A 55,593-nucleotide genomic window follows, 5' to 3' on the forward strand; every position below is an offset into this window, starting at 1 on the left:
TGGCGGTAATTCCCTTCCGGCCCGCCCGGGCCACAATCCACGTTCTCGAACAACTGCACGATGCGGTCGAGCGCTTGCCGCTCGTGCGCGGTTTCGATCATGACCAGGCGCCGCTTGCTGCGTCCGTAGCTGGCGCGGATGTCGATTACCAGGCAGTGACCCTGGTCGGCCGCGTGCACGTCGAGCAGCAGGGCTTCCGCGCGGCTGAGCCCGAACAGGGCCGCCAGTTCCAGCCGGGCCGCCAGCAGCGGATGGGCCGACAGGTCGATCGCGCAGCCCAGCAGGGCGCCGGTCTCGGTATGCAGGGCGTCGGCAAGCCGCGGCGCGATCTTCTGCAGCGCGGCGGCGGCATCGGGGCAGCCTCCTGCCGCCGCCTGCTGTAGCCAGTAGACCGCGCGCACGTCGTTGTTTTCGTTCTCGCGCCGGGCGCGCCAGGCATTGTTGCCGCACTCGAGCTGCGCCACGCGGTAGCCCATTTCCGCTGCTCGCTCGAGATAGCGCTGGGCATCGGCGACGTTGCGCTGCGAGAACTCGGGTTTGACATAGATGCGCGACAAGGCATACCAGGCCTCGGCCAGGCCTTGTTCGCCCGCCAGCAGCAGCCAGCGGATCGCCTTCTTGAAGTTCGCCGCACCGGCGCCACCCGTCACCCGGGTCCCGTCGACCTGCATGCGCGCATACCACAGCCCCATGGCAAGCTGGGCATGACGGTCGTTCTCGGCCGCGGCCAGTTCCCAGAAAACGTGGAGTTCGGCGGCATCGACGCTGGCGCCGGCAGTCCCGCCTTCGAGCAGGCGCGCAACACGCGACAGCAGGCTCACTTCGCCCGGCGTCAGGCGCTGGGTGGACTTGCCGGGGCCCTCCTCGGCCAGCGCACGCGCCAGCGGCAGCGCGCGCTCGAGGTAGTCCTGCCACTGGCCGCCTTTCCAGCTTTGCTCGAGCAGGGCGAACTGCGCTTCGGGCAAGCCGTTGTCGGCGGCACGGCGCAGCCAGGGCTGGCCCGACGCCGGTCCGGCCGCCGCAGCGCCGTTGGCGGCACGCGCCGGCAGCGGCGCCGCCATGCCTGCCGGCCTGGGCGCGGCAAGGGCTTCGGGCTGGCGCGCCAGCAGCCATTGGGCTTCGGCAAAGCCGGCACGGGCCGCGTCCTCGAGGGCGCGCAGGGCCTTTGCACGCAGTGCGGGCGCCGGCGCCGCGCCCGGCTCGTCGAGCAGCAGCTGGGCGAGCACCAGGCCGGCGCGCGTATTGCCGGCGTCGTAGGCACGCTCGTACCAGGCGGTCAGCGGCCCGCCATGCTGGCGCGCCAGTTCGAGCGGCACGTGGTTGCCGATCAGCTGGCAAGACTCCAGGCAACCCTGGTGCGCGGCGCGGTCGAGCCAGTGCAGCGCGGTCGGCAGGCTTTGCGGCAGGCCGGCGCTGCCGAACAGATAGCGTTTGCCCAGGGCCAGCTGGGCGTCGGCGCGGCCGGCACGGGCGCCACGGATGATCGTCAGTTCTTCACGATTAGCCATCGGTCGGGTCTTTTACGAGTGGGGTGGGCAGCGTGGGCGCGATCGAGATCGGCAGGATGATGGCAGCACGTTGCCGCGGCCAAAGTTGCCAATATACAAGAAGTACGAAAATCACGCCCACACCGCTGCGGTTCGAGGGAAGTCTAAGCCAGCCCCGGGCACGCCACGTCCCGAACAGCTCGATGATTGACGCCGAACAAGGGCACCGAAACGGAACGGAACTCAGCAAAATTGCACTACGGCAAGCACTTCGATGGTGCGAAAACCGGCAGGCGACGTTTCGAAAATACAACAGCACGATTGGTTAAATTGGCTTTCCACCAAGTCCAGCCCGCATAATTAACCAATCCGGCAATCTTGACGCATTAAACAATTACTGTTCACTCGTCCGAGTGTTCAGCAAACCAATAACGTCTCAATGCTCTCTGGATCCCCGATTCACCTTATAAGAGGATACGAATAAATGAAAAAGTCACTGATGGCAGTCGCTCTTGTTGGCGCTTTCGCCGGCGTTGCCCACGCACAAACCGCCGTTCAGATCTACGGCACCATCGACGCTGGCGTGCAGAAGCGCAGCGGCGACACCCTGAGCATCGGCAAGCGCGCCGCCAACACCCTGGGCTTCAAGGGCACCGAAGACCTGGGCAACGGCCTGAAAGCTCTGTTCCAACTGGAAATCCGCTACGAGTCGGACACCGGCACCGTCGAAAACGGTTCGCGCCCGCTGTTCCAGGGCCAGAGCCGCGTCGGCCTGCAGGGTGACTTCGGTATGGTCCGCATCGGTCGCGGCCTGACCCCGTACCAGGAAACCATCGGCGCCTTCGAGCCGTGGCACGCACTGCCGAACACCGGCGGCTTCTACACCGACCTGGCTGTCGCCGGCTACACCTCGGCACCGCTGGACGCGCCTGGCTCGTCGAACAACCGCTGGTCGAACGCCTTCTGGTACAACTCGCCGGTCACCGGCGGCTTCCAGCTGAACGCCGCGATCGCCACCAAGGAAAACAACGGCGGTTCCGTCGGCACCCAATACCCGGCTGGCTCGGAAGCTTCGGCCAACCCGTTCTCGATCTCGGCTACCTACAACAACGGCCCTGCGGCCCTGATGCTGGGTTACGAGCGTAACGCCGTCGAGTCCAAGGTCATGTCGATCGCCGGCTCGTTCATGGCAACCCCGGAACTGAAACTGATGGCCCTGTTCACCCGCCAGGACCAGGACAACATCGCTGGCACCCTGCCGGTGTACAACGGTGTCCGCGTTGGTCCTAAGACCAATGCTTGGGTGCTGGGCGCCAACTACACCATGGGCCCGGGCAAGATCCTGGTTGGCTACGGCCAGAAGGATCCGGACAACTACGAGAAGACCAAGCAGATGTCGCTGGGCTACGAGTACAGCCTGTCGAAGCGTACCTACCTGTACATCGACGCATCGCGCAAGACCGGCCCACAGGCTCAGTTCCGCGACGATCGTTCGGTCAACTACTACGACCTGGGCATCAACCACTCGTTCTAAGCTGACGCGGGCCCTGGCCCGTCACGCATGAACCGCAAGGGCGGGCACCGGCAACGGTGTCCGCCCTTGCTGCATCTGGCGCCGCCGACGCGGGCGCCTTTTTTCCGCCCGCCTTCCCCTGCTCGGGTAAAATTGCGCACACCACATTTTTGCAAGCTCCGCCCATGACCGTCACCCTGGATTCCGCCGCCGTCGCCCGCTACCTGGCCGACCATCCGCGCTTTTTCGAAGAACACGCCGGCCTGCTGGGCGAAGTCAAGCTGTCCAGCCCCCTCACCGGCAAGACGGTATCGCTCCAGGAACGCCAGATGGAAGTGATGCGCGCCAAGTACAACGCGCTCGAGCTGCGTATCGCCGACCTGCTGCGCACCGCCAGCGACAACAACACCATCCTCAACCGTTTCCACGCTTGGCACCTGGCGCTGCTGCGCTCGACCGGCGGCGCAGCGATGGCGCGCGACCTGGTCGACGGCCTGATCGAGCATTTCGCTGTGCCACAGGCAACGCTGCGCCTGTGGAACGTGGCGCCTGAGCATGCGGAGAGCTGGTTCGCGGCCGGCGTGGCCGAGGACGCGCGCCTGTTCGCCGCCAGCCTGCGCGCACCTTATTGCGGCCCGAACAAGGACTTCGAGGCGGTGCGCTGGCTCGACGACGCCGCCGCCGTGCGCTCGATCGTGCTGCTGCCGCTGGTCGCCGAGGGCAAGACCTTCGGCCTGCTGGTGCTGGGCTCGCCGGACGCCGAGCGTTTCAGCCCGGCGATGGCGACCGATTTCCTGGTCCAGCTGGGCCAATCCGCCAGCACCGCGCTGGCGCCGCTGCGCGCCTGACCGTGGACGCGGCGCAGGACTGGGCCAGCCGCTACCTGGGCGAACTGGTCACCCAACGTCAACTGTCGCCGCACACGGTCGCCGCCTACCGGCGCGACCTGGCCGAGCTGGCCGCACTGGCCGGTCACACCGACTGGCCGCGCCTGACCCACGCCGACATGCGCCGCTTCGCCGCGCGCCTGCACGCGGCCGGGCAGAATCCCCGCTCGATCGCGCGCAAGCTCTCCGGCTGGCGCGGCTTCTACCAATGGCTGTCGCTGCAGCTGGCGCTGCCTGCCAACCCGGTCGACGGCGTGCGCGCACCGCGCCGCGCCAAATCGCTACCGAAGGCGCTGGCCGTGGACGACGCCGTCCAGCTGCTGGAAGCGAACCGCCACGGCCACCCGGAACCGGCTGAACTGTGCAACCGCGCCATGTTTGAACTGCTGTATTCGAGCGGGCTGCGGGTCTCGGAGCTGGCCGGGCTCGACTTGGCTTATACCGACCACAAGCACGGCGGTTCTCTCGGCTGGTTCGATTCGTCCTCGAGCGAGGTCGTGGTCACCGGCAAGGGCGGCAAGATGCGCCGGGTGCCGGTCGGCGGCCCCGCGCGCGAGGCGCTGGCGGCCTGGCTGGCGGTGCGTCCGCCGGCCAGTGACGGCAGTCCTGCCCTGTTCCTGTCCAGCCGCGGCGCGCGCATCACCCCGCGCGTGGTCCAGCAGCGCCTCAAGCAGCATGCGATCAAGGCTGGCGCCCCGGTGCACGTGCACCCGCACGTGCTGCGCCACTCTTTCGCCTCGCACCTGCTGCAATCGTCGGGCGACCTGCGCGCCGTGCAGGAACTGCTCGGCCACGCCAGCATCACCTCGACCCAGGTGTATACCGCGCTCGACTTCCAGCACCTGGCCGCCGTCTATGACAAGGCGCATCCGCGGGCCAAGGCAAAATAAGCACCTGACGCTTTACGCTTGTCAGTAGGCTGGGCACAACTTTTAGTTGCCAGCTTGGGCTACCGGCAATAGTTCGCTTGCGCTGGCGCAAGGGCGCGTACGGTTGATGGTGGCAGATTGCAAATTGCGGCATAATCCCTTGATTCCCCGCGCCCGATTGGGCCGACTAGAAGTATTTGGAACCGCAAACACATGTCACTGATCCCCACGACCATCCTGACCGGCTTCCTCGGCGCCGGCAAGACCACCCTCCTCAACCGCATCCTGCGCGAGGAGCACGGCCTGCGTATCGCCGTCATCGAAAACGAATTCGGCCAGGAAAACATCGACAACGAAATCCTGGTGCAGGACAGCGGCGAGCAGATCGTCGAAATGAACAACGGCTGCATCTGCTGCACCGTGCGCGGCGACCTGATCGTCGCGCTGACCAACCTGGCGCAGAAGCGCGAAGCCGGCGAGATCGCGTTTGATCGCGTCGTCATCGAAACGACCGGCCTGGCCAACCCGGGCCCGGTGGCCCAGACTTTCTTCGTCGACGAGGAAGTGGGTGCCCACTACCTGCTCGACGCGGTGGTGACCGTGGTCGATGCGCGCCATGCAATGGACCAGCTGGACCGCCACGAGGAAGCCCAGCGCCAGGTCGGTTTCGCCGACAAGATCCTGCTGTCGAAGCTCGACCTGGTCGACGCCGCCGCCGTCGAAACGCTGAAGAACCGCCTTGCGCGCATCAACCCGCGCGCGCCGATCTCGACTTCCGACTTCGGGCGCGCGCCCCTGGCCGAGGTGCTCGACCTGCGCGGTTTCAATCTGAACGACAAGCTCGAGCTCGATCCCGACTTCCTGCGCGCCGACGAGCACGACCACGAGCACCACGAGCACGCGCACGATCACGCGCACTGCGGCCACGACCATGCCCACGGCGAAGCCTGCACCCACGATCACCACCATGCGCACCACAGCGACGACATCGCCGCCTTCGTGTTCAAGAGCGAGCGCGCCTTCGATCCCGAGCGCCTCGACCAGTTCCTCGGCAGCCTGGTGCAGGTGTTCGGCCCGAACATGCTGCGCTACAAGGGCGTGTTGTCGATGCAGGGCGCGGATCGCAAAGTCGTGTTCCAAGGCGTGCATCAAATCATGGGCAGCGACCTCGGAGCAAAGTGGGAAGACGGCGAGACACGGGGCAGCAAAATGGTGTTTATTGGTAAAAATTTACCAAAAGACGTATTTATCCGCGGATTGGAACAATGTTTGGTATAAACTATCCCGGTTTTGCGGTACCCGTCGCCCCCGTCCCCGCGGCGTGACAGGTACCGTCGAGCGAGCGCTGCCGGCCAGTCCGGCGGCAGCGAAGACGGCAGCGGCAATGGCCGTCATGGCAGCGAAGCACAGCACGCATCCTTGGGCAATCCGGTGTTACTGCTGAGCCAGCTGATAAAATGAAAACCTCTGTCGTATCGAAGGCAAGTGAAGTCATGACTAAAACAACGAAACCGAATACCGCCGCGCAGGCCGAAGACCGACTCTTGACGGAAGAAGAAATTCGGGCGATGGGCGACGAGGACTACATGAACCCGGCCCAGCTCGCGTTCTTCAAGGACCGCCTGCAACAGCTCGAGAAAGAGCTGCTGAAAAACGCCGGTGAGACCACAGAGCACCTGCGCGAAACCGTCCTGGTCCCGGACCCGGCCGACCGCGCCACCATCGAGGAAGAGCACGCACTGGAACTGCGCACCCGCGACCGCGAGCGCAAGCTGCTCAAGAAGGTCCAGCAATCGCTGGCCGCCATTGAAGCCGGCGAGTACGGCTGGTGCGAGGAAACCGGCGAACCGATCGGCATCCCGCGCCTGATCGCCCGTCCGACCGCCACCCTGTCGCTGGAAGCCCAGCAGCGCCGCGAACTGAAGCAAAAGCTGTACGGCGACTGATTCCTACGCAGCATCGACCGAAAAAAGCATGCCTTCGCCGCATGCTTTTTTCTTTTTTACGCGCCCAAGCTGTGCTGGCGTGCCGAAAATCTTTCCCATGGGATACACTAGAGCGCCCGCAGTGTGTTTGCGCTTGCGCACGTGTGCGCAGGGTGCGAATCGAGCGTCCGTGCTACCGTCATGGTCGAGCACCGCCCCCGGTGGCGCGGCGCCGAACGTGGACGATAACCAGGGCAAACGACAGACGGAAACGACGTGGGCTTATTTTCCTTCCTGAAGAAAAAGAACGACTCCCTGCCCGAGGCGCCGGCGACGCGCCTGCGTGCGGACGAAGCGTCGCGTCTGACCAGCGAAGCCGAACGCGAACGCCAGCGCGACATCGCGCGCGCCACCGCCGCCAAGATCGACGCCATCGAACTGGCCATGACCACCGACCTGTTCGACGACCTGGACACCGGCTGGGGCAGCAGCCACCGCCCCCCGGCCGCCGCCGCGCCGCTGGCGCCGGGTGCCGACACCGAACCGGGCCCGCTGACCGACCAGCCCGACGCGGCCGCCATGCCGGCCAGCGCGCCGGTGGTCGAGGAAAGCGCCATCCTCTACGCCAACGGCCAGGCCGACCTGGCCGAGCAGATGCTGCGCGATTCCCTGGTCGAACTCGGCCGTGGCGAACGCCTGCCTTGGTGGATGCTGTTCGACCTCTACCAGGTCCAAGGCCGCGAGCAGGCGTTCGAGAGCATCGCCATCGACTATGCCAGCCATTTCGAAACCTCTCCCCCCGCCTACGTCGAACGCCTGCCGCGCGTGGCGCCGCAGCAGGCGTTTGCCGGGGTGGCGCCGGTCATGCGCCTCGGCGCCGCGCTCGACGCCGGGGTCGCCGCCCAGCTCCAGTCCCTGCGCGCTCCAGTGAGCGCCGGCAAGCCGGTGCGGCTCGACTTCGGCGCCGTGCGCAGCGCCAGCCTGGAAGCCTGCGCCGCCCTGCTGGCCGGCCTGCAGGACTTGCGCGCCACGGGGCAGGACATCGAGCTGGCCGGCGCCGACGCGCTGCTCGCGGTGCTGCGCCCGAAGCTCGCGATCGGCGAGCGCGCCGGTGGCGAGGCGCCCTGGCTGCTCCTGCTCGAGCTATTGCAGTTGCTCGACCGCGAAAAGGATTTCGAGGAGACCGCGATGGATTACTGCGTCACCTTCGAGGTGTCGCCGCCCTCGTTCGAGGCGCCGCTGCGCGGCGTTCCCGCCGCTGCGCCCGGCGCCATCGACGCCGGTTCCGCGCCCGGGGCCGCCGGGCAGCGGTTCCTGCTGCCGCCGGTGGTGGACGGCGACATCGCCCCGCTGCTGGCCGCGATCGACGGCTACGCCGCCCAGGCGGCGACAACCGAGACGCCGGTGCCCATTGCCGGAACGGCCGACGCCACCGCGGCCAGCATCGTGCTCGACTGTTCGCGACTGGCGCGGATCGGCTTCGGCGCGGCGAACGCGTTGCATGGGCGCCTGCGCGCACTGGCCGCGGATGGGCGCCAGGTCGAGCTGCGCGAACTGAACCACATGGTCGCGGCCCTGCTGCGCCTGCTGAATTACGGCGACTGCGCGCGCCTGTACGCACATAAATACTGAACGGCGGAGCAGGACCGTCCTTATGTCCTGCTGAGCTTTCGCGTCACCCTGTCTTGCAATTCTGTGCAACAGCCCCACTTGCGGAGGGCTAGTTAACCATGAGGCAGATATGGAACAATTTCACGGCACCACCATTGTGAGTGTGCGTCGCGGCTCGCAAGTCGCATTGGGCGGCGACGGCCAGGTCACCCTGGGGAACGTCGTCATGAAGGGCTCGGCGCGCAAGGTGCGCAAGCTGTACCAGGGCAAGGTCCTGTGCGGCTTCGCCGGCGCCACCGCCGACGCCTTCACCCTGCTCGACCGCTTCGAAGCCAAGCTCGAGAAACACCAGGGCAATTTGCTGCGCTCCTCGGTCGAGCTGGCCAAGGATTGGCGCACCGACCGCATGCTGCGCAAGCTCGAGGCGATGCTGCTGGTGGCCGACAGGGAGTCGACGCTCATCATTACCGGCAATGGCGACGTGCTCGAACCGGAAGACGGCATCGGCGCGATCGGCTCGGGCGGCATCTACGCCCAGTCCGCCGCCAAGGCGCTGCAGGAAAATACCGAGCTGCCGCCCGCCGAGGTCGTCAAGAAAGCGCTGACGATCGCTGGCGAGCTGTGCATCTACACCAATTTGTCCCACATCATCGAAACGCTGGACTGACCGGCATGCATATCATGAACATGACTCCCCTCGAAATCGTGTCGGAACTGGACAAGCACGTCGTCGGCCAGGGCAAGGCCAAGCGCGCCGTCGCCATCGCCCTGCGCAACCGCTGGCGCCGCCAGCAGGTGGCCGAGCCGCTGCGCCACGAGATCACCCCGAAGAACATCCTCATGATCGGCCCGACCGGCGTCGGCAAGACCGAGATCGCGCGCCGCCTGGCGAAGCTGGCCGACGCACCCTTCATCAAGATCGAAGCAACCAAGTTCACCGAGGTCGGCTATGTCGGGCGCGACGTCGACACCATCATCCGCGATCTGATCGACATCGGCGTCAAGCAAACCCGCGCCAGCGAAATGAAGAAGGTGCGCCAGCGCGCCGAGGACGCGGCCGAGGACCGCATCATCGACATCCTGGTGCCGCCGGCGCGCGACTTCGGCTTCAACGTCAGCGCCGCGGCCGACGCCAAGGAAGGCGACAGCACGCGCCAGACCTTCCGCAAGCGCCTGCGCGAAGGTTCGCTCGACGACCGCGAGGTCGAGATCGAAGTGGCCGACAGTGCGCCGCAGATGGAAATCATGGCGCCGCCGGGCATGGAAGAAATGACGGAACAGATCAAGTCGATGTTCGCCGGCGTTGGCGGCGCGCGCAAGAAGCCGCGCAAGATGAAGATCAAGGAGGCGATGAAGGTGCTGGCCGAGGAAGAAGCGGCGCGCCTGATCAACGAAGACGAGATGAAGCAGAAGGCGATCCACAATGTCGAGAACAACGGCATCGTGTTCCTCGACGAGATCGACAAGATCGCGACCCGCTCCGAGCACGGCGGCGCCGACGTCTCACGCGCCGGCGTCCAGCGCGACCTGCTGCCGCTGGTCGAGGGCACGACGGTGAACACGAAGTACGGCATGATCCGCACCGACCACATCCTGTTCATCGCCTCGGGCGCGTTCCACCTGTCGAAGCCGTCGGACCTGATTCCCGAGCTGCAGGGCCGCTTCCCGATCCGGGTCGAACTGGAATCGCTGTCGATCGACGACTTCAAGCGCATTCTCACCAGCACCGACGCCTGTCTCACCACGCAGTACGAAGCGCTGCTGGCGACCGAGGGCATCAAGATCGACTTTACCGAAGACGGCATCCACCGCCTGGCCGAGATCGCCTTCTCGGTGAACGAGCGTACCGAGAACATCGGCGCGCGCCGCCTGTACACGGTGATGGAAAAACTGCTCGAGGAAGTGTCCTTCGATGCCAGCGACCGCCAGGACAAGCTGGTGACGATCAACGCGGCCTACGTCAACGAACGCCTCGACGTACTCTCGGCCAACGAAGACCTGTCGCGCTACGTGCTGTAAGGCGCCAGGAGGAAAACGATGGCGAACAAGGCACTCGCAACCCGGCAGAAGATGCGCCTGCGCACCGAACCGTCGCAGAACTTCGGCAAGCCGCGCAACCCGATCGCGGCGCTGGCCAAGGCACGCGCGGCCGGGCCGCACGCCAAGCCGCTGTCGAGCGAGCGCCAGGCCGCCAAGCGCCTGCTCAAGAAGGCCAAGCTGACGGCCGACGAGGACGAGTGAAGAAAGGGAGCTGCGGCTTAATGCCGGTCACTTAAGGCATTGACCAGTCGGCGGTTTGAGCTAAAACGGATTCACGATCAACGTGAATCCGTTTTTTATTATGGCTCTCCAACTTGACCTGGACTATGCGGCTGAGCTGGCACCGCATGAGTTTGAACGCTTCGCCAGCCTGATCGATCCAGCCTGGATCGACGAAGCCTTGCAGCAGACCAGGACAGTGTCATTGCGGCGGCGGCGCTTGCCGGCCGAACGCATGGTCTGGCTGGTCATCGGCCTGGCTCTGTTTCGCAATGAACCGATCTGGCATATCGTCCAGCAGCTCGATTTGGCCGAGGGCCCGACACCCAGTGCTCCCGTGCCCAGTGCTGCTGTAGCAGGGCGAGAGCGCCTTGGTGAGGCACCGATGGCATGGTTGTTCGAACGCTTGGCAAGCTGCTGGGGGAGCACTGCCATACCTGAACAAGGGCTGTTTCATGGGTTGCGCAGTTACGCCGTCGACGGCGTGGTGTGGTCGCTGCCCGACACACCAGCCAACGGTGAAAAGTTTGGCCGAGGCTCGAACGCGCATTGCAAAGGCGCTTGGCCACAATTGCGCGCAGTCTGCTTGATGGACACCTACACTCACCTGATCCGCGCTGCCGAGTTTGGCGACTACGGCACCTCAGAGCTGAGCTTTGCCAAATCACTGATGCATAAGGTGCCAGATGGATCGTTGACGATCTTCGATCGTGCCTATCTCTCGGCAACCCTTCTTCTGGACTGGCAGCAGGCAGGTGAGCAAAGACATTGGCTCATGCGGGCTAGAAGCGGATTGCGTTATGAAGTGGTCTGCCAGTTTGCCCCTGACGACTGCCTGGTGAGTTTCGAGGTATCCCAGCAGGCACGCAAGCAGCGACCGGATTTGCCATCGCATTGGCAAGCACGACTCATTACCTGCATGGTTGGTGGAGAGCGCCGGCAGTACCTTACCTCTCTGTGGGACGCGCACCGTTTTCCAGCGCGTGAGATCGTTGCGCACTACATGCAGCGCTGGGAGATCGAATTAGGTTTCAGGGAAATCAAACAAGGCATGCAGAAGAATGCGACGACACTGCGCAGCAAGTTGCCTGCGCTGGTACGCCAGGAAGTATGGGGCACGCTCATCGCCTACAACCTGCTGCGCCATGAAATTGCCCAAATGGCCGATGAACTACACGTACCGCCACAACGCCTAAGCTTCCAGTGGCTGGCCCTGGCCATTACCACGGCCCTGTACCACTGGCCTCTGCAAACGCCTGGCACCTTCCCCAAGCGTCTGGCACTGCTACGCGAGCAGGCACGCGCCTATCTCTTGCCAGAACGTCGAACGCGGTCCTATCCCAGAGTCGTCAAACAGTGCAGATCCAAGTTTCCAATGAAAAATGCCAGTCAGCTTAACTGACTGGCATTAAGCTGCGGCTCCCTTTTTTTATGTGGCGGCGCCGCCTCTTTGTCTAACGTCGGGTACGCTTCGACACGAAAGACCGTGTGGGTTCAAGAACCCACCCTACCTGAACTGTCGGGTATGCTTAAACACGAAAGACCGCGTGGGCTCAAGAGCCCACCCTACGTGAACCGGGTTTCGTAGGGTGGGTTCTTGAACCCACGCGGTCTCATCGCTTGAATAACAGCGCACCAGGCTTGATCGCCCAACGCTTCTTCGCCGACCTTCCCCGCCTTGCTCCTCCCCTTGTTCCCCTGTACATTGTGCGGCGCCAACGCCCACTGACAGGAGCCCCATGAGCTCACCCGAGCTGATCGTCGACGTGCTGCGCGCCGAGCTGCGCGCGGCCAATCTCACCTATAAAACCCTGGCCGAACGCATCGACATGAGCGAGTCGAGCGTGAAGCGCCTGTTCGGCCAGAAGGACATGCCGCTGTCGCGCCTGGCGCAAATCTGCCAGGCGGCCGGGATCGCGCTCGAGGACGTGCTGCGCCGCGCCGCCGACGCCCGGCCGCAGGCCGACACCCTGACCCTGCCGCAGGAGACGGCACTGGTCGCCAAGCCGCGCCTGCTGCTGATGGCGATCTCCTGCCTGGGACACTGGACCCTGGAGCAGGTGGTCGAGAACTACCGCCTGACACCGGCCGAATGCATCGGCTACCTGGCCGAGCTCGACCGGCTCGGCCTGATCGAGCTGCGCCCGCTGAACCGCTACGGATTGCGCGTTTCCCATACCTTCCACTGGCTACCGGACGGTCCCGTACAGCGTTTTTTCCGCGAGCACATGGTGCCGGACTATTTTTCGGGCCGCTTCGACGGACCGGGCGAAACCCTGATGTGCCTGCCGGCGCGGCTGTCGCCGGCCAGCGCCGCCGAGGTCGCGCAGAAGATCGCGCAACTGGCGGCCGAGCTGGCGCGCCTGCACAAGCACGACCGCCGGCTGCCGCCCGCAGAGCGGGACGGAATGAGCCTGGTGGTGGGGTTCCGGTCCTGGGAGTTTGCGGCGTTCACGGCGCTGCGGCGCTAAGGGCGTAGGTGCGCTTGCAAGGATAAGAGGTGGGGCTGCGTGGCGCACGTGACCGTAAGGTGGGCGTGGCCGGCGTAGGCGCGAAGTGCCCACGCAGAAGGCAGCTGGACGACGGTGTCAGGGCCTGCCTGGACGCTTGCGTCGTGTCAGCGGCGCGTCCAGGTGGCCGCTAACGTTTATCTTGTTAACTCGATTGGCGTCCATCAGCCAACGCCGAGGCAAGCGTTGCCAGTACGGCAGAGTTACGCGTGGGCACAGCGTGCCCACCCTACGATCTCATCGGCGAGCGCCCGCCAACTCTCGGGCAAGCGTTGCTGATGGGGCGAGCTTACGCGTGGGCACGGGGCGCCCACCCTACAGTTCGCAAACGGCTGCTATCGTTGACGTTCTTGCCGATTGGGGGCGGCCACGGCCTTCAACACATCCTTACTGCGTCACCGGTTGCCCGGCGGCGGGGCCACCCATCACGCGCGTCGGCGGCGGCATTTGCGGCTGGGCCGGCGGCGGGGGCGCCTGGTTGCCCTGCATGGACTGGTTGCCTTGCATCGGCTGGTTGCCCTGCACGGCGCCGTTGTAGTTGGCGGCCGCTGGCGAGGGCGGGGTTTCCTGGGGCGGTTCCTCGTTCGGACCGACCACCGGATCGACTTCGCCCGGCGGCGGTGGCGGGCGCACGGCGCCTGGGGCGGTTTGTGGCTCCATCTGCGGCATCTCGGCCATCGGCTCGGGCTGCTGCTGCGGCATCGCCGGCGGCATGGCGGCGCCGGACAGCGGCACGGCCGGCTTGGTGTCGGCCGCCAGTTCGATGCGTTTCATGACGCCGCCGTCGGACAGCATCACGTAGCGCGGATGCACTTCGCTGACCGTCACGCCGGGCGAGAGTTCCTTGCCCACCATCAGGGCCTTGGGCGGCTGGCCGTCGGCGACGAGGATGGCGACACTGTCGCGGCCGGCCGCGACGATGCCGGTCAGCTGGTAGTTGGTGGCGACCACGGTGGCGGCCTGGCCGCCGAACAGGGTCGCGGCGGCATCGGCCGACGGCTCGGGAATGCCGGCCGGCGGCGCAGCGGCGATCTGACGCTGCTGCGGCTTGTACAGCTGCATGCCCCAGTAGGTGACGGATACCGCCAGGAAGACCAGGGCAAGCAGGGTGAGAAGGAGAGGCAGACGCTTCATGATGTCCTTGTTAGCGCACCAGCTGGTTGATTTCAATGATCGGCATCAGGACAGCCAGCACGATCAGCAGCACGACCAGGCCCATGGCCAGGATCAGCACCGGCTCGAGCAGGCCGGCAATGGTCAGCGTGCGCCGTTCGAGGTCGGCCTGCTGCGAGTTGGCGGCGCGCTCGAGCATGGCCGGCAGTTCGCCGGTGATCTCCCCGGCGCGGATCATGTGCACCAGCATCGGCGGGAAATGTTTTTGCGCCGACAAGGCCCGCGCCAGGCTGACGCCTTCGCGCACGCTGCCCGTCGCCTGTTCGACCAGCTCGCGCATCGCAACGTTCGATAAAGTTTCGCGGCTGGTATCGAGGGCGCGCAGGATCGGCACCCCGGAACCGGTCGTGATCGCCAGCGTACTGGCGAAACGCGCCGTGTTCAGGCTGCGCTCGAACTTGCCGTAGATCGGTGCGGTCAGCAGCCAGGTGTGCCAGCGCCGTTTCAGTACCGGGTTCTGCAGCGCCCGGCGCCAGGCGAACCAGGCGGCGACCAGCACGATCGCCACCAGGATGCCCCAGGCGCGCGTAAAGTCCGACACCGCCAGCATCACCACTGTGAGGAAAGGCAATTGCTGTTTGGTATTGGCGAACACCGAGACGATCTGCGGCACCACGTAGGTGAGCAGGAAGATCACGATCGCGAACGCGACCACGGTGACGATCGCCGGATAGGTGAAGGCCAGGCGCACCTTTTGCACCAGGGCGTTGCGGCGCTCGATGTAGTCGGCCAGGCGCGACAGCACGCGCGACAGTTGGCCGATCTGTTCGCCCGAAGCGACCAGCGCACGGTAGATCTCGGCGAAGTCGCGCGGATGGCGCGACAGCGCTTCCGAGAACGGCATGCCGCCCATCACTTCCGAGCGGATCGAGGCGATCAGGTCGCGCAGGTAGGGTTTTTCCGCCTGTTCCAGCAGCGCGGTAAAGGCTTGCTCCAGCGGCAGGCCGGCTTCCAGCAGGCTGGCCAGCTGGCGCGTAAACAGCGCCAGCTCGACCTGCGAAAGGCGCTCGCCGATGCCGCGCGCCCGGGCGGCGCCGGAAGCGTCGATCTGGGCCGCGATGGCCTCGACGTTCAGCGGCGTCAGCCCTTGCGTGCGCAGGTCGGCGCGCGCCGCGCGCGGACTGTCGGCGTTGACCACGCCCTTGCGCGTGGCGCCGCCCGCATCGACGGCTTCGTAACGAAATGCCGGCATGGCTTAGTCCTTGGTCACGCGCAGCAGCTCGGCCTGGGTGGTGACCCCTTCCTGCAGCCAGCGCTCGCCGTCTTCGCGCATCGTCTTCATGCCGCTCTTCTGCGCCGTTTCGCGGATCTCGGCTTCCGAAGCCTGGTTGTGGATCTGGGAGCGGATGCGCTCGTCCGTTTCCAGCAGCTCGTAGACGCCGACCCGGCCGTGGTAGCCGGTGTGGCCACAGCGCTCGCAGCCGACCGCATGCCATTGCACGCCATCGCTCTTCTTGCAGTGCGGACAAAGCTTACGGACCAGGCGCTGCGCCATCACGCCCAGCAGGGACGAGGACAGCAGGAACGGCTCGATGCCCATGTCGAGCAGGCGGGTGACGGCCGAGGCGGCATCGTTGGTGTGCAGGGTCGCCAGCACCAGGTGGCCGGTGAGCGAAGCCTGCACGGCAATTTGCGCCGTTTCCAGGTCGCGGATCTCGCCGATCATGATCACGTCCGGGTCCTGGCGCAGGATCGCGCGCAGGGCCTTGGCGAAGGTCATGTCGATGCGGGCGTTGACCTGGGTCTGGCCGACGCCGTTCAGGTCGTACTCGATCGGGTCTTCCACCGTCATGATGTTGGTGGTCGAGGCGTTCAGGCGCGACAGCGCCGCGTACAAGGTCGTGGTCTTACCGGAACCGGTCGGACCGGTGACGAGCACGATGCCGTGCGGTTGATTGATCAGCTTGTCGAACTGCGGCAGCATCTCCGGGCTCATGCCCAGGTGCGACAAATCGAGACGGCCGGCTTCCTTGTCGAGCAGACGCAGCACGGCGCGCTCGCCGTGGCCGGTCGGCAAGGTCGAGACGCGCACGTCGACCGGCTTGCCGCCGATGCGCAGCGTGATGCGGCCGTCCTGCGGCAGGCGTTTCTCGGCGATGTCGAGCTGCGACATGATCTTGATACGCGAGATCAGCGAAGCGTGGATGCCCTTGCGCGGGCGCACGATGTCGCGCAGCGCGCCGTCGATGCGGAAACGCACGACCGAGGTCTGCTCGAAGGGTTCGATGTGGATGTCGGACGCGCCCTCGCGCAGCGATTGCGTCAGCAGCGCGTTGATCATGCGGATCACGGGCGCATCGTCGGACGATTCGAGCAGGTCCTCGATCGCCGGCACGTCCTGCAGCAGCTTGGTGAGATCGAGGTCGGCGTCGAATTCGTCGGCCACCTGCGAGGCGTCGCCGCCGCTGCCGGCATAGGCCTTGGCGATCGCGTCGTCGAGCTCGCTCCGGTCGAGGCGGCGCAGCGCGATGCGGCCGAAACGGCGCGACACCTCGGCGATCGCCGCGGGCGGCGTGCTGCCGGAAATCAGCACCTCGACGCTCTGCGCCGGGTCGTCGCCGGCGCGCGCCAGCACCCCATGGTCGCGGGCGAAGGCGTAAGGCAACAAATTATTCATGGTTCCTCAATTCCGATTCTGCGGCTGGACCGGGCGGTATTCGGGCACGGGCGCCGCGCTCGGTTGCGCGGAGGCCGGCTGGCTCGGCGGCAGGTTCGTGTCGCCGGTGCCGGCGCCAGGACGCACCGGCACCGGTGCCGGCGCCGGCAGCGTCGCCAGCGTGCCGCCGGCGGCCGGCTGGCCTTCGGTCAGGGCCGGCAGTTCCGGCGCGCCTAGGTCACGCAGCAGGATGGTGTCGTCCGGCGCGCGGTTCGACTGGCCCAAGGCGCGCATGTATTCGTAGCGGTCCAGCGAAATGCTGTTGTTCTGTTCCTTGCTGCGCACCACGACCGGGCGCAGGAACACCATCAGGTTGGTCTTGTTGCGCGTGCGCGAGCGGTACTTGAACAGGTTGCCCAGCACCGGGATGTCGCCCAGGCCGCGCACCTTTTCCTGGCCGTGGTCCTCGTTGTCCTGGATCAGGCCGCCCAGTACGATGATCTGGCCATCGTCGGCCAGGATATTGCTTTCGATTGCACGCACGGTAGTCACGATGCCCTCGTTCCGGATCACGGAATTATCGATGCCGGAATTCTCGTGGTAGACCGAGAGCTTGATCACGCCACCCTCGGAGATCTGGGGGCGCACCTTCAGCAGCAGGCCGATGTCCTTGCGGTCCACGGTCTGGAAGGGGTTGTTCGCACCGCTGGTGCCGGTCGTGAACGAACCCGTGATGATCGGAATATTCTGGCCCACCTTGATCGTCGCCAACTCGTTATCGAGGGTGATCATGTTCGGTGTGGACAAGATGTTGGCGGCGCCGTCGTTTTCAAGGGCGCTGGCCACGGCGCCCAGGCTCAGGTCGCCATTGATCTGCTTGAACAGGCCGACCGTCAGGCCGGACAGGCGCGGCACGTTGGTGGGGTCGCTCAGGCCCGCGCGCGCGGCAGCGACCAGGTCGACGATGCCGCCATTCGTGCTGGTGAACGACTGCAGGCCGCCGACGCGGTACTTGCTGGTGTCGCTGCCCGACAGGCCGATCCACTGAATGCCGAACTCCGACGCCTTCTGCTGGTTCATCTCGACCACCAGCGCCTCGATGTAGACCTGGGCGCGGCGCACGTCGAGCTGGTCGATGACGCCGCGCAGGTTGCGGTAGATCGCATCCGGCGCGGTAATGATCAGGCTATTGGTCGAGGCGTCGGCCTGGATGAAGCCGGAGCCCTGGCCACCGCCGCCGCCGGCGGAGGTTGCCTGGCCCTGCTGGGCGAAGGTGTTGCCGGTGCCACCCATGCCGATGCTGCTCTGCTGGCCCTGCTGGCCGCCGAGGTTGCCGCCGCCGGTGCCCTGGGCGCCGCCCTGGGCGCCGGCCTGGATCGAGCCGCCCGAGGTGCCCTGCTGCTGCACCGGCACCGCCGAGGCGTCCTGCGAGACCACGGCGCGCAGCGTTTGGGCGACGCGGGTGGCGTCGGCATTCTTCAGGTAGACGACGTGGATGTTGCCCTTCTCCGAGGTCGGCTGGTCGAGCTTGGCGACCAGCGACTTGGCGAGATTCGCCCGCGCCTGCGACGGCGCGCGCACCACGATCGAATTGGTGCGGGCGTCGGCCAGCACCGTGACGCGGCCCGAATCGCCGCCGGCGGCCGGCTCCATCAGGCGCCCGACCAGGGTGGCAATGTCGCTGGCGATGCCGTTACGGACAGGAATCACGTCGAGGTCGGCCGCCACCGGCGCGTCGAGCGCGGCGATGATGCGCGACAGGCGGCGCAGGTTGTCGGCGTAGTCGGTGATGACCAGGCTGTTGTTGCCCGGGTTCGCCATGATGGAATTGTTCGGCGAGATCAGCGGGCGCAGCACGGCCGTCAGGTTGGCGGCCGATTCGTATTGCAGGTGGTAGATCTGGGTGGCGATCTGGTCGCCCTGGGCACGCGAACCGCGGGTGCCGACCTGGGTCGGCGAGGATTGCAGCTTGGCCTCGGCTTCCGGCACCACCTTGGCATAGCCTTCGCCGGTGGTGACGACCGCATAGCCCTGCAGGCGCAGGGCCGAGGTCAACAGGCCAAAGGCCTGGGTCTTGGTCAGCGCCTTTTCCGACTGCAGCGTCAGGGTGCCCTTCACGCGCGGATCGACGATGAAGGTCATCCCGGTGTAGTGGCCGACCGCCTTGATCACGGATTCGATGTCGGCATTCACGAAACTCAGCGCGGCCGCGTTTTCCTGGGCAAACGCCGGCGCGGGCGGCAGCGCCGTGGCGACTGCGCAGCACAGCAGGACGCCGGCGGCGATCCGGCGCAGCGCCGGGAATTCGGGGGTGCTACGGAAGGATGTTTTCATTATCTGAACTCAAGTGCGATTATGTTTTTACCGTTCACCATGCGCCGCTGCCCCAGCAGGTTCAACATGTTGCCCAGCGTGTCTTCGTAGCCGTCCGCGGCCGACGCCTGCCCCGAGAAGCGCAGGCGTCCGTTCTGCAATTTCCCTGTTCCCGACAACAACAGCGCGCCACGCACCGTGGAGAGCACCAGGTCGGCCTGCTCGCCGCGCCAGTCCATCGCCATCTCGTAGCTGCCCAGCGGCCGGATCGGCGCCATGCGCGATCCCATGTCGCTCAGGCTCAGGACGGTGCGCCCGGTGACCGCGACGCTGTTCGCCTGGCGTACCAGGTCGAGCCGGTTCCAGCTCAGGCGGATCACCCCCGACGGCGCCAGCGTGTTCAGCGGCGCGCCCAGGCCGGCCAGCCCTTCGGCCGGCAGCAGCAACTGCCCGGCGCTGACCTGCCACTGCGACCAGCTGCCCTCGACCAGTACCGGCTGCGCCAGCGCCTGCGGGTTTTCCAGCGTCATGCTCACCTGGCCGAACAGCACCAGCGGCGACAGGCGCCATGCGAAGCGTCCCGGCAGCAGCGGCGTCACCGCCCCACCCTCGCCCGGCGCGCCGCCCACGAATGCCGAGCCCTTCCAGAGCGTACCCTGCGCATCCCCCAGAGTCAAACGGCCGCCAGTCTGGCGTTCGACGATGTTGCCGAGCCAGGTCGCGGGCAGGAAAACGAGCACCGTCAGGGCCACCGCGAGCGCGACGACGCCCAGCCACAACAAGCCTCGCCTCATCGGGAACCGGTCCCGGTGTCCTGGCGCAGCGTCAGGCTGGCGTCGACCTGGCCCACCGGATCCTGGGCCGTGAAACTGGCTTCCTGCACCGCGATGCGGTTCTCGCGCCGCTGGGCGTCGAGCCAGACCAGCAGGTTGGCGAACGAGGCGCCGTTGACCTGCATGCGCGCGTATTCGCCAGTCAGCGTGAGCGAGGCCGGCTTGATGCCGCGGGCGTTGAGGCTGGCGCTGAGCGATTCCTGGGTCATGGGCGTGACCGGCGCCGGCGCCTGGCCCACCAGGGCGCGCGCCTGCTCGGCCAGGCCCGACAGTTCGGCGGCTTGCTGGCGCAGCGCCGGCAGCGAGCGCTCGAGGCGGGCGCGGCCTTCGACCGCCGGCTCGATCAGCGCCATATAGACCAGCGCCAGCACGACGACGCCGAAGCCGACCGTCAGGTAACGCCGTTCCTGGTCGGAGCGCGCGATCCAGTACGCCAGGGCGCGTTCGCGCACCTGCCCGATTGTGCTGCCCAGACTCATGGCTTGGCTCCCGTGCTGCGCACCGTCCAGTTGGCGGGCGCGGTTTCTTCCAGACTTAAATTTCGTGCGGACAAGGACGCCTGCAGCTGCCGCAGCGTGGCGGGGTCTACCGTCTCCGGTTGGACGCGCACGCGCAGCGAGCGTTCCTTGTACTCCATTGATGTAATGCCGGGCGGACGCGGCAGTTCTCGTGTTGCCTCGCCGAGTGCGCTTGACAGGTACAGGAATTCGTCCGGCGCGATCTGGCCGCTGCCGGCCTGGGCGCGCTGGATGTGCAGGCGCATCTGCGCCACCGGATCGGACACCGGCTCGTTCGGATACACCGAGCGGTAGGTTTGCGTCATCTGCTGGCGCACCGCGGTCGATTCGCCGCGCAGGCGCAGCCATTCGATGTTCAGGCCGGCCAGGTTCACCACCACGGCAAGAAACGCCAGGGCGATCGGCACGCGCCAGCGGCGCCAGTCGCGCTGGCGGGCGCCGGCCGCACCCAGGCCAGGGACCAGGTCGAAGGCCGTGCTTTTCGCGCCGTTGATCCAGTGCGCCCAGTCGTCCGTTTCAAGCACGGTTCCGGGGCCGGCCTCGGCCAGCAGCACCTGGTATTCGCCCAGCTGTTCGCGCGGCACATACAGGGTCAATGGCGCATCGCCGGCCAGCGCGCGCGCGGTCTGCAGGGCGGTGGCGGGATTCGCGTCGAGCGCCAGGCCCAGGCCGCCGTACTGGCTCTGGCGCAACAGCAGCTCGGCGTTGCCGATCGCGGCGGACACGCCGCCCGGCAGCAAGGGCAGGCACAGCTGCGAAGGCAGCGCCGCCACGGCGCGCGCGCCCTGGGCCAGCAGGGTGCGCACCAGCGGCTCGAGCCACTCGCGCTGCACCACCGCCACCGGACGGGTGCCGTCGCCGCCTTGCGGGCCGGCCACCAACACGCAGTCGAGCGGATCGCCCAGGATGTGTTCCTCGACCAGGCCCGGCAGCGCGGCGCGCAGCTTGTTGCCGGCCAGTGGAGGCGCCTGCACGGTGATCAGGTTGACGTCGGCGCCGGCCAGCAGCAGCACCACGCGGCGGCTGGCGGCGACCAGGTCGGTCAGGTTGCGCAGCGTGCCCTCTCCCTGCTGCTCGATGACGCCGGCGTCGCTCACGACGGCGAAGCGGCAGGCGGCGCCCTCGCCTTCGGCGCGTGCGGGATGCCGGATATAAAGTGTAGTCAAACCGTCTCGCTTTCTTCTAGTTTTGACGAACCCAGACCACCGTAATGCTGCCGGGTCCCATGGTGGGAGCGCGCTTGATCAGCGCTTCGGCGTTCAGGGCGGCCCGGTCCAGCCGGATGCGGCTGGACACGATGAAATAATTGCTATGTACGTCCACCGAATTCTCCGTCAGCGTCTTGCCGCCGACATCGGCAATAAAGTACTGCATGCCGCGCCAGGGTACGTTGCGGCGCCGCTGTACCAGTGCATTGGCTTCCGACAGCGAGAAACCCGGGACCACCGCCGCCAGCACCTCGGGCGATGTGGTGTTCACGTTTACCGGCGTCGGATCGGGCAGCACGGTCACGAAGGGGCGCAGCTTGTTCACGATTTCCGGCGTAAATCCTTTTACAGTAAGCAGATCCTCGACTTCCAGGAACTTGATCGGCGTGCCGATGCCTTCGCGCGACACCGCCTGCAGGCGCGCCCCGCCGCCGCCGGCTCCGGCACCGGCATCGTCGCCGCCAGCGCCGGCGTCGGTGCCCGGCTGTCCCGGCTCGCTGCTGCCGCCCGGCACCGCGCCGGGGTCGTCCTGCTTGCCGCCCGGCCCGTCGAGTTCCTGCCCGGTGACCGGATCGACCGCCCCGGTTGCCGCGGGCGGCGCACCGGCGGCAACCATGTTCGCGGCCGTCTTCGCCAGCGCCGGGTTGAGCTGCAGGTTGCTCAGCAGGCGCGCGAAAATGTCCACCTGGGCCAGGTCGATCTGCCCGCCGCTCGACAGATTGCTGAGATTGTAACGCGAGGTAGCGTCCGCGATGCTGCCCGACAGGCTGGCGTCGAAGGTTTCGCCTTCGATCCGCTCGCGCTCGATGTACTGGTCCAGGCGCGTCTCGGCCAGCGGGGTGGCCCAGACGTGGGTCAAGGCCGTGTATTCGCGGTTGTCGACGGCGTCCTGGCGCAGCACCAGCGAGGCCCAGTCGAGCGCGCCGCGCAGGATCCAGCGCGTCTGCAGGTTCAGGCGCTGGTTCTCCATCGAGCGCACCTCGACCTGCTGCTGCCAGAACAGGCTGGCGACGATCGAGATCGCGAGCGTGGTCAGGAGCAGCGCGGTGATCACGGCGACGCCGCGCTGGCGCGGCGGGCGGGGGCGGCGAGCCTGGTAATAAGGGCGCATCAGATGCTCCCCAGCAGGAAGGATTTGGTCAGCGGCTGCGGGAAGCCGCGCGGACGCAACACCACCTGCAGCCCCGTGATGGCCAGCGCCGAGGCGCTCGTCACCGGCGCCTGGGGATTGGCCTCCACCTGGGGCCGCCAGGCGCCGTTCTGCCAGATCAGCACGGCCATCGCCTCGACGCCGCCCTGCAGCACCACCGCCGGGGTCGTGTCGATGTCGCTGATCGCGGCCTGCCACAGCGCGTCGAGCTGGGCCAGGTCGCGCGTGGCGATCGATTCGCGCCGCAGCAGCTGCCCGTTTACCAGGCGGTAAGCGATGACCTGCAGGCGCGCCGGTTCGTTTTCGTTGAACACGGTGCGCACCAGGGTGATGCGGCCGTCTTCCTGCTGCAGGAAGGGACGCCGGCGCCCGAGGATGCTGGCGTCGGCCGCGTGCTCGCAGTCGCTTTGCAGCTGGGCAAAGGCGAGCTGCATGCCGCGCGTGGTTTCCATCTGCTCGGTCAAGGCGCTGCGGGCGCGCACGATGCCGTCCAGGCCGCGCCAGCCGAGCACGGCCACCATCGCCAGGATGCCGATCGCCACCAGCAGTTCGACCAGCGTGAAGCCGCGCGCCGCTTTCATCGTCCCCTTCATCGCGGCCTCCTCATCGCGGCCTTAAAACCAGCTGGACCAGCTTCAGGATGCGGCGCTCGGGATTGGCCTTGTCGAACACCGAGACCTCGACCCGGCGCAGCTGGGGGTTCGGGCTGACCAGGACTTCCTCCTGGCAGATCAATTCGAGGTCGCCCTGGCCGCAGGCAAAGTTGCGCTTGCCCACGTCGGGGAATTCGCGGCCGAGGCGGATCTGCACCAGCCGGTTCTCGGCCGACCAGGTCGCCATCATGGCCGCGCGCAGGCCGGCGCTGTTCGCGGTCAGGCTGCCGACGGCGCGCAGGCCGGCGCCGAGCGCGGTACCGACGATGACCAGGGCCACCAGCACTTCGAGCAAAGTAAAGCCGCGCGCGCTACGGAAATTCATTGGACGCCTTCGGTGGCGGGATCGACGACGACGAAGTGGCCGACGCCGTCGGCGCTGATCGCCACGCTATGGTTGCCGCTGGCCAAGGTCAGGCGGAAAGGCTTGTGCACCGGCTCGCGGCCGAAGGTCACGCGCAGCGCGTCGCCACCGCCGCCGCCCGCCGCCGGCGGGTCGAGCAGGAGGCGCAGCGGCGCGTTGCGGAATGCGCGTTCGCGCAGCAGGTCGTCCTGGTTCATCGGCGTCCAGCCGGTGTCGGTGCGGACGATGAAGCGGTAGCGCTCGGGCGTGGCCTCGAAGGCCACTTCGCGGTTGCGCACGATGGCCTCGTCGCGCGCCAGCTGCAGCAGCAGGGTCAGGCGCTTGGCTTCGTTTTCCAGGTCCTGGCGCGGGCTCGGGATCGCATTGAGCGAGGCCATGCCCAGCGTGATGCCGATGATGACCATCACGACCAGGATTTCGACCAGCGTGAAGCCGGTGCTTCTGCGCGGCGCCGCGACGGCAGCCATGACGGGCGTTACTGCTGCCAGGAACCGACGTCGGCGTCTTCGCCCTCGCCGCCGGCCTGGCCGTCGCCGCCGAACGAGAACACGTCGATCTCGCCGTGCAGGCCCGGCGACAGGTACTGGTAAGGATTACCCCACGGGTCCTTCGGCAGGCGCTCGATGTAGCCGCCTTCCTTCCAGCCATTGGCGGCCGGGCCCGAGGTCGGGCGGGTGGTCAGGGCCTGCAGGCCCTGCTCGGTGGTCGGATAGCGCTGGTTATCCAGCTTGTACAGTTTGAGTGCCTGCATCAGGGTGGCGATATCGGTCTTGGCGGCGACCACGCGCGATTCGCCGGTACGGCCCAGCACCTTCGGCAGCACGAGTGCGCCAAGGATGCCGATGATGACCACGACAACCATGATTTCAACAAGGGTGAAGCCGCGCGCGAAACGGCGGCCAACTGCACGGTGCGATACGTTCTGCATAGTCAATCTTGGATAGGTGGATCGGAACAATCGACTTAGTATAAGGCCGAATTGTGACAGCGGCCACTTGCCATGGGTGCGGCTTCGCTCACGGGCAAGGTGGGGCATTGTATTGCAGAGCTGGCAAGAATGCAGCTCAAGCGTGCGCGCCTCTTTCTGCGCAGACAGGGCAAGCCGGGTTGCGTGCGGCACCGATGCTGGTCCACTCCATCGCGCGGCCGTCGAGCAGCAGCAGGCGCCCGGCCAGCGATTGCCCGATGTGCATGACCAGCTTGAGCGCCTCGGCCGCCTGCACGGCGCCGACGATGCCGACCAGGGGCGCGAACACGCCCATGGTGCTGCAGGCAACGTCCTCGAAACCGCTGTCTTCGGGGAACACGCAGGCGTAGCACGGGCAATTTTCTTGACGCATGTCAAACACCGACAATTGCCCGTCGAACCGGATCGCCGCCCCCGCCACCAGCGGCACCCCGGCTGCGACACAGGCGCGGTTCACGGCGTGACGAGTGGCAAAGTTGTCGCTGCAATCTAATACGACAGTGGCCGAGCGCGCAAGTTCCCGCAGTCGTTCCGGTCCGGCGCGTTCGCGCAGGGCGACGACCTCGACTTCCGGGTTGATCGCCTGCAGCGCGGTGCGGCCGGACGCGACCTTCGGCATGCCGATGCGTTCGGTCGTGTGCATGACCTGGCGCTGCAGGTTAGTCAGGTCGACCTCGTCGTCGTCGACCAGGGTGATGCGGCCGATGCCGCTGGCGGCCAGGTAGAGCGCGGCAGGCGAGCCGAGGCCGCCGGCGCCGATGACGAGGGCGTGCGCATCGAGCAGGCGCTGCTGGCCTTCGATGCCGATCTCGTCGAGCAGGATGTGGCGCGAATAGCGCAGGAGCTGGGTGTCGTTCATGGGGTGGATAATCTTATATACCGTCACCGGGCGGTGTTGGCATCGACCGTAGGGTGGGCACCCTGTGCCCACGCGGAAGCATACGCAGTGTTGATTCAAGCAGTACCGCACGGCCGAATGACGGTAGCACTTCCAAATGATCATCCGGATACGTTTCGACGTGCCCGGGACAACGGCAACGGCTGAGCCAACACTGTTCGACGTTCCGCGTGGGCACGGGGTGCCCACCCTACCGCCACCGGACCGGGCCACAACAAGCCCGCGCCGGTTTTATTTCTTCGAGTCCTTCAACTCCGGCGGTTTCGTCTCCGTACCCGGCAAGGCCTTCGCCGCGGACGAGGGCTCGGCTTCGACCGCCTCGGGCTTGGCCGTCTTCACCGGCAAGCCCTTGAAGTGATTCAGGGCCTGGGCCAGTTGAAAATCGTCCTTGCCGCCCAGTTCCAGCGGCTGGCGGTTCTTCAGCGCGGCCAGGGCTTTCTGGCGCTGCTCGGCTTCGTCGCGCGCCTTGTTCGCGCCTGGCTTTTCGTTTTCGCCGGTCAGGTGGCGCTGCAGGTCGGCTTCGCGCACGCGCAGCGCGTTCAGGCCGTCGCCCTCGGCGGTTTCTTCCACGGCGATATCCGGTGCGATGCCGGTGGCCTGGATCGGGCGGCCCTTCGGCGTGTAGTAGCGCGCCGTGGTCAGCTTGATCGCGGTGTCGGCCGACAGGGGCCGCAGGGTCTGGACCGAGCCCTTGCCGAAGGTCTGGCTACCCATGACGATCGCGCGCTTGTAGTCCTGCAGGGCGCCGGCGACGATTTCCGAGGCCGAGGCCGAGCCGCCGTTGACCAGCACCACCATCGGCACGGTTTTCAGTTGCGCCGGCATCTTCGCCAGCGGATCGGTGCCGCCCGACGCGTAGAACTCGCGGCGGCCGTAATAGGACTTGTTCGAGTCCTCGATCTGCCCCTTGGTCGAGACGATCAGTTCTTCCTTCGGCAGGAAGGCGGTCGAGACGCCGATCGCGCCCGGCAGCAGGCCGCCCGGGTCGTTGCGCAGGTCGAGCACCAGGCCCTTGATGTCCGGATTGTCCTTGTACAGGGCGGCGGTTTTGTTCGCCAGTTCGTCCAGGGTCGCTTCCTGGAACTGGCTGATGCGCACCCAGGCGTAGCCGGGCTCGACCATTTTCGCCTTGACGCTCTGCACGCGGATTTCCTCGCGCGTCACGGGCACCACCCAGGGGCGGTCGTCGCCGCGGCGGGCGATGGTCAGCGTGACCTTGCTGCCGGGCTTGCCGCGCATTTTTTTCACGGCCTCATCGATCGACAGGCCCTTGACCGGGACGTTGTCGATGCGGGTGATCAAATCTCCCGCCTTGATGCCGGCGCGGTAGGCCGGCGAATCCTCGATCGGCGAGACGATCTTCACGTAGCCGTCTTCGCTGGCGACCTCGATGCCGATGCCGACGAACTTGCCCTGCACGCTCTCGCGCATCTCGCGGTAGGACTTCTGGTCGAGGTAGACCGAGTGCGGGTCGAGCGAGGCGACCATGCCGGAGATGGCTTCGGACAGCAGCTTCTTGTCCTCGACCGGCACCACGTAGTCGCTCTTGATCAGGCCATAGACGTCGGCCAGCTGGCGCAGCTCCTCGAGCGGCAGCGGGCTGTCGGCCCCCTTCTGCGCCCAGGCCGAGACCTGCACCGTCAAGGCCACCCCGGCCGCCAGGCCGAGGCCGACCAGTCCCGCGTTCTTTGCTTTGTTGCCCATTGCTACCCCTAGAAGTTGATCCAGCTCGCCGGATCGAAAGCCTTGCCTAGATGCCTGAGCTCGAAGTATAGACCCGATTCCTCGTTACCGCCGGTATTGCCCGCACTGGCGATCGGCTCCCCGGCGCGCACGGCGTCGCCCAGGCGTTTCAACAAGGTCTGGTTGTTGGCGTAGATCGACAGGTAGTCGCCACCGTGGTCGATGATGATCAGGTTGCCGAAGCCGCGCATCCAGCCCGAGTGCACCACGCGGCCGACCGCCACGGCGCGCACCTCGGTGCCTTCGGGCGCCTTGATGAACATGCCTTTCCAGCTCGGGCCGTCGCCGCCGCGCTTGGCGCCGAAGCGCGCCGCGATGCTGCCGTTGACCGGCTTCGTCAGACGTCCCTTCATCTTGGCAAACGCCCCGGCCGGCGCGGCCGGCGCCAGCGAGATGTCCGGGGTGCGTTCTTCCTGCGCCTGCTCGGCCACCTTCGGCTCTTCCGGCTCGGGCAGCGGTTTCGGCGCCGGCTTGCCGGCCTTGGCCGCTTCGCGCGCCAGGCGTTCGCGTTCGGCTTTCGCGGCGGCGCGCGCCTCGGCCCGGGCCTTCGCCTCGGCCGCGGCTTTCGCACGCGCGGCAGCCAGCGCTTCCTGGCGCTTGCGCTCGGCCTCGGCCTGTTCGCGGATCAGGCGCGTCAGGCGGTCGACCAGGCCGCTCATGCGCTGCTCGTCGCGCTGCAAGGTGTCGGCCTGCTTGCGCTGGGCCACCAGCTTGCTCGACAGGCTGTTCAAGAGCGCGGCGCGGCGCACTTTTTCCTTTTCCAGGACAGCCTTTTGATCGCGCTGTTCCTGTGCGATTTCTTCCAGTTCGGTCTTGGCGTTCTCGACCTTGTCGCGGTTTTCCTGCACCTGCGCCAGGTTCGCGTTCAGCGAGTCGATCAGGCGCGCCTGGGCCTGCGACACGTAGGCCATCATCTGCAGGTCGCGGTTGATGCGGTTCGGGTTGTCGCCCGAGAGCAGCAGCTTGATGCGGTCCTCGTTGCCGGCGACATAGTGTTCGCGCAGCAGGGCTGACAATTGTTTTTTCTGCCCAACAATTGTTTGCCCAAGGCGCTCGTGCTCGGTCGCCAGGTCCTGCAGGCGCACATTGGTTTCCTGCTGTTCGTTGGCGAGGTCGCGCAGCGCACGGTTGGCGTTCGAGATCGCCGCTTCCGATTCGGCCAGGTCGTCGGCGACGTCCTCTTTCTGGTCCTCGGTGCGGCTGATTTCTTTCTTCAGCTCCGACAGCTGTTGCTGGATGCCGGCGCGCTTGGCCTCGGCAGCCGCTTTCTGGCGGCTGCGCTCGGTGGGCTTGGCGGCCAGGGCGGTGCTTGCCAGCACGCAGGCCAGCAGGCCGCACAGCAAGGCGCTGCCGGCCGACTTCTTGACTGGAAAACGCAAGACTTACTTCGCCTTCCCTTGGTTGGCGACAGCCGCCATGGCGGCATTGATCGCTTCCTGGTCACCCAGGTAGTAGTGGCGGATCGGCTTCAGGTTCTCGTCCAGTTCGTAGACCAGCGGCTGGCCGTTCGGGATGTTCAGGCCGACGATGTCGGTGTCGCTGATGTTGTCGAGCATCTTGATGATGGCGCGCAGGCTGTTGCCATGGGCCGAGATCAGGATGTTCTTGCCGGCGCGGATGGCCGGGGCGATCTCGTCGTTCCAGGCCGGCATCACGCGCGCCACGGTGTCCTTCAGGCATTCGGTCAGCGGGATCTGGGCTTGATCCAGGCCGGCGTAGCGCGGGTCGCCGAAGGAGACGCGGTCGTCCGACGCTTCCAGCGCAGGCGGCGGGGTGTCGTAGCTGCGGCGCCAGACCAGCACCTGCTCGTCGCCGAACTTGGCGGCGGTCTCGGCTTTATCCAGGCCCTGCAGGGCGCCGTAGTGGCGCTCGTTCAGGCGCCAGTCGTTCTTGATCGGCAGGTACATCTGGTCCATTTCGTCGAGCGCCAGCCACAGCGTGCGGATCGCGCGCTTGAGCACCGAGGTGTAGGCGACGTCGAACCGGAAACCGGCTTCGCGCAGCACGCGGCCGGCGGTGCGCGCCTCGTTGACGCCCTTCTCGGTCAGGTCGACGTCGGTCCAGCCGGTAAAGCGGTTCTCGAGATTCCAGGTGGATTCGCCGTGGCGCATGAATACGATTTTGTACATAAGCTCTTCTTTACTCTTTAAAAGTCTGCGAAATGGTGACTTGAAGATCCGGTCCGGCTTCTATTTTATAATGCTCGGATTGACTTCAACCAATGGAAGCCTTGTGAAATTCATCCTCGATAATATCTTCATTGTTGCAATTGCTGCCATTTCCGGTGGTGCGCTGCTGTGGCCAGCCCTGGCGCCGAAGGGTCGCCGCGCCACTGCGCTGCAGGTGACCCAGTTCATCAATCGCGGCAAGACCCTGGTGCTCGACGTGCGTAGCGCCGACGAGTTTGCCGCCAGTCATCTGCGCGACGCGAAAAACATTCCGCTGGCAGACTTGAGCAATCGCATCGGCGAGCTGGAAAAATCGAAAACCCGCACCGTCGTCGTCGTCTGCCAGAGCGGCGCCCGTTCGGACAAGGCCGTGCGCCAACTGAAGGCGGCCGGCTTCGAGGACGTGCTCAGCCTGGATGGCGGCATCAACGCCTGGACCGCGGCCGGCTTGCCGGTAACCAAGTAACCCAGAATCGGAAGGAAGAATGATGACTGCACACGTTGTCCTGTACCACACTGCCAGCTGCCCCTACTGCGTACGCGCCGAGCGCCTGCTCGAAGCCAAGGGCGTCACCGACATCGAGCGCATCCGCGTCGACCTCGACCCTGAGCAGCGCCAGATCATGATGCAAAAGACCGGCCGCCGTACCGTGCCGCAAATCTACGTGGGCGAGACCCACGTCGGCGGTTTCGACGACCTGTATGCGCTGGACCAGGCAGGCCGCCTGGATCCGCTGCTCAAGGGCGAATAAGTAGTAGGCCTACCGCGCGGGCGCGAGCGCCCGCGCGGGCCACGTCTCCCCTCTCAGCCCCGCGTTTTGTTGCGCGAACGGGGCATCCCTCAGGGCTTGATCAAAGCCTCCCGCCGGGAGCTATTGCTTCCAAATTGATTTTGATACAATTGCCGGTGCGTTTGACTCCAAGCCCATCGGGGCCGGCGCTTGCCGTCCCTTTTACTCCATAACGAAAGCGTTCCATGTCTGACGAAAACCTGCAACCAGTATTCCAAATCCAACGCGTCTACCTGAAAGACATGTCGCTGGAACAACCGAACTCCCCGGCGATCTTCCTCGAGCAGGAAGCCCCGACCATCGAGGTCTCGCTGGACGTCGGCGCCGAAGCAATCGCCGATGGCATCTACGAGTCGACCGTCACCATCACCGTGACCGCCAAGGTCAAGGACAAGGTTGCCTTCCTGGTCGAAGGCAAGCAGGCCGGTATCTTCGAGGCACGCAACATCCCTGCCGACCAGATGGATCCGCTGCTGGGCATCGGCTGCCCGAACATCGTTTACCCTTACCTGCGCAGCAACATCGCCGACGTGATCACCCGTGCCGGCTTCCCGCCCGTGCACCTGGCCGAGATCAACTTCGAGGTGTTCTACCAGCAGCGTCGCCAGGCGATGGCCGAAGCCGCCGCCGCACCGACCAACTAAGTAGCCGTATCCGGCCACCCGCATCGGTGGCTGCAAGGACAGGAGCCCATGTGGCGGCTGTCCTTCCAAGATCCTCGACGGGCAGGCGCGGCTGACGCGGCGCCTGCCCTTCCTGCCAATTTGGCGTCTGGTTTGCCAACCCGGGGCCCGCGATGACCTGTTCCCGACTAACCGCAAGCGTGCTGCTGGTACTGGCATGCGGCAGTGCCTCCGCCTTCGATTTCCGTTCCGTCGGTGCGCCCTCGGTGGTGCTGTACGACGCGCCTTCCGCGCGCGGCGCCAAGCTGTTTGTCGCGCCGCGCGGCATGCCGGTCGAAGTCGTGGCGCGCTACGGCGACTGGGTCAGGGTGCGCGATGCCGACGGCGCGCTGGCCTGGACCGAAGCCAAGGGCCTGGCTGCCCACCGTAACGTGGTCGTGAAGGCTGTCCTGGCCCGCGTGCGCGCCGCGCCCGACGACAACGCGGCGCTCGTGATGACCGCCGACAAGGGCGTACTGCTGGAACTGCTCGCGCCCGCCTCCGGCGGCTGGGCCCAGGTACGCCACCGCGACGGCATCGTCGGCTACGTACGCGGCGCCGACATCTGGGGCTTCTAAGCGAATGCAAGAATTCAACAATATGAACAAGATTACCGTGCTCGGCGCCGGTGCCTGGGGCACCGCCGTCGCCATTGCCGTGGCCGCGCGCCACGATGTACTGCTGTGGGGCCGCAACCCCGAACAGATGGCCGCCACCGCAGCGGCACGCGAAAACACCGCCTACCTGCCGGGCCAGCCGCTGCCGGCGTCGCTGCGCGTGAGCGCCGACTTCGAGGCGGCGCTGGCGCATGTGACCGAGGCCGGCCCGGACGAGGCGCCGCTCCTGATCGCGGCCTGCCCGGTGGCCGGCCTGCGTCCGCTGCTCGAAAGCCTGAAAGGCCGCACGATCCCGAACGTGGTCTGGCTGTGCAAGGGCTTCGAATACGGCACCGGCCTGCTGCCGCACCAGGTGGTGCGCGAGGTGCTGGGCGACGCCGTGCCGGGCGCGGCGCTGTCCGGCCCCTCGTTCGCCCAGGAAGTGGCGCGCGGCCTGCCCTGCGCCCTGACGGTGGCCTCGACCTCGCGCGAACTGCGCGACCGTGTGGTCGGCGCCGTCCACGGCGGCAACCTGCGCGTCTACGCCTGCGACGACCTGATCGGCGTGGAAGTCGGCGGCGCGGTGAAGAACGTACTGGCGATCGCGACCGGCGCCGCCGACGGCCTCGGCCTCGGCCTGAACGCGCGCGCGGCCCTGATCACGCGCGGCCTGGCCGAGATCACGCGCCTGGGCGAAGCGCTGGGCGCGCAAGCCTCCACCTTCATGGGCCTGACCGGCATGGGAGACTTGATCCTGACCTGCACCGGCGACCTTTCGCGCAACCGCCGCGTCGGCCTGGCGCTGGCCGAAGGCAAGCCGCTCGACACCATCGTCGCCGAACTGGGCCACGTCGCCGAAGGCGTGCCGTGCTCGAAGGCGGTACGCGAACTGGCCGCCAGGCTGGGCGTGGACATGCCGATCACCAATGCGGTGGCGGCGGTGCTGTTCGATGGCTACGATGCGAAAGAGATGGTGGCGCAGTTGCTGGCGCGCGATCCGAGGAACGAGTTGGCGTAAGCTCGACCGTAGGGTGGGCACGGAATGCCCACGCGGATCCGTGAACGGTGTTGGCTCGATTCGGGCCGCACCGCATACTTGAAGTTAGCGCCTACTAATGATCAGTCGGAGGCGTTTCGATATACCGAAGGCAGCAACAAAAATTGAGCCAACGTGGCTCGACGGTTCGCGTGGGCACGGAGTGCCCACCCTACGGCCGATACCGCGTTCATCATTGATGACCGATTGATCCAGCGTCGGTTGAACGCGCAGCCGACCGGAATCAGCCGCCCTGCCCGCGCGGGTCCCTGGTCGGGCCGCCGCTGCGCACCGGACCCAGCAGGATGGTCATCAGGGCTACCGCGTCGACGTTGGCGCGGATCGCGTGCGGTTCGCCGCCGGCCAGATACACCATTTCGTTCGGACGCAGGACGATCGTTCGGCCATGGGCGTCGAAGGCGATTTCTCCTTCCAGGCACAGCAGCGTCATCTCGCCTTCGACCCGGTGCTCGGGCATCGGCTTGTCCTTGGGAACGACCAATCGGATCAGTTCCATGTGTTCGGTCTTCGCCAGCGCGATCGACGTGAAATTGGCGATGTCGTCTTCGCCGCGTTGCAAGGCGATCCGTTCGCCCGATGCTGCGTGTTGCAAGGCCATGCCGCCTCCTTTTTACTCTTCTTCCGTATATGTCACGCCGCGCAGCCAGGTGACGAGCGCGAACGCATCCTCGAATCCGCGCGCCAGTTGCGGCACCAGCTGCTCCGGCTTGTTCAGGGCCAGGGGCACCTCGGTCCAGGCAAAAAAGCTTTTCAGCTTGATGTACTCGATGTGCGGGTGGTCCGCATCGAACCCCTTCGGCGGCCGCTGCAGGCTGTCTTCTTCCAGCAGGCTGCGGTAGGTCGCGCGCAGGTGTTTATTCTTTAATATTTTGGCGAACCCTGTCGCATCGTTGACGATGTGCTCGCGGATCGCCTTCAGGCGCGGGCTTGGGGGCAGGTATTCGCCGGCGCCGAAACCCAGGGTGCCGTCGCCCTCGATCTGGAAATAATAAGTCGGGCCGGCCCCGGCGCTCGGGCGGCGCTTGTCGTTCGGCGCGATGCCGGCCGAGAAGCGCGTCTTATAGGGCGTCTTGTCGTTGGAAAAACGGATGTCGCGGTTGATGCGGAACATCGCCTTCTTCGGGTCGCAGGCGGCGACCTGCTTGTCGAACTTCGCCAGTTCGCGGATCAGCTCGCTGACCACGTCATGGAACTCTTCGCGCAGGATGTCGTAGCGCGGTTTGTTCATGATGAACCAGGGGCGGGCGTTGTTTTCTTTGAGCTCGGTCAGGTATTGCGTCAGGTCACGCAGGTGCATGGAAAGTCCGGAAAGTGTAATGAATTAGTCGCTCTGGCGCGGGCGCTTGCCGACCGTGACGTCCACCGTCGCCTCCCGGTTCTGGCGCATCAGCGTCAGGCGCGCCTTGGCGCCCGGTTCGAGCTGGGCGACCAGGTTCAGCATGTCGCCGGTGCTGGCGACCGGCTTGCCCTCGACCGCGAGCAGGATGTCGCCCGGGCGCACGCCGGCACGGTCGGCCGGACCGTTGCGCACCACGCCGGCAATGATGGCGCCGCTCTTGCGCGCCAGGCCGAAGCTGTCGGCCAGTTCGGGCGTGATGTCTTGCGACTCGATGCCGATCCAGCCGCGCACCACCTGGCCGTGCTTGATGATCGATTCGAGCACCGTGCGCGCGGTGGAAACCGGGATGGCGAAGCCGATGCCGACCGAGCCGCCGGTCTGCGAATAGATCGCCGAATTGATGCCCAGCAGGTTGCCGTGGGTATCGACCAGGGCGCCGCCCGAGTTGCCGAAGTTGATCGCGGCGTCGGTCTGGATGAAATTCTCGAAATGGTTGATGTGCAGGTTGTTGCGTCCTACCGCGGAAATGATGCCCATGGTGACGGTCTGGCCGACGCCGAAGGGGTTGCCGATCGCCAGCACGACGTCGCCGACGCGCGCCTCGTCCGGCTGGCCCAGCACCATCACCGGCAGATTGCGCTCCTTGATGCGGATCACGGCAAGATCGGTCTCGGGATCGGTGCCGACGATTTTTGCCGTAGCCTTGCGTCCGTCGGCCAGGCCGACCTCGATCGCGTCGGCGCCTTCGACCACGTGGTTGTTGGTGATGATGTAGCCCTCGGCGCTGACGATCACGCCCGAACCGAGGCTGGCCAGCTGCTCCTGGGGCGGCAGGCGGTCGCCGAAGAAGCGGCGGAAAAAGGGGTCTTTCAGGATCGGATGCGCTTCGCGCGAAGCCTTGCTGGTCAAAATGTTGACCACCGCGGGCATGGCGCGCCCGGCCGCTTCGCGGTAGCTGCCGGCGGCCGGTACCGATTGCGCCTGCAGCACCGGCACCGTGCTGGCCTTCGGCCCGACCGGCACCTGGATGGGCGCACGTCCCAGCCAGTCAGGACGGAACACGGTGAGGACGAAATAGATCGCCAGCACGATCGTGACCGCCTGGGCGAACAGCAGCCAGAGCCGGCGCGCCGTGCCGGGCTGGCCTGTGTTGGGAAGATCTTTCACTGGGTCGGTCCAGGGCGGGCGGGATCGCGCAGCGCATCGCGGATTTCGCGCAGCAGCACGATGTCTTCGGGCGTGGCCGGCGCCTTGGCTGCTTCCTCGGGCATGACGCGCTGGCGCAGGCGGTTCATCAGGCGCACCATCTGGAAGATGATGAAGGCGAGGATGATGAAGTTCAGCAAGATGGTGATGAAGTTGCCGTAGGCGATCACGGCGCCGGCTTTTTTCGCTTCCGCCAGCGCCAGCCCATAGGCCTGGCCGTTCAGGGGAATATAGTAGCTGGCGAAATCGAGGCCGCCGAACAGGCGGCCGATGGGCGGCATGATGACGTCCTGGACCAGCGAATCGACGATGCGCCCGAAGGCACCGCCGATGATCACGCCGACCGCCAGGTCGATCACATTGCCGCGCATCGCAAATTTTTTAAACTCTTCCATCATCGCCATTGCGTTTCTCCTGTTTTTGATTAAGGTTCTTGTTGAAATAGCCAAAGCGATGATACCGCAAAGCCCTTGGATGCTGTACGCACGCGCCGGGTTCCACACCCGGCTGTCTACTCCGGATGCATGCCCTGCTTGCATGCAGGATGGCTGATCTGCAGCGCAGCATCGGTTGCCAACGGGACGCCTGTCCCCTTATTGCTGCGCACGTAATATTTTTTCTCCAATAAAGATTGCCATTCACATATAATTTTGTGTTGCTGCAAGCTCTTTATTGATTCTAAAGTTTCGTAATTTCACGGAGTGGGGTTGGTATGAGTAATGAAAAGCAGGTCGATTCAGGCCGGCGCGGCTTGCTCGTCGCTACATGCGCGGCGGGCGGGGTCGTCGGTGTAGCCACGGCAGGCGCCCTGGTCAGCACGTTCCAACCATCCGAGCGGGCCAAGGCGGCCGGCGCTCCGGTCGAAGTGGACATCTCGGACGTCAAGCCCGGCGAAATGAAGGTCGTCGAATGGCGCGGCAAGCCGGTCTGGATCCTGCGCCGCACGCCGGAAATGATGGCCAGCCTCCCGAAGAACGACGCGCTCCTCGCCGATCCGAACTCCGAGAAGATCTACCAGCTCGACATGCCGGAGTACGCGAAAAACGAATACCGCGCCCGCCCCGAGCACAAGGAAGTCCTGGTCACCGTGGGCATCTGCTCGCACCTGGGCTGCTCGCCCTCTTCCCGTTTCGCCGAAGGTCCGCAGCCCAACCTGCCCGACAACTGGCACGGCGGCTTCCTCTGCCCCTGCCATGGGTCGACGTTCGACCTGGCCGGCCGCGTGTTCCAGAACAAGCCGGCCCCGACCAACATGGACGTGCCGCCGTACATGTACCTGTCCGACAACAAGATCGTGATCGGCAAAGACGAAAAAGGGGAGGCATAACATGGGCGGCCCATTCAAGGAAACCAAGCTGCCGGCCACCGCGCCGGCCGGCCACCGCGCGCTGGCCTGGATCGACGACCGCTTCCCGCTGTCGAAACTCTGGTACGACCAATGGGGCCGCTACTACGCCCCGAAAAACTTCAACGTCTGGTACATCTTCGGCTCGCTGGCGATGCTGGTGCTGGTGCTGCAGATCGTCACCGGCATCTTCCTGACGATGCATTACAAGCCGGACGCGAACCTCGCCTTCGGCTCGGTCGAATACATCATGCGCGAAGTACCCTGGGGCTGGCTGGTGCGCTACATGCACTCGACCGGTGCCTCGGCCTTCTTCATCATCGTCTACCTGCACATGACCCGCGGCCTGCTCTACGGCTCCTACCGCAAGCCGCGCGAGCTGATCTGGCTGTTCGGCTTCGCGATCTTCCTGTGCCTGATGGCCGAGGCCTTCTTCGGCTACCTGCTGCCATGGGGCCAAATGTCGTACTGGGGCGCCCAGGTGATCGTCAACCTGTTCGGTGCGATCCCCGTCATCGGACCGGACCTGTCGCTGTGGATCCGCGGCGATTATGTGGTGTCGGACGCGACCCTGAACCGCTTCTTCGCCTTCCACGTCATCGCCCTGCCGCTGGTGCTGCTGGGCCTGGTGGCGGCGCACCTGATCGCGCTGCACGAAGTGGGTTCCTCGAACCCGGACGGTATCGAAGTCAAGGACACCATCGGCGCCGACGGCCATCCGGTGGACGCGATCCCGTCGCACCCTTACTACACGACCAAGGATTTCTTCGGCGTCTCGGTGTTCCTGCTGATTTTCTCGGCAGTCGTGTTCTTCGCACCTGAGATGGGCGGCTACTTCCTCGAGTACAACAACTTCATCCCGGCCGACTCGATGAAGACCCCGCCGCACATCGCGCCGACCTGGTACTTCACGCCGTTCTACTCGGTGCTGCGCGCCACGACCGCCGATTTCATGTACGTGCTGATGGCGGCGATTGCCCTGTATGTCGTGTTCATCTGGATGAAGTCGCGCCTGTCGTTCAAGGCCAAGGTGGCGATCGCCGTGATTGCCCTGCTGCTGATCGTCGGCATGCTGCCGCAGGTGCTGGAAGCGAAATTCTGGGGCGTAGTGCTGTTCGGCTCGTCGGTCGTGATCATCGCCTTCCTGCCGTGGCTGGACCACTCGCCGGTGAAGTCGATCCGCTACCGTCCGGACTGGCACAAGTGGGTGTATGCGCTGTTCGGCATCTCGTTCATCGCCCTGGGCTACCTCGGTACCCAGCTGCCGACCCCGGCGTACACCATCATTTCGCAGGTGTGCACCCTGTTGTACTTCAGCTTCTTCCTCCTGATGCCGTGGTGGAGCGCGGCCGGCCGCTTCAAGCCGCTGCCCAAGCGCGTGACTTTCCATCCGCATTGATCAACGGACAAGCCAAGGACAACCATGAACTTCACGAAGAAACTGATCGCGATCCTGGCGCTGGTGCCGGGACTGGCATTCGCGGCCGAAGGCGGCTTCCCGCTCGACCGCGCACCGGAGCGCCACGACATGGCCTCGCTGCAGAACGGCGCCAAGCTGTTCGTCAACTATTGCCTGAACTGCCACTCGGCCAGTGCGATGCGCTACAACCGCCTGCGCGACCTGGGCCTGTCGGAGGACCAGATCAGGAACAATTTGTTGTTCTCAGCCGACAAAGTGGGCGAGATGATGACGACGGCCATGCGCCCGGCCGATGCGAAAGCCTGGTTCGGCGCGGTGCCGCCGGATCTGTCGGTGATCGCCCGTGCGAAATCTTCGCCGGCCGGCAGCGGCGCCGACTACCTGTACACCTACCTGCGCACCTTCTACAAGGACGACACCCGCCCGACCGGCTGGAACAACATGGTGCTGCCGAACGTGGCGATGCCGCATGCCATGTGGCAGTTGCAGGGTATCCGTACAGTAAAAATGACGGAAGCGCCGGATCCTCACGACGCCAACAAGACGATCCATAAGTTCGCCGATTTCGAGCAGGTGACGCCGGGCACGATGAACGTCCAGGAGTTCGACACCGCGACTGCCGACCTAGTTGCCTACCTGAGCTGGATGGCTGAGCCGGCGCAAGGTACCCGCAAGAAACTCGGTGTTATCGTCCTGATTTTCCTGTCGATTTTCGCCTTCCTGGCCTGGCGTTTGAACGCTTCGTACTGGAAAGATGTGAAGTAATTCGTTTTCATTGCCCGCTTGGCTATAATACGGGCAATCATTTTTCGGGGTGAGTCGCTCGGCGCTTCACCCCTTTGTTTCTTAAGGAACTATAAACCATGATGGTTCTCTACTCCGGCACCACGTGCCCGTTCTCCCAACGCTGCCGCCTGGTCCTGTTCGAAAAGGGCATGGATTTCGAGGTGCGCGACGTCGACCTCTTCAACAAGCCGGAAGACATTTCGACGATGAACCCGTATGGCCAGGTGCCGATCCTGGTCGAGCGCGAACTGATCCTGTACGAATCGAACATCATCAACGAGTACATCGACGAGCGCTTCCCGCACCCGCAGCTGATGCCGGCCGATCCGCTGATGCGCGCCCGCGCCCGCCTGATGCTGTTCAACTTCGAAAAAGAACTGTTCGTCCACGTGCACGTCCTGGAAAGCGACCGCAACAAGACGAACGAGAAGGCCCACGACAAGGCGCGCGCCGAAATCCGTGACCGCCTGACCACGCTGGCCCCGCTGTTCCTGAAGAACAAATACATGCTGGGCGACGAGTTCTCGATGCTGGACGTGGCGATCGCACCGCTGCTGTGGCGCCTGGACCACTACGGTATCGAGCTGTCGAAGACGGCAGCGCCGCTGATGAAGTACGCCGAGCGCATCTTCTCGCGCCCTGCCTACATCGAAGCGCTGACCCCGTCGGAAAAGGTGATGCGCCGTTAATCGGTGACGTCGACATCGACAAGTTAGCGCAGCAAGGTATTGGCCCCACGCCACTACCTTGCTGTCGCACCTTGCTGACCCAGCACCCCTGATATCCCAGTTTGCGCCGCCTTTTGGCGAATCGCAGTAAACTGGCGTTCCGCGTATGCACGCCGAATAGCAAGGCCGGCATGTCCGCCTTGGCGGCCCGCCTCGCTGGACCAACAACACCCATTTGCACATGCCTGAGATTTCCACCAAGCCCTATTTGCTGCGCGCCATCTACGAGTGGTGCACCGACAGCGGTTACACGCCCTATCTTGCGGTGCGGGTCGACTCGGCCACGACGGTCCCGATGGAATACGTCAAGAAGGGCGAGATCATCCTCAACATCAGCTACGGCGCCACCTCGGGCCTGAAGATGGACAACGACGCGATCCATTTCCGCGCCCGCTTCGCCGGCGTGTCGCGCGAGATCTACGTCCCGGTGCAGAACGTGCTGGCGATCTACGCCAACGAGAACGGCCAGGGCATGGCCTTCGACGTCAGCGTCACGGCGGCCGAGATGGCCACGCCGGAAGAAGAAGCAACGCCGGCCCCGAGCCTGTCCGCCGTGCCTGCCAGCGCCAGCGAAGCGACGGCGCCAGAGGTGTCGCATTCTTCCGACGACGACAACAAGGAACCGCCGAAAAAAGGCGGCCGTCCGACGCTGACGCGGATTAAATGACGGTATAATCCCAGCCGTACAGATTACGCCGGCTTAGCTCATTTGGTAGAGCAGTTGATTTGTAATCATCAGGTGGCCAGTTCGAAACCGGCAGCCGGCACCAGAAATTAGCAGTGAAAACAATGCCTTACGTGCGATGCACGTGAGGCATTTGTCTTTGTGATCGGCGAAAAGTACACTTTCAGTACACTCAGCAATTACAGAGGCTTCATGGCAACCATCGTTCCTACCCCTTCCGGCACCTACAAAGCGCTCGTGCGCATGAAGGGTTGGCCAACCACTTCCAAGACTTTTCGGCTTAAACGCGACGCGGTGGACTGGGCACGCAGAACCGAAGACGAGATGGTTCGAGGCGTCTATATCTCGCGTAGCGGCTCAGAGCGGATGACCGCGCAGGAAGCCTTAAAGCGCTACCTGACAGAAGTCACGCCGACAAAGAAGCCGACTACCCAACGTAGCGAGAACGTCACTGCAGGGCACCTAGGGGCCTTCCTGGGCAAATACTCAATGGCCGCCTTGAGTAGCGAGCTTGTTGCCTCCTACCGGGACCATCGTTTGGCGTTAGGCAAGTCGAACAATACCGTCCGCATCGAGCTGGCAATGCTGAGCAACCTGTTCACTGTCGCTATCCAAGAATGGGGACTTGGCTTAACCCACAATCCGGTGTCGGCCATTCGCAAGCCCAGTCCAGGAAAGGGGCGGGACCGCCGGCTGAACGTCAACGAAGAGAAGCGTTTGCTCGACGCAGTCAGGCAACACAGCAATCCAATGCTAAGCTGGGTCGTCAGACTAGCGATCGAAACCGGCATGCGCCAGTCGGAAATCCTTAACCTGCGCTTCTCGGACGTTGATCTGCGTAGCCGAGTGGTCCGCCTGTCCGATACCAAGAACAATTCTGCCCGGACAGTACCGCTAACGGCAGCTGCGACGGCAGTCCTCAAAGAAGCAGTCGACAACCCGTTGCGCCCCCCGAACACCGACCTCGTATTTTTCGGTGAGCCTGGCAAAGACAGGGAGCGCCGACCATATCAGTTTGCGAAAATCTGGGGCGATATCAAGACTACGCTGGCTATAACCGACTTGCATTTTCACGACCTGCGACACGAAGCGGTCAGCCGCCTCGTTGAAGGCGGGTTAAGTGACCAGGAGGTTGCATCGATTAGCGGGCACAAATCGATGCAAATGCTTCGTCGTTACACTCACTTGCGTGCGGAGGATCTGGTGGCAAAGCTCGACGGACTAAGGAAGATTCACGCTGTCGTATTCGACGTTTACGGCACAATCGCTCAGATCAATGACAAGCGGAGCCCATTCTCTAAATTGCTAAAGCTCGGTGAAGAACGCGGCAGGCCCAGGACAGAGGAAGACGCTCGCATATTGATGGCTCGCAGTATGGACCTGCGCGATGCCGCCGCCGTGCTGCAGATCGAACTGGCCCCGGGCGAACTTGACGAGCTAGAACGCGATCTCAGCCGCGAGGTCGAATCCATCAGCCTTTATCCTGACGTGGTTCCCACAATTCGCGCACTCCAAGCACAGGGGATTAAGGTTGCGCTGTGTTCAAATCTCGCCGCCGCCTACGCCCCACCGATCCAGGCACTCCTACCGATGCCGCTTGACTACTACGGTTGGAGTTTCGAGCTGAACGTGATCAAACCGGAGCGAAAGATTTACGAGTATGTCTGTGAAGCGCTTGGATGCTCTCCACACCAGGTTCTGATGGTCGGAGACACTCAAGCCGCTGACGTGGACGGTCCTCGCGCGTTTGGTATGCAATCGATGCTGCTAAACCGTCGCGCTACGAGTTCGACGAAGAACCTCTTGAACTCCCTTGAACCGCTCATCGATCTCGTATAGGGCAGCACTGAGACAGCCAGTACCTCTGTTAGCTGGAGCACTCTGTCTCAAGCATTTCTCTAGATACTCGGAGGAAAAATCCAAACGGATCTTCCAGGTATGCCCGTAGCGGATCGGCCACGCCGCTCCCCAGAGCAATGGCTTCCAGTTCGCCCAACTTGACAGGATCAAACCGCAAATTTTCCCGTTCACGTTCGCGGATAGTAGCGACTAGAAGATCCCAGAGCCCAAGCTCTAAAAGCGGATTCTTCAAATTGTCCCTGCAGAGAGCCCAGAAAATTGCTTCGTAGAAGCCGTCGAGTAGATCGTCGGTTGCGCCTACTTTTGCTAGCTCAAACCGGGTAAGCCACATCCCAACAGCTTTTAGCAGCCAGTCGGAGTCAATGTCGTCGCTCTTTACGGCGAACAATCGCTGAGCAGCCTCCTGATCCCAGCGATGGTCTCGGTTTTGCCACAGAAGAAGCCACAAATCCCAGGGACCATTCGAAAAAAAGATCGCTGACCCTGGCGCAAGCTCCTCTACCCTCCTTAGCGTTTCGGCATCTGGACTTGCAGCACCGTCACGGTAACGGTACCAGCGCTTCGAGAAGACATGTTCGGTCACCCATCCTTTGGTGTCGCAGTACGTTTGCACGCGCCGAGCAACGGCGCCCGTAGTCGTCTCACCAAGGCTGAGGCGAACGTAATGAAACCAACCGACTGTCATCAGTTTGTCCTTTGCTCCGCGTTTTGGTCGGCCGGACCGGACGATACGAGGTGAGCCCGTTTTACCGATCTCGCGGTTGGACATGTCAGGCGCAGGTGTAGCGAAAGTCACTTTTTTTGGCCCCATTCCGAGCAATGCGTTCAAAGTTTAAGCTTAGTTATCGATGCCTTACGGTAACTTACGGGAGAACTTTAGCATGACAATCGAGGAAACTCTAATCGCGAAATACGGTGCTCTGCTGACGCTCGCCCAGCTCGCTGAAATCCTTTCACGTTCGACGGACGGCATACGCCTCAGTCTACGGGCCCAAAATCCATGGTCCGACAGAATCAATTCCTGCCGGCTCAAGGTAGGACGGCGCGTCTACTTTAGGACCTCTGGGATTGCTGAATACTTGGCGGAAGCGTAGGACAAGAGTGAACAGTAACGTCCTCGCATTGCTTCAGCGTCGAGCGGCAGAGGCAGAACTCCGGCAAGAGACAAGACAAGAGGCGTCCCGCGATGAGTTCATGTTCCTACCAGGTCTAGACGACTGGTTAAGGGCAATGCCGAACTCCATCGCCAGATCGTCATTGTTCGCCCCGATCGCACGAGGTAAGCCTGTTCACCAAGAACAGGTTGTACTAGTCAGCCGAAGTGATGCAGTCATCACCTATACCGGGTACCAACTTGATGAAGCGAAGGCCGACGCCTGGATGCAGCTCATGTATGAGGCTAGGTGCGAGCCGTTAGGACGGCCTGTAACGATCAATCGCGCGGCCTTCCTGCGGGCGATTGGCCGGAGGGGATGCGGACGGGACTACACGTGGTTGAAGGGCACAATGCTGGCGTTCATGACGGCAACGATCGTGATTGAGGTCAAGAGATCAGATGGCTCAAGCAAGTACCAGTTAGGGGGCATGCGTGCATTCCATATGCTTGAAAGCTTTGAATATGATGCAGAGAGTGAGAGCTACACGTTCATTGTAGACCCACGCTGGAAAACCGCTTTTGGTGGCAACGAGTACGCCTTGATTGATTGGAAAAAACGGCGCGACATCGCCCAAGGTCATGAGATGGCAAAAGCGCTACAGCGTTTAGTTGCTACCTCTTCAGACCAGGTTCAACGCTTTGCACTCGATTGGCTGAAAGAAAAGCTTCGATATGGTAGTCCGATGCGTAAATTCCGAAGCGCCTTAACAAAAGCCATGGACGAGCTCGATCGTGTCGAAGTGATTACGTGCGGGCGGATCGAACTCAGCACTAAAGGCAAACAGCAGGTTGTGTGGACGAAGTTAGGGAAAAGCCGGAACTGAAAGGCATCGTGTTTGCGTTCCGCTTACGTCGTGTTAGCGTTCCGCCTGATCGTGTTTGAGTTCCATATTGTCGTGTTTGCTTTCCACAGCGATCACCAAAAGCCGCATGGGCACGCCGTTTCAGGCTGTCTCGGCCGCCCCTACCTTATTCTTACCTTTTTTTACCCGAAACGGCTGTGGATAAACCTCGCCTACCGCTACGGCAAAGCATTGGACGCGATACAACCACTTAGAAATATTCGTTAGACACGCAATTTATCGATGAGATTACAAAAAAATTACAAAAAGGCTACAGACAGGCTACAAAACGACTACAAGGGGATTACAAAAGGATTACATCCAGATATCAATAAGATTGCATTCGGATACCAAAAAGATTGCATTAGGTATCAAATAGGTAGCAATAAGGAAGCAAAAAGGAAGCAAAAGGCAACGCCAGGCAACACAGAAGCAATGAGAAGAAAACGGGAGGCAGCGGGCAGCAGAACGGACAGCCTTCAAGCAAAAGCGCTCCGCTCAGCCAGACAAGCGGGCGTTTTCGCCGAAATAAATTTTGACCCGCATAACGCGTTTGTTTTCGACCTCACCCGTGGGGTGGCGGAATTAGACTGCAACACGCTGTTAGCGTTGGATTTACTTAGTGGAACATAAAGGGGGTATTGCGAACTATGAGACTTTTCCTGAGATGAGCCAGGACGCATGCGGCTTTCCCCGTATTACATTTTTTTGAAATGCACTGCGTTTGCAGTACACGTACGCAATACAGTTTTAAGGGAATATCATGGTAGCGAAACAGACTTACTCAGTTCGCCTGGACGAACAACAGCGGCGTCAGCTCGAGGATCGATCGGAAGCTCTTGGCCTGCCAGTCGGGCATCTTATCCGTTCCGCGATTAACGATTCTCTTCGCCAGCAAGAAGAAAAAGATTACCTAATGGAAGTGGAAAGTCGCATTTCTACAGCGATCAACAGGCTCGGACGCCAAGTGGAAAAAGATCGAGCTGAGCAGCAGGTTGTGATCGCTATGGTGGACTACTTGAGGGAGTGGCTTGCGTTCGCCTTGCCTCCAGTCACCCAAAAGGAAGCCGCTAAAGAAGTCCAGCGCGAACGTAACGCGGCGTTTCTGCGAGACCTACATTTGTTGATGGTCTCACAAGGCAGAGCACGACTAACGGCGTACATGGCTGAGAACGAGAGGAAGGTAGAGGCCTCCCCGGAATATTCTGAACAGTAAATGTGCCAAGAAGACCTAGCCAAGTACAGCCGAGCCAAGCTGGGCCACGATCGCCAAAGCGGTTAGCGAACGTAAACGTGTCAACGCCCTTTACGGCCACCCGCCCTAGGGTCTCGTAGATGAAATACGGCTTAGCGCGCCCAACAAAACCCTCTAGTTGCTCTGACGGCAACAGCCCGGTACACTGGGCCGTGCTGACGGTCCGCAATCGGCCAACAGCGGTCGTTCGTCCAAGATTAAAACGCAGGATATATTCGAACATCGCTACTCGGATGACACACAGATCGACCACAGGTTGTCTGTAGAGCAAGACGTTTAGCGGGCCGCAATACTCCCAAAAATCGAGAATAATTCGGCGGCATCAAGCGGTTTGAGAAGATGATGAGCAAAGCCAGCCTCTAGGGATTGGTTACGGTCTTGTTCTTGACCATAGCCCGTTACTGCGATTAGTACCGAAGCCGCAGTTCCCGGATACTCCCGAAGGCGCCTTGCCAGCTCATACCCATCGATCTCCGGTAAGCCAATGTCGAGCAGGCAGGCGTCGAATGCTTTGACAGCAGCACGCTTGAGAGCACTTCTCGGGTCATGCTCAACAGTCACAGTATGCCCAGCCGCTTCTAAAAGCATGGCGAGCGTCAACGCAGCGTCGACATTGTCGTCTACTACCAACAGCTGCAACGGTCGGTCCTGAGCAGGCAACGGTTGGTCCGAACGGCCTGTCGGTGCGATCGCGGCAGTTTCTTCCAGGTGAGGAAGGCATACAGTAAACTTGCTTCCGAAACCTAGCCCCTTGCTTTCGGCTTTAACTGTCCCGCCATGAAGCTCAACTAAATTTTTGACGAGGGCCAAGCCCAATCCCAGTCCACCTGATGTACGGTCAGACGTTACCTCGGCCTGCGAAAACAAGTCAAATACACGCGCAATTAGGTCGGGCTGCATACCAATACCGTTGTCTATTACGTTAACCATGACATGAGTATTGCGCGCTTCTGCTTTAACCTTTATCTCACCGCCGTCTGGGGTGTACTTGGCTGCGTTGTTCAGTAGATTAGCGATGACCTGCACTAATCGTTTACGGTCCCCTCTGACCAAAGTAGCACCAGGCGCCAAATGGAGCTGAAGGTGATGATGCCTGGCCTGCATCAGTGGTGTGAGTTGCTCGACTGCTTCGCCTACAACTTGCCGCACATCCAACGGTATTTGTTCAAGATTTACAAGACCTCTGCTGACACGCGAAACATCCATCAGATCATCGACCAAACTCTTCATATGCTTGATTTGTCTTAGAATAATTTCGCTTGTGTGCTGCACCCGGCTTCTGTCGAGAGCAACCATTCTCAGCAGCTCGGCGGCTGAACTAATCGGCGCTAATGGATTCCGGAGCTCATGTGCAAGCATTGCAAGAAATTCATCTTTTCGACGCTCGCCCTCCTTCAAACGCGCTTCCGCAAGTTTTCGCTGCGTTATATCGCTGGCTGACCCGATCCATTCGCGGATGTCGCCACTCGCGTCCAGCAGGGGAACGGCCCTTGAGAACGTCCAGCCCAGAGAGTCATCTTGACGTAAGACCCGATGTTCAAGTTCGAACACGCTTTTTCGATGTATGGCCTCTTGGATATGTTTTCGCGCTAGTTCAAGGTCGTCAGGATGGACATACTGCTCGATGTGGTATTCAGCCCAGCCTGTAGTGGTCTTGAGGAAGTTTCTACCGTCCAGTTCATGCATGTACTTCCAATCAGGACTCATACGGTAAAGGACATCGGAGGTCGCGGAAACATAGGCACTGAGTCGGCTTTCGCTATCGCGCAGCAACATGGCTGACCGCACTTGATCGGTCACGTCAATTGTTGTGTGAGAGATGCACACCAAGCTGCCTTCCTCATTGTAGATGGGCGTATTGGTGGCGCTCCAGTACATATCCTCGAACCAACTTTTTCCCTCCGCGTGCATCTCAATTGGATACCGCTGCGCCACCATTTTCTGGCTCTTACCAGTCTCGACCGCCATTGCGATTGAACGTGCAAGATCTTGTGCACCGGTGTCCGCATAATCATTTGGGTCGTTAGGGAACACAGCGAACAGTGGACGTCCCTCCACTTCCGCGCGCGTTCGCGAGACCGAGGAAAGAAAAGCGTCATTTACCGCAAGGATCTCAAGATCTCTAGTCGGTGCGAGAAGGCACTGACCAATAGGTGAGTGCTCAAAGGATGAGTAAAATATCTTGTCGGGAAGCATGATTTTCTGGTGGCGTAGCGCGTTGCGAGGTTGTTGCCTAAGCGCTTCTCATCTTACGAGACTTTCTTTAAATTGCCGCCTTAAACTTCGACTCGTCTTCAGCTATCAACAGGGATTTGCGCACAGCAAACGTCCGCTGTGGGTCGGGAGCGGACGTCAAGTCCAGCCCAGGCCCGCTGTCTAAACTTTCCCAACTGGCAACAACTCCGGTAGACTGATCGCCTAACGACTGTCTGCAACCGGCCTATTGTGTTGAAAAAGTCGGGCAGCAACTTTTATGGCCAGTTTTCGGTGGCATCGCAAGTCCAACTGACCCGCGTTCGTGCCATGGTGGCCGTTCTGCACAGTCGAGTTACCGATGTTTCTTTCCCGGCTGACACTAGAACGGAGTTTTTCAACACAATAGGCCAAAAGCGGACAGTCGTAACTCTGCAGACCTTCTGGCTCGGCGGCGGAAGCGACATCAGCGTCTGGACAGCGATCGCGCCAGCAGGTGGGAACTGGGGACTTGCGGCCATTCTGAAAGCGTTCAGGGGTCGGAAGCGGACGCTAGAAGAAGCCCGCTATTGGCCACAAGCGAACCCTCATATCTGGCTAAAGCACCGGCGACTCTAGGCGGGAAGTTCGGACGCCGTATATAGGACGGTATTAAGTTATCATTAGGAATTTATTAAAAGAATTCCCAATGTTAAACAATATGTTAGATTTCTCAATTTTGGGGCTTGATTATGGGCGAACGTTATCTAGGGACCTACGGCGAACGCGACCATCCGCACCATACTGGCGAGTTAGTAGTCGACGGAAAGGAGACAAGGTTGAAGTTCATCGGACAAGGTCTCGAATCGCTTCACAATGCTACAACTATTTATGGAAAAACCGAAAAAAATGAGAAGGTAAGCTGCTTAGATTGTTTTGTAACAAAAACCGCAAGACCATTTTTTGATTCTGGCGAGCATTTTGAACGCTTGGAAATGTTGCCTAACTTCGTCTTAATCGGCAAAGAACATATCGACCCTACTCAACCAGTAGTGCAAGCGGCCCGCTTCAAATTTACCGATACAAAACTCTTCTTCGAAGATCGTAACGCATTCGGCGCAATGTTCAAAGTAAGCGCTGAATTACAATCACTTTTCGATACTCGGCTTCCTCCAGTGCAGCGAACTGCTGGGAAGGACTCGCTCTTAAGTTATTTTTCCGGGGATTTCAATATCGTTAAGTGCGAAAACGATTTAGGGATCTTCTCTGCTGGTTATAGTTTCAACGTTGAATCAGGGTCGCCTTTCACCTACGACATCGACCTAACTTTGAAGTTCAACGAAGCAATCCATTTTCATGAATGCTTGCGACGAATCAGCGCAATACGGCGGTTTTTTACAGTCCTAACCGGCAGGCCACAAGCATTCCTGCACCAAGAGTTAGTAGTTAGCTGCGCCACTGCATCGGGCGATTCGTCGGCTACTCCTTTGCGCATGCATCTTGCTAATCCCCCGTCTGGCCCCTCCACTCCGGCTTCTAAATATTTCATTGACGCGCCCATCCACCCTCACAACGAGAACCAGCCGTTTGCCTGTGTGATGCGAGATTGGCTCTCCGTAGACGAAGCGCGGCATATGTCGCGCAGACAATATGTCGAGTGCGTCGAAGATGAAACCCGCTACACAACTGGCCGACTAGTAGCAGCGGCGAATATGTTTGACACTCTTCCGGCTGACGCGCTTCCGCCAGACGTAACCCTGCCCGAAGATTTCGAGAATGCAGTTAGCGAATCAGTAGCCATCTTCGAGAGCTTGCCAAAAACTGATTTTCGGGATTCGATGTTAGGCCATTTTAAGCGGCTTAAGAAGCCCTCATTGCCCGCGAAGGTATATTACCGATCGTCCTTAATCTGCTCACGTATGGCAGAGCCGTTGCCCAATTTAAATGATGTACTGCGGATAGGTTGCCGTTTCCGCAACTTCCTTGTACATGGTGATCCAAAATTTCCATATCGAAAATACGAGTCACTTCTTCCGTTTTTAACCGATACCCTAGAATTTGTGTTTGCTGCTTCTGATCTGATTGATGCGGGGTGGGACATCGAGCAATGGTGTGTAGACAACATTTGGGGTAATCATAAATTTACGATTTATCGACGCGATTACCCGCAATGGATCGAGGTGTTCATGACAGCAAAGAATGGGCCGTAATTAGTTGAATAACTTGCCTTTTAGCTGCTCTAGTCGTAAGCAGAAGCTACTTTGTTCGCTGTACGCTGTCGGCCAGTAGCAGACTTCGCACTCCACAATTGCCGCCGCCAAGCTCTGTGCTGTCCTGATATCAACAATTTTTCGAGGTAACTCGATGAGTCACAGGTATGCAATAGCAGTTTTCTTAGCAGTCCAATGTGCACCGGCTTTCGCAACGCCAATCGTCGAGATAAAGCGGATCGTTGGGAAACCGGAAGCCGAAACATCTAAGGTACTTGGCCCGTCAGCAAAGTGCGAAGCGATCAAGCAAGGCAAAAGGTGTACTTATCGAAACGGTCAGGTCGAAGTCGTCTTCATCGGCGGAAAAGCTGACTGGATGACCATCAACGGTTTGAGTCAGACGAAGTTTTCCCCGTCTGCCTTAACTGCAATCGGCTTGGAGGAACGTGAGCCGACTGTCCGCACTCCTTTCCTCATGCGCTGGGAGCCAACTCAGGGCTTCAAGTCAGTGTCGATTTTCAAGGGCAGTACAGGCGTTGATTACGCGTACATAAAGTCCAAAACGCAGTAAATCCTAGGAGCGCCTAACAAAGCCCTTCGGTTTTTCTGAGAGAAACAAAACCGTGCACCGGGTTATTTAGAAGGCCCGCGTTCGGTGAGGAGAAGACGATGGCGGGTTGTCTTCAATCGGAGCGACGCCTATGCTAATCCGCCTCCGGATCGTCCCTCAAGGCCTCTTCCAGGGCCTCGTTCGGAGTCATTACACGCACACCTATCAGCGCCAGGTCGGCCTTGCTTCCAAGGATCCCGCGGGGCTGAGTCTTTGAAGCTCCATCGGAAGTCACCAAGATCGCCCGGCACATGAACGCGGTTAGGAGGATTTCGACGTCGTTCTCTTGGGAGGTGGTCTTGACGCCATTGGGGAAAACGATGCGACCGATCTCAGCTCGCTTTTGCTCTTCGAACTCGGGCGATCCTCTAAGCTCCATCCAGATATGTTCCTCTGCCTTTTGAGCCCGGAGCTCGCAGCCGGCCGAGGCCTCGTCATAAGCTCTACGCGAGTAGTCGATCCACACCGCGCCTGATCTCGCCAGATCCTCCAAACGATTGAGATCCGGATTTGCCTGCCTGGCGTTCACCGCGTTGGCATCCAAATGAAATACCTTCATGCTGTGCCCCCTGCCAAGAAAGCACAACTATAAGGGAGGGTTAAGGCGGTAGCAACGGCCGGTTGAATCCGCCGTGGATAGCGGATGTACGGGGCCCAATCCGAGCATTAAGATAGCGGCCGTGTTCGCAGACGGACTGATGCCATGGCCCAAGCACTTCTTCCCGAAGACCTTTGGTCGCTTATAGCAGCCCAGCTCCCGCTCATCGCCGATCTGCGAAGAACGGACGGCTACGTATCAATGGTCGCCAGACTCTAATCGAATGCCGTTGTCCTCAAGACTGGAAGACCTTGGGAATATTCCTCGGGACTCGGCTGCGACAGTGGCATGACATGGCCACTCCACCGAAGGTACGATTCCAGTACAACAGTCAGTTCGGATCAACTTCGCTAGTTTACGTTAAGTTACTGTTCTTAAAGTACTTTTACCTACGCTAGAATACGGTATAATTACCTTAATAATCAAAGACATACTGTTTCCTCTGCTAATTTGTAATCATCAGGTGGCCAGTTCGAAACCGGCAGCCGGCACCAACTATCAGTAAAAAGCAGTCCGCGCAAAAAGCCCAGCCTCCATGGCTGGGCTTTTTGTTTTCCGGTCCATGCCAATGTCAACTCATGCAATTTTTCGTGAGCATTCATCGTTTCTTGGCGGATATACTTGGTCGCTTACCTTATCTGGATTCCTGCCGACCATGAAGAAAACCTCTGCCATCGCCATCGCCGCCGCAGTCGCCACCAGCCTGGCTTTCAGCAGCTATGCAAGTCCGTACTGGACCCTGCACCAGATGAAGGCGGCGATCGAAGTCAAGGATGCCGACCGCTTGTCCGAACATATCGATTTCCCGGCCCTGCGCGAGAGTTTCAAGGGCCAGATGATGACGATGATGAACAAGCGGATGGCCTCGCCCGAGATGGCGAACAATCCCTTCTCCGGCATCGGCCAGATGATGGCCGTCGCACTCATCAATCCGCTGATCGACGCGGCCGTCTCGCCGGCCGGTGTGCTGGCCATGATGGAATCAGGGAAGGTAAGGCCTGCAACGCCAGGGACGCCGAAGGCGGATCCGGCCGCATCAGGGGAGCCGGTGACGCAGGAGAAGCTGGATTACTCGGTCGATTACCAAGGCTGGAACAAGGTCGCGATTTCCCGTCCCGGCCAGGATACCGGCCGCTTCATCCTCAAGCGTACCGGCCTCTGGAGCTGGCAGCTGAGCGCCCTCGAGCTGCCCAGGTCGGTACTTGAATCGGATACGTGAATCCGCATCGGGACGCTGTCCTGCCCTCGGCCAGGCGCCATCCCGAATCGCCGTGCTCCGACACTCGCCCCGCACCATTTCCTGGCGCGGCGCGCACCAATCCCGTGCGCCATCGGCATGCCTTTTCCTTCCTGCCGGGCATTGGAGGCGGCACGTTTCTTGCTGAGTTCATGGCAATGAACGTCCGCGCGCCCTGCCCCACTGTTAGCGGTTTCAGCGTGCGCTGGAGACTGGCTTCGGCGGACGTTTGTAAGTAATTACGAGGATATTGCCCGGCTTGCGTGGCCATACCAGCCTGCTGCGTGCCCGAAGCCAACCAGGAGCCATCATGCCGATTTCCCTGCGCCGTTTTGTCCCGATCGCCGTCATCGCCGCCGCGCTGTGCGTCACCATTGTCAGTGCTTCCGCCCCTGCCCCGGATCCTGGCGTGCCGCACCTGATCCATGCGTACGAGGGCTGGGTGGCGCTGGGCGTGGTCGTGCTGGCGCTGGTCGGCGCCGGCGTGCTGGTGCGCCGGTCGCTGCGCCGCTGACGGCATCTGTCCACTCCGGTCTGGCGGACGGTTTCGGGCGCTTCGGTCCCCATATCGCGCAGCCTGTCGCATCGGTGGTGCCATGCCGGGGAGGTCGATCTACAGTGCAAGCATTCCAACATGCACGGAGACGACCATGAACAAACTGCTCGGCGCCACCCTGATGGCTTCCACCCTGGCGCTCTGCGCCGGCACCGCTTGCGCGGCCGATGTGATCCGCGAGGCGCGCACTGTCGATGCCCGCGTCACGCGCGTGAAACTCGATGGCGTGGTCGACCTGGTCCTGCGCCAGGGCGCCAAACCTGCGCTCGTGATCTCGGGCGAACGCGGCGACGTGGCGCGCGTGACGACGCGCCAGCATGGCGATACGCTGGAAATCGATACCGAAAAACGCAGCAGTGACAGGCGCGGCAACAAGGAGCCGAAGCTGCGCGCCGAGCTGACCGTGCCGAACCTGGCCGAGTTCGTCTCCGAAGGCGTGGGCGCGAGCACGGTCAGCGGTTTCGGCGGCGAACGCATCGTATTGGCGCTCGACGGCGCGGGCACGGTCACCCTCAACGGGAATTACCGTAACGTCGATGTGCGCCTGGGCGGGGTCGGCAGCATGTCGATCGACGCCGGCCGTGCCGAACGCATGGACCTGGCGCTGCGCGGCGCCGGCCAACTGGCCGTGGCGGGCCAGACAAAGACGCTGCGCGCGACGCTGGCGGGCGTGGGCAATCTCGACGCCGAGAAACTGCGCGCCGACGTTGTCGACCTCGACATGAGCGGCCTCGGCGGCGCGACCGTGTATGCCAGCTCGGCGGCGAACCTGAACCTCAGCGGCATGGGGTCGGCCACGGTGTACGGCAAGCCGGCGCAGCGCAAGGCCACGACCGAGGGGCTGGGCAAGGTCAGCTGGCGCTGAGGCAGCGCTCGCGGCAGGAAGCGCATCGCTGCCGTCGCGTACGCAAGGCGGCGCCGGCTTCCTGCCGGGACAGGCGCCGACGCGGCGCGCTTACTTGATCACCGCTTACTCCGTGACCGCCTATTTGATGACCGTATTGTTGCGCACTTCCTTTACGCCCTTGACGTCGCGCGCAAGCTGCACGGCCTTTTGGGCGCTTTCGCGCGATTCGACGAAGCCGCTCAGCTGCACCGTTCCCTTGAAGGTCTCGACCTGCACTTCGGTGGCCTTGACGGTGGGATCGGCAGCGAATGCGGCCTTGACCTTGCTGGTGATGACGGCATCGTCGATGTATTCGCCGGTGCCCTGCTGGTGGGCGGTCGGCGCGCAGGCGGTGAGGGACAATGCGGCGGCGGCGACGAGGATGGCGGTGAAACGCTGTGCAATTTTCATGGCAACGCTCCCTTCGGATGAGACGGTATCGTCCCATTTTCGGGTGAGCTTGTCGACGCGATTCGATATGGAACAAAGGTGCCCGGACGGACGCGGCCTCAAGGCGTCTTCGCGAGTGACGCGATCGCAACAGCCGATGTCCCGGCGGGCGCGGCCGGGCGTAGGGCCACCTTTCCGTCCACCAGATCCTTGCCGATGACCAGGCGCAGGTCGGCCGGCCGGGTGCTGCCGACCTGGACCACAGGCACGCCATCGAAGCGCGCCGCCAGGCGCTCGGCCGCATCGCGGTAGGCGGCCTGGTGTTCGATGCGGGTGTGGCGCACCTTGAAGCCTTGTTCGTTGCTCAGTCGCGTGACGCGCAGTCCGTCGCCGCCGACCTGGCGCGACAGTGCGCGCGCCATGCCCGTCACGCCATTCCCATTGCGTATTTCAAGCAGCACGGGCGCCGAACCGCCGGGCGATGCGGGTGGCGCCGGCGGCAGGCCGCCCGGCAGTTCCTGCGCCAGTGCCTGGACCAGTGCGCGCTGCGACGGGATGCGGCGTACCGTCAGGATGCCGTCGGCGCCCGTGAGCACCTGGGTTGCGGCCCATTCGGGGTGGGGCCGCGGCGCCTCGACCGCGGCCTGGATTGCCGCCACCGCGCTGCCGCCGGCGGCAGCGTAGTCGCTGCGGAAGTCATGCTCGCGCAGCGCGCTGGCCTGGCGGAACATCATGTCGGCGCGCTCGTCCTGGCCCAGCCGGCGCAGGGTCTCGCCCAGGTTTTGCCAGGCGCGGTGGTTCAGCGGATCGAGCAGGCAGGCCTTTTCCAGCGCGACGACGGCCTGTTGGTAATCGCCGCCCAACAGGTAGGCGTAGCCGAGATTGGCGAACAGGTAGGCGTTGGCGGGGCCGGACGACAGCGTCGCGTCCGCGGTCAGCGCGCGCCAGATCGGAATGGCCTGGGCGTAATCGCCCTGGCGTGCGAAGGCGGCCGCCAGGGCATTGCGGGCCCGAACATGGAGGGGATCGGCGGCAAGCGCCGCGCGGTAGGCCTGGACCGCTTCATCGTAGCGGCCCGCAAGGTGATGCGCGCGGCCCTGGTTGTAGGCGCTGTCGGCATCCGGTCCCTGGTGCGTGTCGGTTTGACGCGCGACGTCGGCGCAGGCCAGCAGCAGCATGCCGGCGCCGAGTACCGAGATTTTCTTGAGAATCTTGCGTGGTTTCATGTCGATACTCCTGTGATTCAGCGCGCGGCAACGGCGGCAAGCGTCCGGCTGAGCTGCATCGCCGCCGGTCCCAGCAATACCATCAGCAGCGTCGGGAAGATGCAAAAGATGAGCGGGAACAGCAGCTTGAGGCCAATCTTGGCGGCGCATTCCTCGGCCAGCGTGCGGCGCTTGTTGCGCAGGTTCTCCGAATACACGCGCAGCGAGTCGCCCACGCTGGTGCCGAAACGCTCGGACTGGATCAGCATCGCCACCAGTGTGTCGACGTCGTCGACGCCGCTGCGCAAGGCGAAGTTACGCAGCGCCTTTTCCTTGGTGAAGCCGGCGCGCATTTC

Annotated in this window: 57 protein-coding genes, 1 tRNA gene and 1 pseudogene (2 of these 59 running past the window's edge); 32 read left to right on the forward strand and 27 right to left on the reverse strand. The window is 63.0% G+C overall.

What is annotated here, in order from left to right; all coding sequences use genetic code 11:
• Positions 1-1,508 carry the 5' portion of a tetratricopeptide repeat protein gene (locus ACFOPH_RS17390; protein WP_379736629.1) on the reverse strand. It extends 106 nt beyond the left edge of the window, so the window shows 1,508 of its 1,614 coding nt (coding positions 1-1,508); the start codon lies at positions 1,506-1,508; its stop codon lies off the left edge, out of view.
• 463 nt (positions 1,509-1,971) lie between these two features.
• Between ACFOPH_RS17390 and ACFOPH_RS17395 the strand changes: the two genes are divergently transcribed.
• The 11 genes from ACFOPH_RS17395 (at position 1,972) to ACFOPH_RS17445 (ending at position 13,022) form a co-directional block, all read left to right on the forward strand.
• The gene (locus ACFOPH_RS17395) at positions 1,972-3,021 is read left to right on the forward strand and encodes a porin (protein ID WP_312553183.1); all 1,050 of its coding nucleotides are present in this window, start codon (positions 1,972-1,974) and stop codon (positions 3,019-3,021) included.
• Positions 3,022-3,185: 164 nt separating this feature from the next.
• Positions 3,186-3,848, forward strand: coding sequence for a DUF484 family protein (locus ACFOPH_RS17400; RefSeq protein ID WP_312553177.1), 663 nt, complete (start codon positions 3,186-3,188; stop codon positions 3,846-3,848).
• A complete protein-coding gene (gene xerC, locus ACFOPH_RS17405; protein ID WP_379737957.1) occupies positions 3,845-4,777 on the forward strand; it encodes a tyrosine recombinase XerC in 933 nt (310 codons plus the stop codon). The genes ACFOPH_RS17400 and xerC overlap by 4 nt, the downstream gene beginning before the upstream one ends.
• 192 nt (positions 4,778-4,969) lie before the next feature.
• On the forward strand, positions 4,970-6,034 hold the full coding sequence (locus ACFOPH_RS17410; protein WP_312553173.1) for a CobW family GTP-binding protein: 1,065 nt from the start codon (positions 4,970-4,972) through the stop codon (positions 6,032-6,034).
• Positions 6,035-6,249: 215 nt separating this feature from the next.
• Positions 6,250-6,702 carry an RNA polymerase-binding protein DksA gene (gene dksA, locus ACFOPH_RS17415; RefSeq protein ID WP_312553169.1) on the forward strand — a complete coding sequence of 151 codons (453 nt, stop codon included), beginning with the start codon at positions 6,250-6,252 and terminating at the stop codon, positions 6,700-6,702.
• 255 nt (positions 6,703-6,957) lie between these two features.
• Complete coding sequence (locus tag ACFOPH_RS17420) at positions 6,958-8,313, forward strand: STAS domain-containing protein (RefSeq protein WP_379736632.1); 1,356 nt, start codon at positions 6,958-6,960, stop codon at positions 8,311-8,313.
• A 109-nt stretch (positions 8,314-8,422) separates the two neighbouring features.
• Positions 8,423-8,959 (forward strand): ATP-dependent protease subunit HslV, encoded by a 537-nt coding sequence (gene hslV / locus ACFOPH_RS17425; RefSeq protein WP_312554174.1) that lies wholly within the window; start codon positions 8,423-8,425, stop codon positions 8,957-8,959.
• Positions 8,960-8,973: 14 nt separating this feature from the next.
• Complete coding sequence (gene hslU / locus ACFOPH_RS17430; RefSeq protein ID WP_312554175.1) at positions 8,974-10,311, forward strand: ATP-dependent protease ATPase subunit HslU; 1,338 nt, start codon at positions 8,974-8,976, stop codon at positions 10,309-10,311.
• Positions 10,312-10,329: 18 nt separating this feature from the next.
• Positions 10,330-10,533 (forward strand): hypothetical protein, encoded by a 204-nt coding sequence (locus ACFOPH_RS17435; RefSeq protein WP_312554178.1) that lies wholly within the window; start codon positions 10,330-10,332, stop codon positions 10,531-10,533.
• An 82-nt stretch (positions 10,534-10,615) separates the two neighbouring features.
• Positions 10,616-11,953, forward strand: coding sequence for an IS4 family transposase (locus ACFOPH_RS17440; protein WP_379732757.1), 1,338 nt, complete (start codon positions 10,616-10,618; stop codon positions 11,951-11,953).
• A 337-nt stretch (positions 11,954-12,290) separates the two neighbouring features.
• Complete coding sequence (locus tag ACFOPH_RS17445) at positions 12,291-13,022, forward strand: helix-turn-helix domain-containing protein (RefSeq protein ID WP_312547935.1); 732 nt, start codon at positions 12,291-12,293, stop codon at positions 13,020-13,022.
• Positions 13,023-13,448: 426 nt separating this feature from the next.
• Here ACFOPH_RS17445 and ACFOPH_RS17450 read toward each other — a convergent pair whose 3' ends face one another.
• From ACFOPH_RS17450 to gpmA, 16 genes are all read right to left on the reverse strand, one after another.
• Positions 13,449-14,195 carry a type II secretion system protein N gene (locus ACFOPH_RS17450; RefSeq protein ID WP_312547934.1) on the reverse strand — a complete coding sequence of 249 codons (747 nt, stop codon included), beginning with the start codon at positions 14,193-14,195 and terminating at the stop codon, positions 13,449-13,451.
• A gap of 10 nt (positions 14,196-14,205) precedes the next feature.
• Complete coding sequence (gene gspF / locus ACFOPH_RS17455) at positions 14,206-15,426, reverse strand: type II secretion system inner membrane protein GspF (protein WP_379736636.1); 1,221 nt, start codon at positions 15,424-15,426, stop codon at positions 14,206-14,208.
• Positions 15,427-15,429: 3 nt separating this feature from the next.
• On the reverse strand, positions 15,430-16,851 hold the full coding sequence (gspE, locus tag ACFOPH_RS17460; RefSeq protein WP_312547932.1) for a type II secretion system ATPase GspE: 1,422 nt from the start codon (positions 16,849-16,851) through the stop codon (positions 15,430-15,432).
• Between the two features lie 6 nt (positions 16,852-16,857).
• Positions 16,858-19,164, reverse strand: a complete 2,307-nt coding sequence (gspD, locus tag ACFOPH_RS17465; RefSeq protein WP_379736638.1) for a type II secretion system secretin GspD — start codon at positions 19,162-19,164, stop codon at positions 16,858-16,860.
• Entirely contained in the window at positions 19,164-19,937 is a 774-nt protein-coding gene (gene gspN, locus ACFOPH_RS17470) for a type II secretion system protein N (RefSeq protein ID WP_312547930.1), read from the reverse strand. Before gspN ends, gspD begins: the two co-directional genes overlap by 1 nt.
• A complete protein-coding gene (locus tag ACFOPH_RS17475; RefSeq protein WP_312547929.1) occupies positions 19,934-20,455 on the reverse strand; it encodes a type II secretion system protein M in 522 nt (173 codons plus the stop codon). The genes gspN and ACFOPH_RS17475 overlap by 4 nt, the downstream gene beginning before the upstream one ends.
• Positions 20,452-21,660, reverse strand: coding sequence for a type II secretion system protein GspL (gene gspL, locus ACFOPH_RS17480; protein ID WP_379736641.1), 1,209 nt, complete (start codon positions 21,658-21,660; stop codon positions 20,452-20,454). Before gspL ends, ACFOPH_RS17475 begins: the two co-directional genes overlap by 4 nt.
• Before the next feature lie 16 nt (positions 21,661-21,676).
• A complete protein-coding gene (gspK, locus tag ACFOPH_RS17485; protein WP_379736643.1) occupies positions 21,677-22,813 on the reverse strand; it encodes a type II secretion system minor pseudopilin GspK in 1,137 nt (378 codons plus the stop codon).
• A complete protein-coding gene (locus ACFOPH_RS17490) occupies positions 22,813-23,445 on the reverse strand; it encodes a PulJ/GspJ family protein (protein WP_312547924.1) in 633 nt (210 codons plus the stop codon). Before ACFOPH_RS17490 ends, gspK begins: the two co-directional genes overlap by 1 nt.
• A gap of 10 nt (positions 23,446-23,455) precedes the next feature.
• A complete protein-coding gene (gspI, locus tag ACFOPH_RS17495; RefSeq protein ID WP_312547922.1) occupies positions 23,456-23,830 on the reverse strand; it encodes a type II secretion system minor pseudopilin GspI in 375 nt (124 codons plus the stop codon).
• On the reverse strand, positions 23,827-24,336 hold the full coding sequence (locus tag ACFOPH_RS17500) for a GspH/FimT family pseudopilin (protein ID WP_312547920.1): 510 nt from the start codon (positions 24,334-24,336) through the stop codon (positions 23,827-23,829). The genes gspI and ACFOPH_RS17500 overlap by 4 nt, the downstream gene beginning before the upstream one ends.
• Positions 24,337-24,344: 8 nt before the next feature.
• Positions 24,345-24,797 (reverse strand): type II secretion system major pseudopilin GspG, encoded by a 453-nt coding sequence (gspG, locus tag ACFOPH_RS17505; protein WP_312547918.1) that lies wholly within the window; start codon positions 24,795-24,797, stop codon positions 24,345-24,347.
• A gap of 136 nt (positions 24,798-24,933) precedes the next feature.
• Positions 24,934-25,695, reverse strand: coding sequence for a HesA/MoeB/ThiF family protein (locus tag ACFOPH_RS17510; RefSeq protein ID WP_312547917.1), 762 nt, complete (start codon positions 25,693-25,695; stop codon positions 24,934-24,936).
• Positions 25,696-25,965: 270 nt separating this feature from the next.
• Entirely contained in the window at positions 25,966-27,438 is a 1,473-nt protein-coding gene (locus ACFOPH_RS17515) for a S41 family peptidase (RefSeq protein WP_379736646.1), read from the reverse strand.
• Positions 27,439-27,446: 8 nt separating this feature from the next.
• Complete coding sequence (locus ACFOPH_RS17520; protein WP_379736648.1) at positions 27,447-28,856, reverse strand: murein hydrolase activator EnvC family protein; 1,410 nt, start codon at positions 28,854-28,856, stop codon at positions 27,447-27,449.
• 3 nt (positions 28,857-28,859) lie between these two features.
• Entirely contained in the window at positions 28,860-29,606 is a 747-nt protein-coding gene (gene gpmA / locus ACFOPH_RS17525) for a 2,3-diphosphoglycerate-dependent phosphoglycerate mutase (RefSeq protein ID WP_379736650.1), read from the reverse strand.
• Positions 29,607-29,709: 103 nt separating this feature from the next.
• Between gpmA and ACFOPH_RS17530 the strand changes: the two genes are divergently transcribed.
• The 5 genes from ACFOPH_RS17530 (at position 29,710) to ACFOPH_RS17550 (ending at position 32,712) form a co-directional block, all read left to right on the forward strand.
• The gene (locus ACFOPH_RS17530) at positions 29,710-30,111 is read left to right on the forward strand and encodes a rhodanese-like domain-containing protein (RefSeq protein ID WP_312547939.1); all 402 of its coding nucleotides are present in this window, start codon (positions 29,710-29,712) and stop codon (positions 30,109-30,111) included.
• A gap of 22 nt (positions 30,112-30,133) precedes the next feature.
• On the forward strand, positions 30,134-30,397 hold the full coding sequence (gene grxC / locus ACFOPH_RS17535; protein WP_182990218.1) for a glutaredoxin 3: 264 nt from the start codon (positions 30,134-30,136) through the stop codon (positions 30,395-30,397).
• Positions 30,398-30,621: 224 nt separating this feature from the next.
• Positions 30,622-31,080 carry a protein-export chaperone SecB gene (gene secB, locus ACFOPH_RS17540; protein ID WP_312547914.1) on the forward strand — a complete coding sequence of 153 codons (459 nt, stop codon included), beginning with the start codon at positions 30,622-30,624 and terminating at the stop codon, positions 31,078-31,080.
• A gap of 152 nt (positions 31,081-31,232) precedes the next feature.
• Positions 31,233-31,676: an SH3 domain-containing protein gene (locus ACFOPH_RS17545; protein ID WP_379736652.1), complete on the forward strand. Its 444-nt coding sequence runs from the start codon at positions 31,233-31,235 to the stop codon at positions 31,674-31,676.
• A gap of 22 nt (positions 31,677-31,698) precedes the next feature.
• Positions 31,699-32,712: an NAD(P)H-dependent glycerol-3-phosphate dehydrogenase gene (locus ACFOPH_RS17550; protein WP_312547911.1), complete on the forward strand. Its 1,014-nt coding sequence runs from the start codon at positions 31,699-31,701 to the stop codon at positions 32,710-32,712.
• Between the two features lie 262 nt (positions 32,713-32,974).
• On the opposite strand, the gene ACFOPH_RS17555 is transcribed toward ACFOPH_RS17550, so the two are convergent.
• The 4 genes from ACFOPH_RS17555 to mscL are packed head-to-tail and all read right to left on the reverse strand — an operon-like array spanning position 32,975 to position 35,700.
• Positions 32,975-33,349: a cupin domain-containing protein gene (locus ACFOPH_RS17555; RefSeq protein ID WP_312547910.1), complete on the reverse strand. Its 375-nt coding sequence runs from the start codon at positions 33,347-33,349 to the stop codon at positions 32,975-32,977.
• A 12-nt stretch (positions 33,350-33,361) separates the two neighbouring features.
• A complete protein-coding gene (locus ACFOPH_RS17560) occupies positions 33,362-34,048 on the reverse strand; it encodes a DUF2461 domain-containing protein (RefSeq protein WP_312547909.1) in 687 nt (228 codons plus the stop codon).
• Between the two features lie 24 nt (positions 34,049-34,072).
• Positions 34,073-35,257 carry a Do family serine endopeptidase gene (locus ACFOPH_RS17565; protein WP_312547908.1) on the reverse strand — a complete coding sequence of 395 codons (1,185 nt, stop codon included), beginning with the start codon at positions 35,255-35,257 and terminating at the stop codon, positions 34,073-34,075.
• Positions 35,254-35,700, reverse strand: a complete 447-nt coding sequence (gene mscL / locus ACFOPH_RS17570) for a large conductance mechanosensitive channel protein MscL (RefSeq protein WP_312547907.1) — start codon at positions 35,698-35,700, stop codon at positions 35,254-35,256. Before mscL ends, ACFOPH_RS17565 begins: the two co-directional genes overlap by 4 nt.
• Positions 35,701-36,008: 308 nt before the next feature.
• Between mscL and petA the strand changes: the two genes are divergently transcribed.
• From petA to ACFOPH_RS17610, 8 genes and pseudogenes are all read left to right on the forward strand, one after another.
• A complete protein-coding gene (petA, locus tag ACFOPH_RS17575) occupies positions 36,009-36,623 on the forward strand; it encodes a ubiquinol-cytochrome c reductase iron-sulfur subunit (protein ID WP_312547905.1) in 615 nt (204 codons plus the stop codon).
• Position 36,624: 1 nt separating this feature from the next.
• Positions 36,625-38,040, forward strand: coding sequence for a cytochrome bc complex cytochrome b subunit (locus ACFOPH_RS17580; RefSeq protein WP_312547903.1), 1,416 nt, complete (start codon positions 36,625-36,627; stop codon positions 38,038-38,040).
• Between the two features lie 24 nt (positions 38,041-38,064).
• The gene (locus ACFOPH_RS17585; protein WP_379736656.1) at positions 38,065-38,826 is read left to right on the forward strand and encodes a cytochrome c1; all 762 of its coding nucleotides are present in this window, start codon (positions 38,065-38,067) and stop codon (positions 38,824-38,826) included.
• A 98-nt stretch (positions 38,827-38,924) separates the two neighbouring features.
• Positions 38,925-39,536: a glutathione S-transferase N-terminal domain-containing protein gene (locus ACFOPH_RS17590; RefSeq protein ID WP_056342583.1), complete on the forward strand. Its 612-nt coding sequence runs from the start codon at positions 38,925-38,927 to the stop codon at positions 39,534-39,536.
• 220 nt (positions 39,537-39,756) lie between these two features.
• Positions 39,757-40,242: a ClpXP protease specificity-enhancing factor gene (locus ACFOPH_RS17595; protein ID WP_312547896.1), complete on the forward strand. Its 486-nt coding sequence runs from the start codon at positions 39,757-39,759 to the stop codon at positions 40,240-40,242.
• Positions 40,243-40,269: 27 nt separating this feature from the next.
• Positions 40,270-40,345 (forward strand) — tRNA-Thr (locus tag ACFOPH_RS17600).
• A gap of 107 nt (positions 40,346-40,452) precedes the next feature.
• A pseudogene (locus tag ACFOPH_RS17605) lies at positions 40,453-41,490 on the forward strand (tyrosine-type recombinase/integrase); the annotation flags it as partial.
• On the forward strand, positions 41,464-42,099 hold the full coding sequence (locus ACFOPH_RS17610) for an HAD family hydrolase (protein ID WP_379737960.1): 636 nt from the start codon (positions 41,464-41,466) through the stop codon (positions 42,097-42,099). The pseudogene ACFOPH_RS17605 and the gene ACFOPH_RS17610, both read left to right, overlap by 27 nt.
• A gap of 28 nt (positions 42,100-42,127) precedes the next feature.
• On the opposite strand, the gene ACFOPH_RS17615 is transcribed toward ACFOPH_RS17610, so the two are convergent.
• Entirely contained in the window at positions 42,128-42,889 is a 762-nt protein-coding gene (locus ACFOPH_RS17615; RefSeq protein ID WP_379736658.1) for a hypothetical protein, read from the reverse strand.
• Positions 42,890-43,221: 332 nt separating this feature from the next.
• Here ACFOPH_RS17615 and trfA point away from each other — a divergent pair, with 332 nt between their 5' ends.
• The 3 genes from trfA (at position 43,222) to ACFOPH_RS17630 (ending at position 45,334) form a co-directional block, all read left to right on the forward strand.
• On the forward strand, positions 43,222-44,100 hold the full coding sequence (gene trfA / locus ACFOPH_RS17620; protein ID WP_379736660.1) for a plasmid replication initiator TrfA: 879 nt from the start codon (positions 43,222-43,224) through the stop codon (positions 44,098-44,100).
• A 261-nt stretch (positions 44,101-44,361) separates the two neighbouring features.
• Positions 44,362-44,751: a hypothetical protein gene (locus ACFOPH_RS17625; protein WP_379736662.1), complete on the forward strand. Its 390-nt coding sequence runs from the start codon at positions 44,362-44,364 to the stop codon at positions 44,749-44,751.
• 130 nt (positions 44,752-44,881) lie between these two features.
• A complete protein-coding gene (locus ACFOPH_RS17630) occupies positions 44,882-45,334 on the forward strand; it encodes a hypothetical protein (protein WP_379736664.1) in 453 nt (150 codons plus the stop codon).
• Between the two features lie 315 nt (positions 45,335-45,649).
• Here ACFOPH_RS17630 and ACFOPH_RS17635 read toward each other — a convergent pair whose 3' ends face one another.
• A complete protein-coding gene (locus ACFOPH_RS17635) occupies positions 45,650-47,569 on the reverse strand; it encodes a PAS domain-containing hybrid sensor histidine kinase/response regulator (RefSeq protein WP_379736666.1) in 1,920 nt (639 codons plus the stop codon).
• Positions 47,570-48,297: 728 nt separating this feature from the next.
• Here ACFOPH_RS17635 and ACFOPH_RS17640 point away from each other — a divergent pair.
• Positions 48,298-49,755, forward strand: a complete 1,458-nt coding sequence (locus ACFOPH_RS17640; RefSeq protein WP_379736668.1) for an ApeA N-terminal domain 1-containing protein — start codon at positions 48,298-48,300, stop codon at positions 49,753-49,755.
• Between the two features lie 154 nt (positions 49,756-49,909).
• Positions 49,910-50,326 (forward strand): hypothetical protein, encoded by a 417-nt coding sequence (locus tag ACFOPH_RS17645; RefSeq protein WP_379736670.1) that lies wholly within the window; start codon positions 49,910-49,912, stop codon positions 50,324-50,326.
• A gap of 133 nt (positions 50,327-50,459) precedes the next feature.
• Here ACFOPH_RS17645 and ACFOPH_RS17650 read toward each other — a convergent pair whose 3' ends face one another.
• Positions 50,460-50,924 (reverse strand): hypothetical protein, encoded by a 465-nt coding sequence (locus tag ACFOPH_RS17650; protein ID WP_379736672.1) that lies wholly within the window; start codon positions 50,922-50,924, stop codon positions 50,460-50,462.
• A 694-nt stretch (positions 50,925-51,618) separates the two neighbouring features.
• Here ACFOPH_RS17650 and ACFOPH_RS17655 point away from each other — a divergent pair.
• From ACFOPH_RS17655 to ACFOPH_RS17665, 3 genes are all read left to right on the forward strand, one after another.
• The gene (locus tag ACFOPH_RS17655; protein WP_312547894.1) at positions 51,619-52,182 is read left to right on the forward strand and encodes a DUF2939 domain-containing protein; all 564 of its coding nucleotides are present in this window, start codon (positions 51,619-51,621) and stop codon (positions 52,180-52,182) included.
• A gap of 328 nt (positions 52,183-52,510) precedes the next feature.
• Positions 52,511-52,714 (forward strand): hypothetical protein, encoded by a 204-nt coding sequence (locus tag ACFOPH_RS17660; RefSeq protein ID WP_312547892.1) that lies wholly within the window; start codon positions 52,511-52,513, stop codon positions 52,712-52,714.
• Between the two features lie 136 nt (positions 52,715-52,850).
• Entirely contained in the window at positions 52,851-53,621 is a 771-nt protein-coding gene (locus ACFOPH_RS17665; protein ID WP_312547890.1) for a GIN domain-containing protein, read from the forward strand.
• Positions 53,622-53,741: 120 nt separating this feature from the next.
• Here the strand turns inward: ACFOPH_RS17665 and ACFOPH_RS17670 are convergent, their stop codons facing one another.
• From ACFOPH_RS17670 to ACFOPH_RS17680, 3 genes are all read right to left on the reverse strand, one after another.
• Entirely contained in the window at positions 53,742-54,053 is a 312-nt protein-coding gene (locus ACFOPH_RS17670; protein ID WP_312547888.1) for a BON domain-containing protein, read from the reverse strand.
• Between the two features lie 98 nt (positions 54,054-54,151).
• On the reverse strand, positions 54,152-55,258 hold the full coding sequence (locus ACFOPH_RS17675; protein ID WP_379736675.1) for a tetratricopeptide repeat protein: 1,107 nt from the start codon (positions 55,256-55,258) through the stop codon (positions 54,152-54,154).
• Positions 55,259-55,275: 17 nt separating this feature from the next.
• Positions 55,276-55,593, reverse strand: partial view of a type II secretion system F family protein gene (locus tag ACFOPH_RS17680; protein WP_379736677.1) — the final stretch only. It continues 618 nt past the right edge of the window; the window shows 318 of its 936 coding nt (coding positions 619-936); its start codon lies off the right edge, out of view; it ends in the stop codon at positions 55,276-55,278.

This window comes from Massilia haematophila (assembly GCF_042647645.1).
Classification (GTDB): domain Bacteria; phylum Pseudomonadota; class Gammaproteobacteria; order Burkholderiales; family Burkholderiaceae_D; genus Telluria; species Telluria haematophila.

What these genes read in the sequence shown, in the direction of transcription:
- ACFOPH_RS17395 (WP_312553183.1), top strand. Translation starts at nt 1,972, where the DNA reads ATGAAAAAGTCACTGATGGCAGTCGCTCTTGTTGGCGCTTTCGCCGGC.
- ACFOPH_RS17400 (WP_312553177.1), top strand. Translation starts at nt 3,186, where the DNA reads ATGACCGTCACCCTGGATTCCGCCGCCGTCGCCCGCTACCTGGCCGAC.
- ACFOPH_RS17410 (WP_312553173.1), top strand. Translation starts at nt 4,970, where the DNA reads ATGTCACTGATCCCCACGACCATCCTGACCGGCTTCCTCGGCGCCGGC.
- dksA (WP_312553169.1), top strand. Translation starts at nt 6,250, where the DNA reads ATGACTAAAACAACGAAACCGAATACCGCCGCGCAGGCCGAAGACCGA.
- hslV (WP_312554174.1), top strand. Translation starts at nt 8,423, where the DNA reads ATGGAACAATTTCACGGCACCACCATTGTGAGTGTGCGTCGCGGCTCG.
- hslU (WP_312554175.1), top strand. Translation starts at nt 8,974, where the DNA reads ATGAACATGACTCCCCTCGAAATCGTGTCGGAACTGGACAAGCACGTC.
- ACFOPH_RS17435 (WP_312554178.1), top strand. Translation starts at nt 10,330, where the DNA reads ATGGCGAACAAGGCACTCGCAACCCGGCAGAAGATGCGCCTGCGCACC.
- ACFOPH_RS17445 (WP_312547935.1), top strand. Translation starts at nt 12,291, where the DNA reads ATGAGCTCACCCGAGCTGATCGTCGACGTGCTGCGCGCCGAGCTGCGC.
- ACFOPH_RS17450 (WP_312547934.1), bottom strand. Translation starts at nt 14,195, where the DNA reads ATGAAGCGTCTGCCTCTCCTTCTCACCCTGCTTGCCCTGGTCTTCCTG.
- gspF (WP_379736636.1), bottom strand. Translation starts at nt 15,426, where the DNA reads ATGCCGGCATTTCGTTACGAAGCCGTCGATGCGGGCGGCGCCACGCGC.
- gspE (WP_312547932.1), bottom strand. Translation starts at nt 16,851, where the DNA reads ATGAATAATTTGTTGCCTTACGCCTTCGCCCGCGACCATGGGGTGCTG.
- gspD (WP_379736638.1), bottom strand. Translation starts at nt 19,164, where the DNA reads ATGAAAACATCCTTCCGTAGCACCCCCGAATTCCCGGCGCTGCGCCGG.
- gspN (WP_312547930.1), bottom strand. Translation starts at nt 19,937, where the DNA reads ATGAGGCGAGGCTTGTTGTGGCTGGGCGTCGTCGCGCTCGCGGTGGCC.
- ACFOPH_RS17475 (WP_312547929.1), bottom strand. Translation starts at nt 20,455, where the DNA reads ATGAGTCTGGGCAGCACAATCGGGCAGGTGCGCGAACGCGCCCTGGCG.
- gspK (WP_379736643.1), bottom strand. Translation starts at nt 22,813, where the DNA reads ATGCGCCCTTATTACCAGGCTCGCCGCCCCCGCCCGCCGCGCCAGCGC.
- ACFOPH_RS17490 (WP_312547924.1), bottom strand. Translation starts at nt 23,445, where the DNA reads ATGAAGGGGACGATGAAAGCGGCGCGCGGCTTCACGCTGGTCGAACTG.
- gspI (WP_312547922.1), bottom strand. Translation starts at nt 23,830, where the DNA reads ATGAATTTCCGTAGCGCGCGCGGCTTTACTTTGCTCGAAGTGCTGGTG.
- ACFOPH_RS17500 (WP_312547920.1), bottom strand. Translation starts at nt 24,336, where the DNA reads ATGGCTGCCGTCGCGGCGCCGCGCAGAAGCACCGGCTTCACGCTGGTC.
- gspG (WP_312547918.1), bottom strand. Translation starts at nt 24,797, where the DNA reads ATGCAGAACGTATCGCACCGTGCAGTTGGCCGCCGTTTCGCGCGCGGC.
- ACFOPH_RS17510 (WP_312547917.1), bottom strand. Translation starts at nt 25,695, where the DNA reads ATGAACGACACCCAGCTCCTGCGCTATTCGCGCCACATCCTGCTCGAC.
- ACFOPH_RS17515 (WP_379736646.1), bottom strand. Translation starts at nt 27,438, where the DNA reads ATGGGCAACAAAGCAAAGAACGCGGGACTGGTCGGCCTCGGCCTGGCG.
- gpmA (WP_379736650.1), bottom strand. Translation starts at nt 29,606, where the DNA reads ATGTACAAAATCGTATTCATGCGCCACGGCGAATCCACCTGGAATCTC.
- grxC (WP_182990218.1), top strand. Translation starts at nt 30,134, where the DNA reads ATGACTGCACACGTTGTCCTGTACCACACTGCCAGCTGCCCCTACTGC.
- secB (WP_312547914.1), top strand. Translation starts at nt 30,622, where the DNA reads ATGTCTGACGAAAACCTGCAACCAGTATTCCAAATCCAACGCGTCTAC.
- ACFOPH_RS17545 (WP_379736652.1), top strand. Translation starts at nt 31,233, where the DNA reads ATGACCTGTTCCCGACTAACCGCAAGCGTGCTGCTGGTACTGGCATGC.
- ACFOPH_RS17550 (WP_312547911.1), top strand. Translation starts at nt 31,699, where the DNA reads ATGAACAAGATTACCGTGCTCGGCGCCGGTGCCTGGGGCACCGCCGTC.
- ACFOPH_RS17555 (WP_312547910.1), bottom strand. Translation starts at nt 33,349, where the DNA reads ATGGCCTTGCAACACGCAGCATCGGGCGAACGGATCGCCTTGCAACGC.
- ACFOPH_RS17560 (WP_312547909.1), bottom strand. Translation starts at nt 34,048, where the DNA reads ATGCACCTGCGTGACCTGACGCAATACCTGACCGAGCTCAAAGAAAAC.
- mscL (WP_312547907.1), bottom strand. Translation starts at nt 35,700, where the DNA reads ATGGCGATGATGGAAGAGTTTAAAAAATTTGCGATGCGCGGCAATGTG.
- petA (WP_312547905.1), top strand. Translation starts at nt 36,009, where the DNA reads ATGAGTAATGAAAAGCAGGTCGATTCAGGCCGGCGCGGCTTGCTCGTC.
- ACFOPH_RS17580 (WP_312547903.1), top strand. Translation starts at nt 36,625, where the DNA reads ATGGGCGGCCCATTCAAGGAAACCAAGCTGCCGGCCACCGCGCCGGCC.
- ACFOPH_RS17585 (WP_379736656.1), top strand. Translation starts at nt 38,065, where the DNA reads ATGAACTTCACGAAGAAACTGATCGCGATCCTGGCGCTGGTGCCGGGA.
- ACFOPH_RS17590 (WP_056342583.1), top strand. Translation starts at nt 38,925, where the DNA reads ATGATGGTTCTCTACTCCGGCACCACGTGCCCGTTCTCCCAACGCTGC.
- ACFOPH_RS17595 (WP_312547896.1), top strand. Translation starts at nt 39,757, where the DNA reads ATGCCTGAGATTTCCACCAAGCCCTATTTGCTGCGCGCCATCTACGAG.
- ACFOPH_RS17615 (WP_379736658.1), bottom strand. Translation starts at nt 42,889, where the DNA reads ATGTCCAACCGCGAGATCGGTAAAACGGGCTCACCTCGTATCGTCCGG.
- ACFOPH_RS17625 (WP_379736662.1), top strand. Translation starts at nt 44,362, where the DNA reads ATGAGATTACAAAAAAATTACAAAAAGGCTACAGACAGGCTACAAAAC.
- ACFOPH_RS17630 (WP_379736664.1), top strand. Translation starts at nt 44,882, where the DNA reads ATGGTAGCGAAACAGACTTACTCAGTTCGCCTGGACGAACAACAGCGG.
- ACFOPH_RS17635 (WP_379736666.1), bottom strand. Translation starts at nt 47,569, where the DNA reads ATGCTTCCCGACAAGATATTTTACTCATCCTTTGAGCACTCACCTATT.
- ACFOPH_RS17640 (WP_379736668.1), top strand. Translation starts at nt 48,298, where the DNA reads ATGGGCGAACGTTATCTAGGGACCTACGGCGAACGCGACCATCCGCAC.
- ACFOPH_RS17645 (WP_379736670.1), top strand. Translation starts at nt 49,910, where the DNA reads ATGAGTCACAGGTATGCAATAGCAGTTTTCTTAGCAGTCCAATGTGCA.
- ACFOPH_RS17650 (WP_379736672.1), bottom strand. Translation starts at nt 50,924, where the DNA reads ATGAAGGTATTTCATTTGGATGCCAACGCGGTGAACGCCAGGCAGGCA.
- ACFOPH_RS17655 (WP_312547894.1), top strand. Translation starts at nt 51,619, where the DNA reads ATGAAGAAAACCTCTGCCATCGCCATCGCCGCCGCAGTCGCCACCAGC.
- ACFOPH_RS17660 (WP_312547892.1), top strand. Translation starts at nt 52,511, where the DNA reads ATGCCGATTTCCCTGCGCCGTTTTGTCCCGATCGCCGTCATCGCCGCC.
- ACFOPH_RS17665 (WP_312547890.1), top strand. Translation starts at nt 52,851, where the DNA reads ATGAACAAACTGCTCGGCGCCACCCTGATGGCTTCCACCCTGGCGCTC.
- ACFOPH_RS17670 (WP_312547888.1), bottom strand. Translation starts at nt 54,053, where the DNA reads ATGAAAATTGCACAGCGTTTCACCGCCATCCTCGTCGCCGCCGCCGCA.
- ACFOPH_RS17675 (WP_379736675.1), bottom strand. Translation starts at nt 55,258, where the DNA reads ATGAAACCACGCAAGATTCTCAAGAAAATCTCGGTACTCGGCGCCGGC.